General features: G+C 62.6%; 44 protein-coding genes (1 of these 44 running past the window's edge). 22 read left to right on the top strand and 22 right to left on the bottom strand.

Annotation, left to right across the window (positions count from 1 at the left end):
- The 4 genes from N5D53_RS20050 to rarD form a co-directional block, all read left to right on the top strand.
- Positions 1–715, top strand: partial view of a ComF family protein gene (locus tag N5D53_RS20050; protein WP_104960651.1) — the 3' portion only. Its footprint begins 17 nt before the window's first position; 715 of the gene's 732 nt are visible here — the last part of the coding sequence; its start codon lies off the left edge, out of view; its stop codon occupies positions 713–715.
- A gap of 49 nt (positions 716–764) precedes the next feature.
- Entirely contained in the window at positions 765–1,529 is a 765-nt protein-coding gene (locus tag N5D53_RS20045; protein WP_104960650.1) for a TOBE domain-containing protein, read from the top strand.
- A gap of 158 nt (positions 1,530–1,687) precedes the next feature.
- Positions 1,688–2,662, top strand: coding sequence for a serine/threonine protein kinase (locus tag N5D53_RS20040; RefSeq protein ID WP_004577117.1), 975 nt, complete (start codon positions 1,688–1,690; stop codon positions 2,660–2,662).
- A 64-nt stretch (positions 2,663–2,726) separates the two neighbouring features.
- Positions 2,727–3,614, top strand: a complete 888-nt coding sequence (gene rarD, locus N5D53_RS20035) for an EamA family transporter RarD (protein ID WP_010951710.1) — start codon at positions 2,727–2,729, stop codon at positions 3,612–3,614.
- 296 nt (positions 3,615–3,910) lie between these two features.
- Here rarD and N5D53_RS20030 read toward each other — a convergent pair whose 3' ends face one another.
- Positions 3,911–4,429, bottom strand: coding sequence for an ACT domain-containing protein (locus tag N5D53_RS20030; RefSeq protein WP_010951709.1), 519 nt, complete (start codon positions 4,427–4,429; stop codon positions 3,911–3,913).
- 449 nt (positions 4,430–4,878) lie between these two features.
- Between N5D53_RS20030 and N5D53_RS20025 the strand changes: the two genes are divergently transcribed.
- Positions 4,879–7,056 carry a malate synthase G gene (locus N5D53_RS20025; protein ID WP_190869759.1) on the top strand — a complete coding sequence of 726 codons (2,178 nt, stop codon included), beginning with the start codon at positions 4,879–4,881 and terminating at the stop codon, positions 7,054–7,056.
- A gap of 44 nt (positions 7,057–7,100) precedes the next feature.
- Here the strand turns inward: N5D53_RS20025 and N5D53_RS20020 are convergent, their stop codons facing one another.
- The gene (locus tag N5D53_RS20020; RefSeq protein WP_020192755.1) at positions 7,101–7,646 is read right to left on the bottom strand and encodes a response regulator; all 546 of its coding nucleotides are present in this window, start codon (positions 7,644–7,646) and stop codon (positions 7,101–7,103) included.
- Between the two features lie 116 nt (positions 7,647–7,762).
- Here N5D53_RS20020 and N5D53_RS20015 point away from each other — a divergent pair, with 116 nt between their 5' ends.
- The 8 genes from N5D53_RS20015 to N5D53_RS19980 all read left to right on the top strand — a co-directional run bounded on the left by N5D53_RS20015 (position 7,763) and on the right by N5D53_RS19980 (position 19,049).
- Positions 7,763–9,700: a putative nucleotidyltransferase substrate binding domain-containing protein gene (locus N5D53_RS20015; protein ID WP_190869760.1), complete on the top strand. Its 1,938-nt coding sequence runs from the start codon at positions 7,763–7,765 to the stop codon at positions 9,698–9,700.
- The gene (locus N5D53_RS20010; RefSeq protein ID WP_104960646.1) at positions 9,697–10,407 is read left to right on the top strand and encodes a 3'-5' exonuclease; all 711 of its coding nucleotides are present in this window, start codon (positions 9,697–9,699) and stop codon (positions 10,405–10,407) included. The genes N5D53_RS20015 and N5D53_RS20010 overlap by 4 nt, the downstream gene beginning before the upstream one ends.
- Before the next feature lie 147 nt (positions 10,408–10,554).
- Complete coding sequence (locus tag N5D53_RS20005; RefSeq protein ID WP_010951704.1) at positions 10,555–11,073, top strand: RNA polymerase sigma factor; 519 nt, start codon at positions 10,555–10,557, stop codon at positions 11,071–11,073.
- Positions 11,070–12,026 carry a FecR family protein gene (locus N5D53_RS20000; protein WP_104960645.1) on the top strand — a complete coding sequence of 319 codons (957 nt, stop codon included), beginning with the start codon at positions 11,070–11,072 and terminating at the stop codon, positions 12,024–12,026. Before N5D53_RS20005 ends, N5D53_RS20000 begins: the two co-directional genes overlap by 4 nt.
- Positions 12,027–12,411: 385 nt before the next feature.
- Entirely contained in the window at positions 12,412–14,844 is a 2,433-nt protein-coding gene (locus N5D53_RS19995; protein ID WP_266022143.1) for a TonB-dependent siderophore receptor, read from the top strand.
- 56 nt (positions 14,845–14,900) lie between these two features.
- The gene (locus N5D53_RS19990; RefSeq protein ID WP_104960643.1) at positions 14,901–16,013 is read left to right on the top strand and encodes a PepSY-associated TM helix domain-containing protein; all 1,113 of its coding nucleotides are present in this window, start codon (positions 14,901–14,903) and stop codon (positions 16,011–16,013) included.
- The gene (locus N5D53_RS19985) at positions 16,010–16,195 is read left to right on the top strand and encodes a hypothetical protein (protein WP_190869761.1); all 186 of its coding nucleotides are present in this window, start codon (positions 16,010–16,012) and stop codon (positions 16,193–16,195) included. The genes N5D53_RS19990 and N5D53_RS19985 overlap by 4 nt, the downstream gene beginning before the upstream one ends.
- A gap of 67 nt (positions 16,196–16,262) precedes the next feature.
- Complete coding sequence (locus tag N5D53_RS19980; RefSeq protein ID WP_104960641.1) at positions 16,263–19,049, top strand: DUF6543 domain-containing protein; 2,787 nt, start codon at positions 16,263–16,265, stop codon at positions 19,047–19,049.
- 18 nt (positions 19,050–19,067) lie between these two features.
- Here N5D53_RS19980 and N5D53_RS19975 read toward each other — a convergent pair whose 3' ends face one another.
- The 8 genes from N5D53_RS19975 to glnE form a co-directional block, all read right to left on the bottom strand.
- Positions 19,068–20,510 (bottom strand): lipopolysaccharide kinase InaA family protein, encoded by a 1,443-nt coding sequence (locus N5D53_RS19975; RefSeq protein WP_104960640.1) that lies wholly within the window; start codon positions 20,508–20,510, stop codon positions 19,068–19,070.
- Positions 20,510–21,262, bottom strand: coding sequence for a lipopolysaccharide kinase InaA family protein (locus tag N5D53_RS19970; protein ID WP_104960639.1), 753 nt, complete (start codon positions 21,260–21,262; stop codon positions 20,510–20,512). Before N5D53_RS19970 ends, N5D53_RS19975 begins: the two co-directional genes overlap by 1 nt.
- Positions 21,259–21,993: a lipopolysaccharide kinase InaA family protein gene (locus N5D53_RS19965; protein WP_014589406.1), complete on the bottom strand. Its 735-nt coding sequence runs from the start codon at positions 21,991–21,993 to the stop codon at positions 21,259–21,261. The genes N5D53_RS19970 and N5D53_RS19965 overlap by 4 nt, the downstream gene beginning before the upstream one ends.
- Positions 21,993–22,799, bottom strand: a complete 807-nt coding sequence (gene rfaP / locus N5D53_RS19960) for a lipopolysaccharide core heptose(I) kinase RfaP (RefSeq protein WP_010951697.1) — start codon at positions 22,797–22,799, stop codon at positions 21,993–21,995. Before rfaP ends, N5D53_RS19965 begins: the two co-directional genes overlap by 1 nt.
- Entirely contained in the window at positions 22,796–23,920 is a 1,125-nt protein-coding gene (locus tag N5D53_RS19955) for a glycosyltransferase family 4 protein (protein WP_003255647.1), read from the bottom strand. The genes rfaP and N5D53_RS19955 overlap by 4 nt, the downstream gene beginning before the upstream one ends.
- Positions 23,920–24,978, bottom strand: a complete 1,059-nt coding sequence (gene waaC, locus N5D53_RS19950; RefSeq protein ID WP_020193129.1) for a lipopolysaccharide heptosyltransferase I — start codon at positions 24,976–24,978, stop codon at positions 23,920–23,922. Before waaC ends, N5D53_RS19955 begins: the two co-directional genes overlap by 1 nt.
- Positions 24,979–26,028, bottom strand: coding sequence for a lipopolysaccharide heptosyltransferase II (gene waaF / locus N5D53_RS19945; RefSeq protein WP_104960638.1), 1,050 nt, complete (start codon positions 26,026–26,028; stop codon positions 24,979–24,981). It abuts the gene before it with no gap.
- Positions 26,029–26,230: 202 nt separating this feature from the next.
- Entirely contained in the window at positions 26,231–29,164 is a 2,934-nt protein-coding gene (glnE, locus tag N5D53_RS19940; protein WP_010951694.1) for a bifunctional [glutamate--ammonia ligase]-adenylyl-L-tyrosine phosphorylase/[glutamate--ammonia-ligase] adenylyltransferase, read from the bottom strand.
- A 383-nt stretch (positions 29,165–29,547) separates the two neighbouring features.
- Between glnE and aceE the strand changes: the two genes are divergently transcribed.
- The 5 genes from aceE (at position 29,548) to N5D53_RS19915 (ending at position 38,310) form a co-directional block, all read left to right on the top strand.
- On the top strand, positions 29,548–32,193 hold the full coding sequence (gene aceE / locus N5D53_RS19935; RefSeq protein ID WP_003255651.1) for a pyruvate dehydrogenase (acetyl-transferring), homodimeric type: 2,646 nt from the start codon (positions 29,548–29,550) through the stop codon (positions 32,191–32,193).
- Positions 32,194–32,206: 13 nt separating this feature from the next.
- Positions 32,207–33,850: a dihydrolipoyllysine-residue acetyltransferase gene (gene aceF / locus N5D53_RS19930; RefSeq protein ID WP_104886797.1), complete on the top strand. Its 1,644-nt coding sequence runs from the start codon at positions 32,207–32,209 to the stop codon at positions 33,848–33,850.
- A 306-nt stretch (positions 33,851–34,156) separates the two neighbouring features.
- Entirely contained in the window at positions 34,157–36,847 is a 2,691-nt protein-coding gene (locus N5D53_RS19925) for an EAL domain-containing protein (protein ID WP_104960636.1), read from the top strand.
- 167 nt (positions 36,848–37,014) lie between these two features.
- Positions 37,015–37,683 (top strand): peptide-methionine (S)-S-oxide reductase MsrA, encoded by a 669-nt coding sequence (gene msrA / locus N5D53_RS19920; protein WP_010951691.1) that lies wholly within the window; start codon positions 37,015–37,017, stop codon positions 37,681–37,683.
- Between the two features lie 3 nt (positions 37,684–37,686).
- Complete coding sequence (locus tag N5D53_RS19915; protein ID WP_104960635.1) at positions 37,687–38,310, top strand: glutathione S-transferase; 624 nt, start codon at positions 37,687–37,689, stop codon at positions 38,308–38,310.
- Positions 38,311–38,477: 167 nt separating this feature from the next.
- On the opposite strand, the gene creD is transcribed toward N5D53_RS19915, so the two are convergent.
- The 4 genes from creD to N5D53_RS19895 all read right to left on the bottom strand — a co-directional run bounded on the left by creD (position 38,478) and on the right by N5D53_RS19895 (position 42,662).
- Positions 38,478–39,806: a cell envelope integrity protein CreD gene (creD, locus tag N5D53_RS19910; RefSeq protein WP_190869762.1), complete on the bottom strand. Its 1,329-nt coding sequence runs from the start codon at positions 39,804–39,806 to the stop codon at positions 38,478–38,480.
- A gap of 106 nt (positions 39,807–39,912) precedes the next feature.
- Complete coding sequence (creC, locus tag N5D53_RS19905; RefSeq protein WP_020192503.1) at positions 39,913–41,349, bottom strand: two-component system sensor histidine kinase CreC; 1,437 nt, start codon at positions 41,347–41,349, stop codon at positions 39,913–39,915.
- Complete coding sequence (creB, locus tag N5D53_RS19900) at positions 41,349–42,029, bottom strand: two-component system response regulator CreB (protein ID WP_019437093.1); 681 nt, start codon at positions 42,027–42,029, stop codon at positions 41,349–41,351. The genes creC and creB overlap by 1 nt, the downstream gene beginning before the upstream one ends.
- 132 nt (positions 42,030–42,161) lie before the next feature.
- Entirely contained in the window at positions 42,162–42,662 is a 501-nt protein-coding gene (locus N5D53_RS19895) for an ATP-dependent zinc protease (RefSeq protein WP_104960632.1), read from the bottom strand.
- Between the two features lie 182 nt (positions 42,663–42,844).
- Between N5D53_RS19895 and N5D53_RS19890 the strand changes: the two genes are divergently transcribed.
- Entirely contained in the window at positions 42,845–43,732 is an 888-nt protein-coding gene (locus N5D53_RS19890; protein ID WP_014589394.1) for an acyltransferase, read from the top strand.
- Between the two features lie 240 nt (positions 43,733–43,972).
- On the top strand, positions 43,973–45,322 hold the full coding sequence (locus N5D53_RS19885; protein WP_104960631.1) for an APC family permease: 1,350 nt from the start codon (positions 43,973–43,975) through the stop codon (positions 45,320–45,322).
- Between the two features lie 96 nt (positions 45,323–45,418).
- Here the strand turns inward: N5D53_RS19885 and N5D53_RS19880 are convergent, their stop codons facing one another.
- Positions 45,419–45,994 carry a DUF2780 domain-containing protein gene (locus N5D53_RS19880; RefSeq protein WP_064490905.1) on the bottom strand — a complete coding sequence of 192 codons (576 nt, stop codon included), beginning with the start codon at positions 45,992–45,994 and terminating at the stop codon, positions 45,419–45,421.
- 175 nt (positions 45,995–46,169) lie between these two features.
- On the opposite strand from N5D53_RS19880, the gene N5D53_RS19875 reads away from it, so the two are divergent.
- Positions 46,170–47,129 carry an RHS repeat-associated core domain-containing protein gene (locus tag N5D53_RS19875; protein WP_223843568.1) on the top strand — a complete coding sequence of 320 codons (960 nt, stop codon included), beginning with the start codon at positions 46,170–46,172 and terminating at the stop codon, positions 47,127–47,129.
- 160 nt (positions 47,130–47,289) lie between these two features.
- On the opposite strand, the gene fdhA is transcribed toward N5D53_RS19875, so the two are convergent.
- The 7 genes from fdhA to N5D53_RS19840 all read right to left on the bottom strand — a co-directional run bounded on the left by fdhA (position 47,290) and on the right by N5D53_RS19840 (position 56,344).
- A complete protein-coding gene (gene fdhA / locus N5D53_RS19870; protein WP_011953256.1) occupies positions 47,290–48,489 on the bottom strand; it encodes a formaldehyde dehydrogenase, glutathione-independent in 1,200 nt (399 codons plus the stop codon).
- Positions 48,490–48,791: 302 nt separating this feature from the next.
- Positions 48,792–49,649: a formyltetrahydrofolate deformylase gene (gene purU / locus N5D53_RS19865; RefSeq protein WP_003255675.1), complete on the bottom strand. Its 858-nt coding sequence runs from the start codon at positions 49,647–49,649 to the stop codon at positions 48,792–48,794.
- 11 nt (positions 49,650–49,660) lie between these two features.
- A complete protein-coding gene (soxG, locus tag N5D53_RS19860) occupies positions 49,661–50,293 on the bottom strand; it encodes a sarcosine oxidase subunit gamma family protein (protein WP_014589391.1) in 633 nt (210 codons plus the stop codon).
- Positions 50,294–50,463: 170 nt separating this feature from the next.
- Positions 50,464–53,478, bottom strand: a complete 3,015-nt coding sequence (locus tag N5D53_RS19855; RefSeq protein WP_104960630.1) for a sarcosine oxidase subunit alpha — start codon at positions 53,476–53,478, stop codon at positions 50,464–50,466.
- Entirely contained in the window at positions 53,475–53,810 is a 336-nt protein-coding gene (locus N5D53_RS19850) for a sarcosine oxidase subunit delta (RefSeq protein WP_010951682.1), read from the bottom strand. The genes N5D53_RS19855 and N5D53_RS19850 overlap by 4 nt, the downstream gene beginning before the upstream one ends.
- Before the next feature lie 14 nt (positions 53,811–53,824).
- The gene (locus tag N5D53_RS19845; RefSeq protein WP_003255680.1) at positions 53,825–55,075 is read right to left on the bottom strand and encodes a sarcosine oxidase subunit beta family protein; all 1,251 of its coding nucleotides are present in this window, start codon (positions 55,073–55,075) and stop codon (positions 53,825–53,827) included.
- A gap of 15 nt (positions 55,076–55,090) precedes the next feature.
- Entirely contained in the window at positions 55,091–56,344 is a 1,254-nt protein-coding gene (locus N5D53_RS19840) for a serine hydroxymethyltransferase (RefSeq protein ID WP_003255681.1), read from the bottom strand.
- A gap of 324 nt (positions 56,345–56,668) precedes the next feature.
- Here N5D53_RS19840 and N5D53_RS19835 point away from each other — a divergent pair.
- Positions 56,669–57,671: low specificity L-threonine aldolase (locus tag N5D53_RS19835; RefSeq protein WP_279840630.1), on the top strand; the 1,003-nt coding region annotated here is incomplete at its 3' end.

Below are 57,671 nucleotides of genomic sequence, written 5' to 3'. Positions count from 1 at the left end.
GTGGAAGCGACTGGTTTACAAGTGCTCACTTATTAATCAGACGTGCTTGTTATGCGATGAGCCTGCCGAGCAGCATTACCCGCTGTGCATCACCTGCGAACAGGCGCTGCCCTGGCTGGGTGATCAGTGCCGGCATTGCGCCCTGCCCTTGCCCATGGCCGGCTTGACCTGCGCCCCGTGTGGCCGCTGCTTGCCGGCCTTCGACCAGGTCATTGCCCTGTGGCATTTCGGCTTTCCGGTGGACACGTTGATCAGCCGTTTCAAGCACAATCGCCAATGGCCTTTGGGGCGCCTGATGGCTGAGCTGCTGGGGCAGGGGCTGCAGTATCGCTATGCCGAAGGGCTGCCTCGCCCTGACCTGCTGTTGCCTGTGCCTTTGGCCAGGCGTCGACTGCGCGAGCGGGGGTTCAACCAGGCGGGGATGCTTGGGCGGTGGTTGTCGTCGCACGTCGGGGTAACCTGCAACGAGCGTTTGCTGGCCCGCACCCGCGAGACACCGGCACAGCAACATCTGGGCGCCAAGGCACGGCGGCGCAATTTGCGCCAGGCGTTCGCGGTACAGGGCGAACTGGAAGGCAAGCATGTCGCCATCGTCGATGATGTGTTGACCACCGGTGCCACTGCGCAGGCTATCGCCCAGGCACTGCGCAAGGCAGGTGCGCGGCGGGTGGATGTGTATTGCCTGGCACGTACGCCCAAACCGGGGTATGTATGACCAGGCGCGACCTGCCCATTTGTAAAGCACCCTTGTATACGGAATACCCATGTCCCTACCCCCCGTTCTCACCCAGCACATCGCCCGCCGCCCACAGCGCATCGCGCTGCTGCAGCACATTGCCGAACAAGGCTCGATCACCCGCGCCGCCAAGGCCGCGGGTATCAGCTACAAGGCGGCCTGGGATGCCATTGACGAGCTCAACAACCTGGCCAGCCAGCCCTTGGTCAAGCGCAGCACCGGTGGCCGCGGCGGTGGCGGTGCGCACTTGTCGGCGGAAGGCGAGCGGGTGTTGCGCCTGTACCAAAGGCTGCAGGCCCTGCAGGCACAAATCCTTGAAGCCGCCGAAGAATCCGGCGACCTCGACCTGCTCGGGCGCCTGATGCTGCGCACCAGTGCGCGCAACCAGTTGCAGGGCCAGGTCAGCGGCCTGCGCCCTGAAGGCCGGTATGACCGCGTCAGCCTGGCATTGGGTGGCGGGCTGGAGATCGATGCACTGATCACCCACGACAGCACGGCGCGCCTGGAGCTGACACCGGGAACGATGGTGGTGGCGCTGCTAAAGGCCGGGTGGGTGCGCTTGTTGGCGGAGGGGGAAGAGGCCGAAGCGGGGAGCAATTGCCTTTGCACGAAGGTGGAGGAAGTGCTGGCAGAGGTCGATGGGCCCAGTGAAGTCAGGCTGGCGTTAGGCAACGGGCAGACCCTGTGTGCAATGGCTGATGCGCACTGGTTGGCTGCCCAGCAGGTCGTGGATGGCAGTGTGGTGCGGGTGCAGTTTCACCCGTCTTATGTGTTGATCGGGGTTCCCGCATAGTCTGGCCGCGCGGTGCGCGGTTCGCGGGCTTGCCCGCTCCCACAGGGACCGCACCACCCGATGCATCTGGGCCGTAATGTGCGGGCACGCCCGCGAAGGGGCCGGCACCGGTATAAAGCGGTACCATGTCCCCACGCCGCTTACCCTCCGGAGCCACCATGTCCCACCCCTTCGACACCCTCACCCCCGACCTGGTCCTGGACGCAGTGGAAAGCCTGGGCTTTCTCAGCGACGCTCGGGTGCTGGCGCTGAACAGCTACGAGAACCGCGTGTACCAGGTGGGCATCGAAGACGCGCAGCCGCTGATTGCCAAGTTCTACCGCCCAGGCCGCTGGAGCGATGCAGCCATCCTTGAAGAACACGCCTTCACGGCCGAACTCGCCGACTGTGAAGTCCCGGTGGTTGCGCCCCTGCAGCACGATGACCGCACCTTGTTCGAACACAAGGGCTTCCGCTTCACGCTGTTCCCCCGTCGCGGCGGCCACGCCCCCGAGCCTGGCAACCTCGACCAGTTGTATCGCCTGGGCCAGTTACTTGGCCGCCTGCATGCCGTGGGCGCCAGCAAACCGTTCAAGCACCGCGAGGCACTGGCTGTGGACAACTTTGGCCACGCCTCGCTGAACACCTTGCTGGAGGGTAATTTTGTCCCACGTGAACTGCTGCCGGCGTTCGAGTCCGTGGCCCGCGATCTGCTCAAGCGGGTGGAGGACATCTACGCTCGCACACCACACCAGCTCATTCGCCTGCACGGCGACCTGCACCCCGGCAACCTGATGCACCGTGACGAGGTGTATCACGTGGTCGACCTCGACGATTGCCGCATGGGCCCAGCGGTGCAAGACCTGTGGATGATGCTGGCCGGCAACCGCGAGGAGCGCCTGGGGCAACTGGCCGAGCTGATCGACGGCTACAACGAGTTCCACGACTTCGACCCGCGCGAACTGGCCCTGATCGAGCCCCTGCGCGCCCTGCGCCAGCTGCACTATAGCGCCTGGCTGGCAAGGCGCTGGGACGACCCCGCGTTCCCGCCCAGCTTCCCTTGGTTTGGCCAGCCACGCTACTGGGGCGACCAGATTCTCGCCTTGCGCGAACAGATGGCTGCGCTGGATGAAGCACCGCTGAAATTGTTCTAGAAGCACGCCCGCCTCTGTCTACAATAGGCGTCGCTTTATTTAGCAACCTAAGCAAGGATTCTGCATGCACGCCGCAAACCCGCGTCGCGGGTACATACTGGGCTTGAGCGCCTACATCATCTGGGGCCTTTTCCCCCTCTACTTCAAGGCAATCCAGAGCGTCCCGGCGGTGGAGATCATTGTCCACCGGGTGCTCTGGTCAGCACTGTTCGGCTCGCTGCTGCTACTGGTGTGGAAACACCCCGGCTGGTGGCGTGAACTGCGCAACAACCCGCGCCGGCTGGGCATCCTGGCACTGAGCGGCGCACTGATCGCCGGTAACTGGCTGACCTACGTGTGGTCGGTGAACAACGGCCGTATGCTCGAGGCCAGCCTGGGCTATTACATCAACCCGCTGATCAACGTACTGCTGGGCATGCTGATTCTTGGCGAGCGCCTGCGCCGCCTGCAATGGCTGGCGGTGGGCATGGCTGCCGTGGGTGTGGCGCAGCAGGTGTGGCAAGTGGGCAGCCTGCCGTGGGTGTCACTGGTGCTGGCGTTGAGCTTCGGCTTCTATGGGCTGATCCGTAAGCAGGCACCGGTGGCTGCGCTGCCCGGCCTGGTGGTGGAAACCTGGATGCTGGTACCGCTGGCCCTTGGCTGGCTGCTACTGCACCCGACAGCGATGAGTGCCCAGGGCGCGTTCTATACCAGCAGCGAGGCGCTGTGGCTGATGGCGGCCGGGCCGGTGACGCTGGTGCCGCTGGTATGCTTCAACGCCGCCGCACGGCACCTGCCGTACACCACGCTGGGCTTCCTGCAGTACCTGGCACCGACCTTGGTGCTGTTGCAGGCCGTAGTGCTGTTCGACGAGCATTTGTCGTCGAGCACCCTGGCGGCCTTCATGTTCATCTGGGCAGGTTTGGCGATTTACAGCGTCGATGCATGGCTGAACTTGCGCAAACGTAGCTGATCAGAAAACGATCAAAACTCTGCAGGTCATGTAGCGCCTGGCCTGCAGAGACATCTCCATAGGTTATCCACACCCTCGTCCCCGCGCTTTGTGCACAAGCTGCTGATAATTGGGCATTTTTTGAGCAAAACAGTACAAGGCACGTGATACCTGGGCTGGAGAGGTACACCCCCAGGTTATCCACAGGGCCTTCCCCGTGATATCGGGATAACCGCAGGTGGCCGCTTCGCACCCCATCAAGACACAAGCGGCCGTGTGTCGCGATTGGGCCGCAAAGCGGCCCCGGCAATCTCTGATCAATCCTCTGCCCGCAGCTTCAACTCCACCATCAAGTCATCCGCCAGGCTCTCCAGCCGCTGCTGCAGTTCTTCCAGCGGCAAGGTCAACGGCAACGCCAGCAATGCGTCGGCGTGGAACAACGGCTCACTGCTCATCGGCGCCGGCCGCACTTCTGTGGAAAACCGCTCGACGTTTACCTGCAGCTCAGCCAGCAAGCGGGTAATGTCCCGCACGATCCCCGGCCGGTCGTTGCCCACCAGCTCCATGGCAATTGGCTTCCAGGTGCACGACGGCTCGATCCCGCTCTCGGCAATCAGCACGCGAATGTCGTACCTGGCCAGCCCCTGCAGCGAAGCCACAAGCTCGGCGTAATTCTCTGCCGGCACCGCCACCCGCAGAATGCCAGCAAACTGCCCGGCCATACGCGACATGCGGCTTTCCAGCCAGTTACCACTGTGGTCGGCGATGCACTGGGCAATACGTTCGACCTGGCCGGCCTTGTCAGGGGCAATTACAGTCAGTACAAGATGATCCACAAGCCCTTCCTCGTGTCGGACCGCGCCGGGCGGCAGAAAATCGGGGGATCGAGTCAGTATAGGCAAGGCGCGGCAACCTGCCGCAGGGCAATCTGCACAGCCAATCGTGTACTGTTTCAAGATTTATCTGGAACAATCCACCTGTTTTTTGCGAACATACCTACTCCCAGCGTGACCATACGCGACCAACGGGTCGCATAACGGCGCTTTTAGTCTGATTTTGCCCCGCCTACTGCTTCATGTAGTATCCCGTGGCGCGGACTACAAAACGTCGTTTGGATGTCTGCCAAGGCGCCTGTGAAAATACGCACACTGCCCGCCAGCCTGTCTGGCAGGCCGCACCCAGCCGCCCCCGAGCAAAACCGGGAGCATGCACTGGTGCCGTGTTTAGAGAAGCGCTACAGGCTTAATACAGAAGAGCGAAATAGCTGAGCAGAGTGAGGCAAGCAATGACTGGATACGTTCAAGTCGGTGGCCTTCAGGTCGCCAAGGTCCTGTACGACTTCGTGAACAACGAAGCCATCCCCGGGACCGGCATCGTCGCCGAGCAGTTCTGGGCGGGTGCAGAGAAGATCATCAATGACCTCGCTCCAAAGAACAAAGCCCTGCTCGCCAAGCGCGACGAGCTGCAAGCCAAGATCGACGCCTGGCACCAGGCACGCAAAGGCCAGGCCCACGACGCCGCAGCCTACAAAGCATTCCTCCAGGAAATCGGCTACCTGCTGCCACAAGCCGACGATTTCCAGGCCACCACCCAGAAAGTGGACGAAGAAATCGCCCACATGGCCGGCCCACAACTGGTCGTTCCGGTGATGAACGCCCGCTTCGCCCTGAACGCCGCCAACGCCCGCTGGGGTTCGCTGTACGACGCCCTTTACGGCACCGACGCCATCAGCGATGAAGGCGGCGCCGAAAAAGGCCAGGGTTACAACAAGGTACGCGGCGACAAGGTCATCGCCTTCGCCCGCGCCTTCCTCGACGAAGCCGCGCCACTGGCTGCCGGCTCGCACGTCGACTCCACGGGCTACCGCATCGAAGGCGGCAAGCTGGTTGTTGCCCTGAAAGGCGGCAGCAACAGCGGCCTGCGCGACGATGCGCAACTGATCGGCTTCCACGGCGACGCCGCCGCGCCGACTGCCGTGTTGCTCAAGCACAACGGCCTGCACTTCGAAATCCAGGTCGATGCCAGCACCCCCGTCGGCAGCACCGACGCCGCTGGCGTCAAAGACATCCTGATGGAGTCGGCACTGACCACCATCATGGACTGCGAAGACTCGGTTGCAGCCGTAGACGCTGACGACAAAGTCATCGTCTACCGCAACTGGCTGGGCTTGATGAAAGGCGACTTGGCCGAAAGCGTGAGCAAGGGTGGCAAAACCTTCACCCGCACCATGAACCCGGACCGCGAGTACGCTGCGCCTAACGGCGGCAGCGTGACCCTGCACGGTCGTTCGTTGCTGTTCGTGCGCAACGTTGGCCACCTGATGACCAACCCGGCGATCCTCGATGCCCAAGGCAACGAAATCCCCGAAGGTATCCAGGACGGGCTGTTCACCAACCTGATCGCCCTGCACAACCTCAACGGCAACACCAGCCGCAAGAATACCCGCAGCGGCAGCGTGTACATCGTCAAGCCGAAGATGCACGGCCCTGAGGAAGTGGCGTTCGCCGCCGAGATCTTCAGCCAGGTCGAAGACCTGCTGGGCATGCCGCGCAACACCGTCAAGGTCGGCATCATGGACGAGGAACGCCGTACCACGGTCAACCTCAAGTCCTGCATCAAGGCAGCCGCCGAGCGCGTGGTGTTCATCAACACCGGCTTCCTTGACCGCACTGGCGATGAAATCCACACCTCGATGGAAGCCGGCGCCGTGGTGCGCAAAGGTGCCATGAAGAACGAGAAGTGGATCGGCGCCTACGAAAACAACAACGTCGACGTTGGCCTGGCCACCGGCCTGCAAGGCCGTGCGCAGATCGGCAAAGGCATGTGGGCCATGCCTGACCTGATGGCCGCCATGCTCGAGCAGAAGATCGCCCACCCACTGGCCGGTGCCAACACCGCCTGGGTACCGTCGCCAACTGCCGCCACCCTGCACGCCCTGCACTACCACAAGGTGGACGTACAGGCGCGCCAGCGTGAACTGGCTTCACGTACCCCGGCGTCGGTGGACGACATTCTGGCCATTCCGCTGGCTGCCGACACCAACTGGTCGGCCGAAGAGATCCGCAACGAGCTGGACAACAACGCACAGGGCATTCTCGGCTATGTGGTGCGCTGGATCGACCAGGGCGTGGGTTGCTCGAAGGTGCCGGACATCAACAACGTCGGCCTGATGGAAGACCGTGCCACCCTGCGCATCTCTGCCCAGCTGCTGGCCAACTGGCTGCGCCACGGCGTGGTCAGCCAGGAACAGGTGCTGGAAAGCCTCAAGCGCATGGCCGTGGTGGTCGATCAGCAGAACGCTGGCGACCCCCTGTACCGCCCAATGGCGCCGAACTTCGACGACAACGTGGCGTTCCAGGCGGCTGTGGAACTGGTAGTGGAAGGTGGCAAGCAACCGAACGGTTATACCGAGCCGGTACTGCACCGCCGTCGCCGCGAGTTCAAGGCGCGTAACGGGTTGTAAGCAGCATCTGCGCCAGGGGGGCCGTTTCACGGCCCCCCTGCGCATCATCCAATTTTCAGTTCTTTGTTCACCAGCTCCAACAGCTTGCCCAGATCCACCGGCTTGAGCAGGAAGTCCACCACCCCCAGGTGCATCACATCCACTGCCTCTTCCACATCGGTGTCGCCCGACACCACAATGATCGACAACGCCGCCCGCTCCGACGCACGAATCGTCCTGATCAAGTCCAATCCACTTTCAGGCTGCATACGCAAATCGGTAATCATCAAGCCGATACGCTTCTGGTAGTGCAGGTACAACCTGGCTTCCTCGGCCCCATCCGCCCCCACCGCATCAATGCCCCGGCTTTTCAGGTACAGGATCAGCGCCTCCCGGTTAACCGCGTTGTCATCCACCACCAGCACCAACGGTCTGGCTGCCACAGGCGCACTTTGGTTTATCACGGCCAAGGCCTCGCGCTCGGCGTCGCTCAGGATGTCGGTGTGCTCAGGCATGCTCATCTCGTCAAAAAAATTCCGCTTCAGCATTAGGACCGCATTACTCGCGTAACCCGTTTCGCCTTTCGTCGGGTCTTTGACAAGGGCGCTCATAGACTTACGTCCAATGGGCACCACCCCGCCGCAAGCCGACCATGGAGGCAGAGAACAACATGGCCGGTACCTATATATAGATATATATAGTTCGGCATAGCGATACGGTCAGTTTCATGAGCAAAAAGGACGCCTACAGCCAGGCGGGCAGGACAGCGGTACTGCAAAACATCCAAGGCACATTGCAGTTCCTGCAGCGCTTTCCGCCGTTCAATCAGATGGAGCACAGCCACCTGGCCTTCTTGGTCGAGCAGTGCCAGCTGCGCTTCTACGCCTGCGGTGAAAGCATCGTCAAACCTGCCGACGGGCCGGTCGAGCACTTCTACATCGTCAAGCAGGGCCGCGTGGTTGGCGAGCGCCAGCACCTGGACAAACCAGGCGTCGAGACCACGTTCGAGATCACCAGCGGCGAGTGCTTCCCGCTGGCAGCCCTGCTGGGTGAGCGGGCAACCCGCACCGAGCACCTGGCCGGGGAAGACACCTTCTGCCTGCAACTGAACAAGGCCGCATTCATCCGCGTGTTCTCGATGTCTGATGTGTTTCGGGATTTTGCCCTGCGCGGTGTCAGCAGCCTGCTTGATCAGGTCAATCAGCAAGTACGCCAGCGCGCTGTGGAAACCCTCGGCACCCAGTACTCGCTGAACACCCCCCTGGGTGAACTGGCCATGCGTCACCCGGTGGTGTGCAGCGCCAATACCCCCCTGCGCGAAGCCGTGCGGCTGATGCACGAGCAACAGGTAGGCAGCATCGTGGTGGTCGACCCGCAGCGCTACCCCATCGGTATCTTCACCTTGCGCGACCTGCGCCAGGTGGTGGCGACAGTAGATGCCGACCTGGGCGCCGCCATCGACCGGCACATGACCGCCAAACCGTTCTACCTCCCACCCCAGGCCAGCGCCTTCGATGCCGCCATGGCCATGACCGAGCGGCATATTGCCCATGTCTGCCTGGTGGAAAACGGACGCCTGTGCGGCGTGGTTTCCGAGCGCGACCTGTTCTCCCTGCAACGGGTCGATCTGGTTCACCTGGCGCGCACCATACGCCATGCGCCACGCCTGGATACGTTGGTTTCACTGCGCGGCGAAATCAGCCAGCTTGTGGAACGCATGCTGGCCCATGGCGCATCGTCGACGCAGATCACCCAGATCATTACCTTGCTCAACGACCATACCGTGTGCCGGGTCATCGAACTGGCCCTGGCCGAACGTGGCGACCCGGGCGTGCCGTTCAGCTGGCTGTGCTTTGGCAGCGAAGGGCGACGCGAGCAGACCCTGCACACCGACCAGGACAACGGCATCCTCTTCGAAGCGGTCGACAGCGCCGAGGCCGACGCGATCCGCGCTCGCCTGCTGCCGCTGGCGCAATACATCAACCAGTGTCTGGCCCAGTGCGGTTTCACCCTGTGCATGGGTAACGTCATGGCCGGCAACCCCGAGCTGTGCCTGTCGCGCTGCGAGTGGGCGCGACGCTTTGCCGGGTTTGTTCGCGAAGCCAGCCCGGAGAACCTGCTGGGCTCGAGCATCTACTTCGACTTGCGGGTGGTGTGGGGCGACGAGCAAGGCTGCGAGCAGCTGCGCCAGGGCCTGCTGGCACAGGTAGCCGACAACCGCATCTTCCAGCGCATGATGGCTGACAACGCCCTGCGCCAACGCCCGCCGGTGGGCCGATTGCGCGAGTTCGTGCTGACACGCCAGGGCAACGACAAGGCGGCGACCCTCGACCTCAAGGTCCAGGGCCTGACGCCCTTCGTGGATGGTGCCCGTTTGCTGGCCCTGGCCAATGGCATAGCTGCCTGCAATACCCTGGAGCGCCTGCGCCAACTGGTAGCCAAGGGCGTGATCGAACCGTTGGACGGCGCCGCCTATGAAGAGGCCTACCACTTCATCCAGCAAACCCGCATGCAGCAGCACCAGCGCCAGATACGCGACAACCTGCCTTACTCCAACCGGCTCGACCCGGACAGCCTCAACCACCTGGACCGGCGCATCCTGCGCGAATCCCTGCGCCAGGCTCAGCGCCTGCAAAGCAGCCTGGCCTTGCGGTATCAGCTATGAGCCTGTTCGCCTGGCTGCGCCCAAGTGCGCCCGAGCTGGACCACGCCAAGCGCCAGCGCCTGGCCCGGTTGCCCAAGCCCGTGCCGTTGGGGGTATGTACCCTGCGCGAGCAGCGCTGGGTGGTGCTGGACCTGGAAACCAGCGGGCTCAACCCCAACCGTGATCAGGTACTGTCGATCGGGGCGGTGGCCATCGAAGACGGTGCCATCGACTTTGCCCAGCAGTTCGAACGCACATTGCACCGGCCTTTGCAGAAGACCAACGCCAGCGTACTGATCCACGGTTTGGGCCCCAGCGCCCTGGCTGCCGGTTGCGACCCGGCCGAGGCCCTGCTGGATTTGCTCGATTTCATTGGCAACAGCCCGGTGCTGGCGTTTCACGCGCCATTCGACCAGCGCATGCTGGCGCGTGCGCTGAAAGAGAGCCTGGGTTACCGCTTGCAGTCGCCATTCCTCGATATCGCCGAGCTGGCGCCGATGCTCAACCCCGACACCGTGCTGCGCGAGGCAGGGCTGGATGACTGGGTTGCACGGTTTGGCTTGCAGGTTGAAGAACGCCATCATGCCAGTGCCGATGCCCAGGTGACCGCAGAACTGGCGCTGATCCTGTTCAGCCAGGCCCGGCGCCAGCAGCTGGACAGCCCGCTGCAGCTGGAGCAACGGTTGCGCGGATGGCGACGGCGCAAGATGCAGAGTCATGGTTTGTAGGGATAGGCACTGAATATTCCAAGGCATACCCTTCAGCCTTTTCCATGATGGCGATCCGATAAGCGTCCATTGCACCCACCCCCTCCCCTCTGCAACAATCGCGAATAATTATCGTTAGTTAATGCATTCGTTCCGGGGGGACGCTGCTTGTCTTCTGCACAGAGCCCACACGCCGATCTGGTCGGTGCGCTGTACCGCGACCACCGCGGCTGGCTGCTCGCCTGGCTGCAACGCAGCATGGCCTGCCGCCAACGTGCTGAAGACCTGAGCCAGGACACCTTCGTGCGCCTGCTTGGTCGTGAGCAACTGGACACACCCCGCGAACCCCGCGCGTTTCTGGCCGCCGTGGCCAAGGGGCTGATGTTCGACCACTTCCGCCGCGCCGCGCTGGAACAGGCCTACCTGGCCGAGCTGGCACTGATCCCTGAAGCCGAACAGCCCTCGCCAGAAATGCAGCATCTGATCCTTGAAGACCTCAAAGCCATCGACCGCCTGCTCGGCAAGCTGTCGAGCAAGGCTCGCGCGGCGTTTCTGCACAGCCGCCTGGACGGCATGGGCCATGCCGAGATTGCCGAGCGCCTTGGCGTTTCGGTGTCGCGGGTGCGCCAGTACATCGCCCAAGGGATGCGCCAGTGCTATGTAGCCCTGTATGGGGAGCCGACGTGAGCAACGTCCCGGTTTCGTCCCGGGTCCTGGAAGCCGCGATTGCCTGGAAACTCAGCCTCGGCGACAGCAGCAGCACGCCTGATGAGCGCAATGAATTCATGCGCTGGCATGCCGCCAGCGAAGAGCACGCACGTGCCTGGCGCCAGCTCGGCGCCATGGACCAACGCGTTAGCGCGGCGGCTGGCCCGGCACGCCAGGCGCTGCTGCAATCGCGCGCCAGCCTGCGGCGACGCATTGGCAAGGTTGGCGGCGGGCTGGCCGGCACGTTTCTGCTCGGCGCGCTGCTGGCATGGGTCGGCGCCCCGTCGCTGGCACCCAGCTACTGGTTGGCCGACCAGCGCACCGCCACGGGTGAATTGCGCACCTTGCGCCTGGAAGACGGCACACTGCTGAGCCTGAACACCCACACCGCCGTGGACATCGACTACGCCGGCGCGCAACGGGTGATCGTGCTGCACCAGGGCGAAATCTCGGTCGAAACCGGCCACCAGGACCCGCGCCCGCTGCTGGTACGCACTGAAGACGGTCGCTTGCGGCCACTGGGCACGCGCTTCCTGGTGCGCCGCGAAGCCGGCGGTACGCGCCTGGAAGTGCTGCAAGCCTCGGTCGCCGCCATGCCGCATGACAGCGGCGACGAACAGGTGTTGCGCGAAGGCCAGCAGGTGTTGATGAACGCCAATGGCCTCGGCGAGGTTGGCACGGTGCCTGCCGGTGCCGATGCCTGGACCCGCGGCATGCTGGTGGTCGACAACGTACGCCTGGGCGACCTGCTCGCCACATTGGGCCAGTACCGCAGCGGCTACCTCGGGGTGGATGCCAAGGTCGCCGACCTGCGCGTAACCGGCAGCTTCCCGTTGACCAACACCGACCTGGCGCTGGCCTCGCTGGTGCCGGCGTTGCCGGTGAAGATCGAGCGGCATACGCAGTGGTGGGTGAACGTCACTTCCAAATAGGCCGGGCCTGCTGGCCAATCTCCGCTAGCCGTTCAGCGTTGCCGCCGCCACCGTATTCGCGGGTAAACCCGCTCCTACCACGGCGGTGGGCACACATCGCGGTCGTCGTAGGAGCGGGTTCACCCGCGAAGAGGCCGGGCCTGCTGGCCAATCTCCACCTGCCGTTCACCGTTGCCGCCGCCACCGTATTCGCGGGTAAACCCGCTCCTACCACGGTGGTGGACACACATCAGGGTCGTCGTAGGAGCGGGTTCACCCGCGAAGAGGCCGGTGCTGGCAAAATACCTTTTAAATAATTCTCAATATTTTTCAGATTCACCCTGTCACTTTTCAGATCTCGCTCGGCAAGGAAGCAGCAAGCACTTACCCGTCGAGGAACCGCCGCATGTCCCGTGCCGTTGATCATATCCTGCGCCCCAGCCTGATGGCCCTGGCCATCGGCCTGGCTGCCCCGCTGACCAGCCCTGTCTTGTTCGCCGCCGAGCAATCCACGTCGCGCGCCTACAACCTGCCCAGCGCGCCACTGGCCACCACCCTCAACCAGATCGCCAGCCAGGCCGGCATTGCCTTGGCCATCGACCCGGCACTGGTCAGCGGCCGCACCTCGGCCCCGGTCAGCGGCCAATACGACGGCCTGGGCGCCCTGCAAGCCGCCCTGAGCGGTACCGGCCTGCAGTTGCAGCAGAGCACTGCGGGCAGCTACAGCCTGGTGGCCGTGCCGGATGGCACCCTGGCCTTGCCGGAAACCACCGTGAATGCCCCCAGCGCCAGCGAAAGCGCCTGGGGCCCGGTTGAAGGCTACGTGGCCAAGCGCACCGCTGCTGGCACCAAGACTGACACGGCACTTGTGGAAGTCCCCCGCTCCATCTCTGTCGCCACCCGCGAGCAAATGAAAGACCGCGGTGTACACAGCCTGGATGATGCAGTGCGCTACATGCCAGGCATCGTCTCCGCCAGCTTCGGCAGCGACACCCGTTATGACTGGATGCGCGTGCGCGGCTTCGAGCCAACGCAGTTCCTCGATGGCCTGCCCCTGCCCCGCGGCGTGTACGCCAACCCGAAAGCCGAAACCTGGAACCTCGACCGCCTCGCCCTGCTGCGCGGCCCGGCCTCTTCGATCTACGGCCAGACCCCACCTGGCGGCCTGCTGGACATGGTCAGCCGCCGCCCGCAAGCGGAAAGCGCTCATGAAATCGAGCTTCAATACGGCAGCGACAACCATCGCCAGATCAACTTCGCCAGCACCGGCAAGATCGACGATGAAGGTCGCTTTCTCTATGGCGTCAGTGGCGTTATCCGTGACAGTGGCACGCAAATTGACCACATTGACAACAAGCGCTACAACATTGCCCCAAGCCTGACCTGGAACATCGACGAAGACACGACGCTGACCTTCCTCACCCAGTTCACCCGTGACGATACCGGTGCCACCAGCCAGTTCCGGCCCATCCAGGGCACCAAGATCGACATGCCGTTCGGCAAGATCTCGCACCACAAGAACCTGGGTGACCCGGATTACGAGTTCTACGACCGCACTTACTACGCGCTGGGTTACGCCTTCGAACACCGCATCAATGACGTCTGGCAATTCCGCCAGAACCTGCGCTACACCAAGTCGGACCTGTCGTTCCAGACCATCACCCCTGGCAGCTACAACAAGAGCTCGCCGCCGGTGCAGGACGATGGCACTGTCAGCCGCATGTCCACCAACACCGATGAAGACATCAGCCAGTTCGCGGTGGACAACAACTTCCAGGCGGACTTCGCTACCGGGGACATCGACCACACGCTGTTGATCGGCCTGGACCACCAGCGCATCAACACCAACTACCTGTCGATCTTCGACTTCAACGTGCCGGACAGCAACGTCAACAACCCGGTCTACGGGCTGCCGATCACTCGCCCGGATCGCTCGACCGCGTTTTACGACTACAACCAGAAAACCCGTCAGACCGGCCTGTATGTGCAGGACCAGATGGCGCTTGGTAACTGGCGCCTGACCCTGGGCGGTCGTGAAGACTGGGTGCACACCGGCACCAAGTTCTTCAACCAGGGCGATGCCACCAATACCCAGCGGGACAAGAAGTTCAGCGGCAACGCAGCCATCAGCTACGTGTTCGATTCGGGCTTCGTGCCGTACCTGTCCTATGCCGAGTCGTTCCAGCCGTCCAGCAATGCCAGTGTGTCGGCCTCGGAGTCGTTCAAGCCCACCGAAGGCAAGCAGTGGGAGCTGGGCGTGAAGTATCAGCCGCCGGGGTCCAATACCCTGTTGTCGGCAGCCGTGTACGACCTGACTCAGAAAAACGTCTCGGTCACCAACACGGTCGGTGGTGTGACCATCACCAGCCAGACCGGTGAAGTGAAAGTCCGCGGCCTTGAGCTGGAAGCGGTTTCCGATGTGACCGACAACCTGAAGGTCATTGCCGCCTACACCCTGGCCAAGTCCGAGGTGCAGGACGGCGATTTCAAAGGTAACCGCCTGCAACTGATGCCTAACCAGCAAGCGTCCATCTGGGGCGACTACACCTGGCACTCAGGCGTACTCGACGGCTTCGGCATCGGCCTGGGCGCGCGTTATACCGGCAATACCTACGGCGACCAAGGCAATACCTACCTGGGCAAGGCCAAGGCCTACACCGTCTTCGATGGGTCGGTGCATTACGACCTGGGTCGCCTGAACGGCAGCCTGAAGGGCGCGTCGGTCGCGGTCACCGCCACCAACCTGCTGAACAAGGATTACCTCTCTACTTGTGACGCGTACTACTGCTACTACGGCGATGAGCGCAGCGTCGTCGCCAGCGCCACTTACAAGTTCTGAGTGAGCTGGGGCCGCCTTGCGGCCCCGGGTTCCAACCGACAACAATCGGTACCGTGATGAAGAGCCCCACCATCCGCCGCTGGTCCTTGATCCACACCTGGAGCAGCCTGGTCTGTACCCTGTTCCTGCTGTTGCTGGCAGTCACCGGCCTGCCGCTGATCTTCCACCACGAACTCGAACACCTGCTAGGCGACGCCCCTGAACTGCGTGAAATGCCGGCAGGCACCCCGCACCTCGACCTGCAGCAACTGGTGCTCAAGGCCGAACAACATCGCCCCGGCGAGGTCATGCAGTACTTCGGCTACGATGAAGGCGAGCCCAACGGCGTGGTCGCCATTACCGCCGCCACCGCCGGCACCGACCCCAACCTGTCGCACACCTTCATGCTCGATGCACGCACCGGCGAGGCGGTGGCCATGCCGGCCGCCAATGGTGGATTCATGATGGTGATGCTGCGCCTGCATGTGGACATGTTCGCAGGCCTGCCGGGCAAGCTGCTGCTGGCCTTCATGGGCGTATTGTTCATTGTCGCGATTGTCTCCGGCACCGTGCTCTATGCGCCGTTCATGCGCCGCCTGGAATTCGGCACCGTACGCCACAAGAAGTCCCGCCGCCTGCGCTGGCTCGACCTGCACAACCTGATTGGCGTGGTCACCCTGGCCTGGGCATTGACGGTGAGCGTGACCGGGGTAATCAGTGCCCTGTCCGACCTGGTCATCGCGACCTGGCGCAACGACAGCCTGGCTGCGATGGTTGCCCCCTACCGCGACGCCCCGCCGCTCGTCGAGCGCGCCCCAGCCACTCGCCTGCTGGAAATTGCCGAGCAGGCCGCGCCCGGCATGCGCCCGGATTTCATCGCGTTTCCAGGCACGCGTTTCTCCAGCGAGCACCACTATGCGGTGTTCATGAACGGTGCCACCCACCTGAGTTCCCACCTGTTCACGCCGGTACTGATCGATGCTCGCACCCTTGCAGTGACTGCCGTCGGCAACCGTCCCTGGTACATGGATGCCATGGGCCTGTCGCAGCCACTGCATTTCGGCGATTACGGCGGGCGACCGATGCAGATCCTCTGGGCGTTACTGGACGTGCTGACAATCATCGTGCTCGGCAGCGGCCTCTACCTGTGGTGGGGCAAGCAGCGTAACCCCAGGGACGCACGCGCATGAGCCACAAGTCGCAACCCACGGCACGCCTCTTCGCCTGGCCAGCGTTGATTGCCCTGCTTGGCTTCCTGGGCCTGTTCGCCGCACTGCTCGGCGACGGTGGCTGGGACGTTCTGGCATGGGCTGGCCTGGGCCTGCCGGCCCTGCTGAGCCTGCGCGGGCTGTTCTGGCGTCGGGGGCGCTAGCCCGCTACCACCCCGCAACCGCAGGTATTGCCAAGCATGGGGTTTTCCTCAACCAAGGAACCGCCTCATGCGCCCCCTCGAACAACTGGAACAGATCGATCGACAGATCGGTGACCTGCTCGACGGCCTTCCGACCCTCGACCCTCAATACCCCATTAACCCCGACACACGCACCTGGCTGCACGGCGAACTGGCCAGCTTCTGGACCACGGCCGATGAGCATGGTGAAACCCCCAAACAAAAGCTGCTGGCACTGCGCAAAGCGCTGATGCTGGCCGAGGTTGAACTGCGCCTGGGCGACGAGACCTTGGGCTACCGCTCAGCCGATCAACTATGGGCCTGCCTGCAACAGCCACTACCCTCCCAGCGCAGGCATATGCCCCTGGCCAAAAGGCCACAGGTCTACCGCGTTCTGCTGGAAGGCCTACGGCCCAACTGGCGCAGCTACCTGCCAGGCACACTGATCATCGTTGCCGGTACCGCCGAAGGCCCTATGCTCACGCCTCAGGATGCCGCAGGCGCTGCCTTGCTGTGCAGCCTGTCACAAGGCATAGAGGCCTTCGACTCCCTTGCCGCACTGCATTTGGAGCTTTGCGAACGCCTGGAAGCCCCCCTCCAGAGCAGACCGCTGCTGCAGCTGTACTCTGACGCGCAGGCAGACCGCGCTCGCCGGTCACAGCGCCTGCGCTATGACTGGTACGCCGACAGCCTGCTGGAGGCCCAGATCGACAGTGCGATAGAAGCCCAACGCCAACGCTTGAGTGACACCGGCTTGTGGAGCAACGCCTCACCCGACCAGCACACCCGAATACATAAAGCCCTGGCGCTATGGCACGAAGTCGGCGCCAAGCCCATCCTGCAAACACGCTACTCCCAACTGCTTGAGAAGCACCTGCCCAACTGGCTGCGCAATACATCTGCGCAAGGCCTGAGCCATATGATGCAGGCCATGCAAACGCTGGTGGCAATCGCCGAGCAGGCTGCTGCCCCGGGAGTGCTGAGCCTTGACGACTTCAAGCAACGCAATAGCCTGCTGGCCTGGGCCAACGCACGCCTTCGCGAGCGCCTGAGCCATGACCTGGGGTACGACACAGATCCTCGCGAGATCAAGATCGTGGTCGTACGCGCCCGCCGCACGGGCGCCATCATGCATCCCTTCGCCCTCTCATCCTATGTCACCTATGCAGGCATGCGACGCGTGGGCCACGAGATGGTGGAGATGGTCGAGGAAATCAACACCCTCGAAGAGATCGCCCTCAAGAACTTGCCGTGGTTCGATACCGACTACTGGCTGACTGCCCGGGTGATCCATGCCCACGGCAAAGCCATGCCCGCCGGGCTCACGCCGCAGTATGTCAAGCACATGGTCCGGGAACTGAACGTGGGTGACAGCTACGCAAAGTACCTGCACACCCAACTGATCAGTTCCAGAGCAGGCAAATGGCGCCTGACTGCGCACAGCAAGGTCAACCATGCACGCATGCACGCTGAAGCCGTGAAGGCGCGCTACGCCGGACACTTTGGCGAAGACCCTTTCGAACATGGCTACAACTGGGTGCGCGCAGTGCTGGACCAACCACACAATGCCTTGCGTGCGCCAGTAGCAGGCTACCCGGTCACTGTTCGGCAGTTGAACATCATGGGCCACACCCTGCAGGGCGTGCTTCTGCTCAACAGCCTCCCCTACAAGTCTCCGGCATGCGTACTGTACACCCCGGATGCCCCGGACCGCAGGGCCTGGCGCCGTTTTCGCACGACCCGCGAACTGCTTCGCACATTGCGCCAACAGCCCACGTTGAGAGCATACGTAGCCCAGCGCCTGCCATTGCTGCCTGCCGCCACGGTGCAGCGGCTGCTGGAGAAGGGTCGCATGAGCACACATTTGACGACACCCGAGATCCAGAACGACCTGTTCTTCGTCTACTACATGGCCGAGGCCCGGGCACTGATTGCCCAGGCCGACGCCGACAGCATGACGACCAGGGAAGTGAATACGGAATCGGTCATGGCGTTGAGCTGGCGCTTGCTGGACTTCATCAGCCTGCTGCTGCCGAACCGGGCGCTGCTGGTGCTGTCGATCGGCCGCATGGCAATCGATATCTGGGACGGCGCCGAGGCCTTCAAGCAAGAGGATGTCGAGGGGGTGATGCGGCATGCCTATCAGGCGCTTAGCCACCTCAACGATGCGGGTACCAGTTTCATGGGTTCCAGAGTGCTACGCCGATCCCTGCGCGGGATCCCCAAACCACCGCCACTGCCGCTGCCCGCACGCCTCCAGGTACAACCGGGCAGCGGCAGCCTGCGCTATCGCATAGACGGTATCTACGGTGAAGGTGTCTACGAGCAAAGCTCGGCGTTTGGTGGGCAATCGCTGTACTTCGTCAAGGACAACGACAACCGCTATTACCGGGTCAGCTTCGACGGCTACCGCTGGCGAGCCATCGACCCTGACCAGCCAGATGCCTATCTGCAGCAACCGCTCAAGCGCAAAGCCGACGGGCAGTGGGTCATCGACTCACCGGTGCTCTGGTACGACGGGCTGCCCGACCTGAAGCAATTACTGCAGGACTGCTATCTACAAACGCCTGTGGCCGGCCTGCCGGTAAACATCGAACAAGGGCTTTTTCAGGCTGACGATCAGCTGTACCTGGCGCTCGAGGACGGGCAGTTGCCTGTGCGCCGCCACCTGCTACCGGATCATTACCACTTGCAGATTGCCGTTGCCAGCAACGCCGGGGTGGTGCCGTGGGCGGTGCTGCGCCACGAAAACGGCCAGTGGCTGATACGCGTTCGCCAGGCAGGGCGCAGCAGTGACTGGCTGACACTGCCAGATCAACCACCGCCGGCCCACTGACAGCCGGAACCGGCGGCCTCAGTCGACCAGTTTCGGCAACAGCCGGTCCAGTCGCTGATGCAAGGCACTGCCATTGGGCCAGTTGCGCAGCAGCCGTGCCCGGTCACGGGCATAGGCCGGGGCGAAGCTGAGCTGGGTGGCGTGCTGGCACATGGCATCGAGGTCGATCAGCGACCACTGGCCGTTGTGCCAGAACAGGTTATGGCCTTTGAAGTCGCCGTGGCTGATGCGCTCTCGAATCAGCTGCTGCATCACGTGCACCAAAGCATCCACCTGCTCCTCGGGCGCATCGCCGCTTTCGACGTAGGGCGCGAAGCATGCCGTCAGGTCCGGGCCGTCGACATACTCGGTGACCAGGTAAGCACGGCTGCGCAGGCCCAGCACCCGCTGTTCCAGCACCGCGAGGGGGCGTGGCGTGGCGATGTCGAGGAATTCAAGGCGGTTGCCTTCAATCCAGGAATGCCAGGCCCGGCTCGGGCGCCAGAAGCGCTTGAACCAATGTGCGGTGTTCTTGATGTTGTAGCGCTTGATCACCAACTGGCGACCATTGACCTCGATGCGCGCCACGCTGGCAGCGCCACCGGTCTTGTACAAATGGCCCTTGTCGATCAGCGCATCGGCCTGCTCCAGTACAGGCTGCATGGCCTCGACCTCACTGCGGCGGATCGCCTGCAAGCCCGAGAGGGTGCGCTGGACGCTGAACAGGCTGCACTCGCGGCCAGCCTTGTCCAGATAGTCCTTCTGGCGCCAGTTGCGCACCTTGTCCACCTGTTTCTGCAGCGCTTCCAGCGGCAAGGCATGCTCGGCATTGGCCAGCAGGTAATGCACCAGCAGCTCTTCGATGAACGGCTCCAGGCGCTTGGGCAACTGGGCGAAGAACACCCCGAGGTTTTCCAGCACGCGTGGACGCGACAACTGCTGACCGGGTGTTTCCGCCCTGATGCCCGCACCGTCGATCAGGTACAGCTTGTCGGCATGGCGCAGCAGGTTGTCCAGGTGCAGGTCTTCCTGCCAAAGGCCTCGGGCGTGCATGTGCGCCACAGCCGTGAGCGCTTCGCCCAGTACCAGGTGCTGCTCGTCCGCCAGCACTGGCAGGTTTTCCACTGCGGCCCAGGCATCGGCCAGGCTTTGGGCACCGTCAAGGAACTCGAACAGCAGCCAGCCGCCCTCGCCTTCCTTGAGGCCGTCGGCCAGTAGCGTCGGTGTGGTCAGGCCTTGTTCGGCCAGCAACTTCACACCCTGCAGTTCGCGCTGGAAATGCCGCGCGGCGTTACCCCCGACCAGCAACTTCGCCAGCACCGGTGTGCCACGCCAGACACCAGCGCCCACATAACGCTGGCCCGGCAGCACGCGCAGCAGGCTGAGCAATTGCAAGTCGGCGCTGCCGGCGGCATCAACCAACGTGATACTCAGGGGCAGCGCCGGGCTGCGCCCGGCATCCTTCAGTTCAGACAAACGCATCAGCGGGCCTCTTTTTCACGACGGCGTTGCGTCAGCCGTTGCAGCCAGGTGTCGACCAGCGCGCCGTCAGCCGGCTGCCCCAGGTAGGTAGCCAGCAAAGTACGTACATCCTGCACGCGCCAGGCCTGCGCGCGGCGCAGCAGCGGTTCCAGGTCCTTGAGGCGGTCACGCATGCCGAACAGCAGCGGCCGGGTCTTTTCCAGGTCGATCAATTGCGCGTCCCAACCCTCGCGGCGTTGACGCAGGAAAATGTGCTTGGGGTAGAAGCAGCCATGCACCTGGCCGGCGCTGTGCAGGGTACGCGCCAGCTGACCGCAGGCCTGCAGGATGCCAGTGCGCTCGGCTTCACCCAACCGCGGCCACTGCGCCAGCAGGCTGTCGAGGTCGGCCCACTCGTCCAGAGCGCGGGTCATCAGGATGGCCCGGTGCTTGCCGCCCTGCTTGCGCTCGCCGTAGAACACCGCCTGCAATGCCGGAATGCGCAGCTTCTGGTAGCGACTGATGTTACGGAATTCGCGGGCGAAGGTGGGCTCGCCGAACGGCCGGTGCAAGGTACGGGTCAGGTAGTCGCTCTGGCGCTTGAGGTAGTAGCCCTTGCCTTCGAGTTCCAGACGGAAGACGCTGCTCCAGCCACCACGGCCGGTGTTGGGTTCGTCCACAGCATCAAGTTGCAGCGCCCACAGCGCCTCGAAGTTGTCCAGGCCATGGCGCTTGAGCAGCGCGAGTTCCGCGCTGGCCAGGTAATCGGTCATTCCCTTCCCTCGAAAAAGCCCAGCACCCGATGAATGCGCTTCTTGTCACGCACATTCAGGCGGTCGCGGCCACGGTATTGCAGGTAGAAGCGCAGGCGCTGGGTAGCTGACAGGTGGTATTTGGCCACTTTGTCCAGGCATGCCAGGTCCTTGATCATCCGGTGGCGCCACATGAAACCACGCCAGAAGTCGCCGGTAGGGCAGTCGATGAAGAATAGCGTGCCTTGGTCATCGACCAGCAGGTTGCGCCACTTCAGGTCGTTATGGGCAAAGCGGTGTTCGTGCATGACCCGGGTATGGCGCGCCAGTTGACGGCTGACATGGTCGACCCAGGCGCGGTCGGCCAAGCGCGCATCGTTGTGTTCGGCCAGGGCCGACAGGTCTTCGGTGCGCGGCAGTTCACGGGTGATCATCGCGCCACGGCCAAAGGCCAGGCCGTTGCGCTCCAGGCCCCAGGCCACGACTTCGGCAGTGGGGATACCCCATTTGGCGAACTGCTTGAGGTTTTGCCATTCGGCCTTGATGCGTGGCCGCCCCAGGTACCGGCGCATGTGCTTGCCGGCCCCGGTGTAGCGCTTGACGTAGTAGTTGATCCCGTCACGCTCGATGCGTACCACTTCACTGAGCGGGTCGCGGGTCAGCCGTTCGCCCTGGAGGGCGAACACCGCGTCGAGGCTGCCGAAGTCCGCCGCCAGGTGTTCGTACCCCGGCGCCAGTGTCCAACTCGCCATCAGAGTGCATCCCCATAGCGTTGCTTGCGATCGTAGAGTTTCTGGGCCTTGCGCTCCAGCCAGGCGAGCAGCGCGGCTTCGTCCTTCAGCACCTGCCGCAGCGGACGCTGGAAGTAACCACGCAGGAAGCGCAGCTTGTCGCGTTGGGTCAGGCCGATGTCCAGGGCCGAAAAGTACAGCGCAGCCAGGTCTTTGTCGCGCCAGCGGCGGCTGATTCTGGCACGGGTTTGCGCACGGTGCAGGTCGATCACCGACAGCTTGAAGTCATCCGCCGTCACCGGTCGGTCGGTGTGCAACAGGAAATGGCAGATGTAGCAATCGCGGTGGTTGACCCCGGCGCGGTGCATGCCGCCGGTCATCTTCGCCACCTCGGCGATAAGTGCACGCTTCAGGCGCGGCTCGGGCGGCTGTTTGACCCAGTCGATGCTGAAGTCTTCCAGGCTGATGGTCGGCGCCAGCTCTTCGGTGATGATGAACGAGTGCTGCGCGGCCGGGTTGCTGCCACGCTCGCCGTAGGCGACTGCGGTCATGGTCGGCACGCCCACTTCATGCAGGCGTTGGATCGCCCGCCATTCCTGGCCGGCCCCGAGCACCGGCAACTTGGCGGTGAACAGGTTCTTGAAGATCTCGCCCCAGCCGATGCCACGGTGGATCTTGACGAAAAAGCCCTCGCCAGCCACTTCGGTGCGCAGCGTGCGGCGCCCTTCCAGCTCGCGATAGACCTCGCCTTGCAGCGCCTCCACGGCGTCGAAGGCATCACGCCCGGCCCACAGGCGTTTGAAGGGTTCGGCCAATATCAGCTTCATGCGGTCTTTTGCCCCAGGATCACGTCGGCAGCATGCTGCGGCATGCTGTACAGATCGGCGCTATCAGCAAATGCCAGGCCATTGCGCGACCAGCTGGCACGCGCCTGCGGGTCTTCGAGCATGCGCTGCAGATAGCCGTTGAGCTGATCTTGTTCGAACGGCTCGTCCAGCACCAGGCCGCTGTCGGCCTCGGCAATGTAGTGGGCATAACCGCACACCTTGGACACCAGCACCGGCAAGCCGGCGACCAACGCTTCGAGCAGCACCGTACCGGTATTCTCGTTGTACGCCGGGTGAATCAGCAGGTCGGCGCCCAGCAGGAAGCGCGGGATATCGCTGCGGCCCTTGAGGAACTGCACCTGGTCGCCCAGGCCCAGGGTAGCGCTTTGCAGCTGGAATACCTTGGGGTCGTCCTGGCCGATCACCATCAGCCTGGTGCGTTTGCGCAGGGCTGACGGCAGCGCGGCCAGTGCCTTGAGGCTGCGGTCCACACCTTTGGTCTTGAAGCCTGAGCCAATCTGCACCAGCAGCAGGTCGTCATCCCCCAGGTTGAATTCCTTGCGGAACTCGGCGCGGATCTCGGCGGCATTGGCCGGCGCACGGCGATCCTGGGAAATGCCTGGCGGCAGGAGGTGGAAACGTTCTACCGGGGTGCCGTAATGCTTGATGAACAGCGGCTGCTGCACTTCGGAAATCATCAGCACTTCGGTATGGGCGTCCTTGGCAAACACCGCACGCTCGTACTCGGCAAAGTGCCGGTAGCGGCCCCAGCGGCGGTACAGCCCACCGCGCAGGGTCTGCGCCTTGTCTTCGAAGCAGCCGTCGGCGGCGTAGTACACGTCCAGCCCTGGCATCTTGTTGAAGCCGATCAGGCGATCGACCGGGCGCTTGGCCAGGTCGGCGGCCATCCAGGCGCTGAGCTTCTCGTTGCGGCGGTGGTTGAAAATCGCCTTCACCGGCGCCACCAGCACTTCGAAGCCCGGCGGAATGTCACCCTCCCAGATCAGCGTATACACACGGATCTGGTGGCCCCGCTTCTGGCATTCCAGGGCAATGCGCATGAAATCGCGCTGCAGCCCGCCGAAGGGGAAATATTTGTAAAGCACGAAAGCCAGTTGCATCAACGGACATCCTCAGCCAGCAGCAACGCGCTCAAGCGGCTCGCCACATGCTCGGGATTCAGGCGAGTGAAGCACAGCGGCCACTCGCGTTTCAGATCGAACCGGCGCAGGTCGTCGGCGCTCGGTTTGTAGGTGCACTTCTTCTGCAGGCAGGGAGCGCAAGGCCAGTCACTGGCCTGGTGAATCTGGGTCCGTCCGTAGGCGCCAGTCAGGCCCGGATTGGTAGGGCCAAACAGCGAAAGGGTGGGCACATCGAGTGCCGCCGCCAGGTGGCCAAGGCCGGTATCGACCGCCACGCAGGCCTTTGCCGCCGCCAGAACACGAGCGACGCCGGCAAGGTTCAATTTGGGGAGCACCTGGCAGTTGTTCAAGCCTTGGGCAATTCGCTCGGCCCGCGCCTTCTCAGCCGGATTACCCCAGGGCAGGCGCACTTCCAGCTTGCGCCGGCCCATGCGCTCGGCCAGTTCGCGCCAGTAGGCTTCGGGCCAGTGCTTGGTCGCCCAGGTGGTGCCATGCAGGAACACCACATAGGGTGCAGCTGGCGGCAGTTGCAGGCGGTCGAGGTCCAGGCCGTAGTTGCCGATGCCTTCTGGCAGGTCATAAGCCAGGGCCATGGCAAACAGTTGGCGCACCCGCTCCACCGCGTGCTGGCCGGTAGCGACCGACAGAGGCCGGTCGTAGAAGCGGCTGGCCCAGCCTTCGCGCGCCGAGTAGCGGTCCAGGCCGGCTACGGGTGCCTTCACGTAACGGGTCAACCAGGCCGACTTGACCAGGCCCTGGGCGTCGATCACAAGGTCATACTTGCGCTCGCGCACGCGCTGCTTGAACGCCTTCCACTCGCCACTCTTGATGGTTTGCCAGAGGTTCTTGCGCCAGCGACGGATCGCCACCGGGATGACCTGGTCGACCGCAGGGTGCCAACCGGGGATTTCGGCGAAGCCTTCTTCCACCACCCAATCGAAACGGATGCCGGGAATGGCATGGGCGGCATCGGTAAGCGCCGGCAGGGTGTGGATTACGTCCCCCAGCGACGAGGTCTTGATGATCAGTACCCGCACTTAGTCGACCTCGGCCACGGTATCGATCAGGTCCGGTCCGCTGAGGCTGTGCAGGGCGGCGATCACTTTGCCCGGTTCCAGCAGACGCAGGCAATTGTAATGGCCGAAGCGACAGGTGCGGTCAAAGCACGGGCTGCACTCGATACCGGTGCGCACCACTTCCACCTGTTCGGCCAGGGGCGGGGTGAAGCCGGGTGAAGTCGAGCCGTACACCGCCACCAATGGACGGTTCAGCGCAGCGGCCACGTGCATCAGGCCGGAGTCGTTGGACACCACGGCATGGGCGCAAGACATCAGGTCGATGGCCTCGGCCAGCGAGGTCTCACCGGCCAGGTTGTACGACTCTTCACGGAGCCCCGGAATCAGCCGGTCGCGGATCTGCTCACCGACCGGGTGATCGTTCTTCGAGCCAAACAGCCACACTTGCCAGCCTTGGCGAATCATCGCATCGGCCACAGCGGCATAGTGCTCTGCCGGCCAGCGCTTGGCTTCGCCAAACTCGGCGCCAGGGCACAGCGCCAGTACCGGACGGTCCAGTTCCAGGCCGAACTTGGCCAGGGCGGCGTCACGGCTTTGCGCTTCGATCTGCAGGTTGGGGCGGGGGTATGGCTGCGGCAGCTCGGTGTCGGGCGCATAAGCCAGGGCCATGAAGCGCTCGATCATCAGCGGGTAGCGGGCCTTGTCCAGCTTGCGCACATCGTTCAGCAGGCCGAAGCGCATTTCACCACGCCAGCCGGTGCGTTTGGGAATGCCGGCAAAAAAGGGCACCAGCGCCGACTTGAGCGAATTGGGCAGCAGGATGGCCTGGTCGTACTGGCCGGCCAGGGACTTGCCGATGCGCCGCCGCGTGGCCAGTTCCAGCGCACCGTGGCCGAGCGGGAAGCTCAAGGCCTGGCGCACTTCAGGCATGCGCTCGAGGATCGGCCGGCTCCATTCAGGGGCCAGCACGTCGATCACGCAGTCGGGGTGCTGCTGTTTCAGGCACTGGAACAGGGTCTGCGCCATCACCATGTCGCCGACCCAGCTGGGGCCAATGATCAGTATTCTCATGCTTAGTCCAGAAACGCTCGGGGAGGCTACAGGCTGCGGTACAGCCTGGCCTCCCCTCTTTATATTCAGGCTATGTGGCGGACAGTGTACCACTCACATGGCCTATTCGCGGGCAAGCCCGCTCCCACAGGGATTGCACACTGCTCAGGGCCTGTGCAGTACATGTGGGAGCGGGCTTGCCCGCGAATAAGCCAACACGGTATCAGCTTAAACCCAACTCACCCCAGATCCGCCGCACTTCACGGCGTTCATCGGCAAACTGCGCCGCATCGATCACCCCGGCCTCCTTCTGCAGGGCCTGGCGGTGGGAGGCCGAGCGGAACGCCTTGTACACTTCACGCAACAGCACCGCGTCACTGGCCGGCATCAAGTTCGCCTGCTCCAGCTCTTCCAGAATGCGGATGTTATCGGTCCATCGAAGTATGGCCGGATGGTCATGGGACCAGGCCAAAGCGGCGTATTGCACCATAAATTCGATATCGACGATACCGCCGGCATCCTGCTTGATATCGAAGGGTACACCGGCGTCGAAGGCGTTCGCCGCAGTACCGGCAGCCGTAGCCTTGGTACCGAGGTTGTCACGCATCTTGGCGCGCATTTCACTCACCTCGCCGCGCAGTTTTTCCAGGTCGCGGGCCTGGCCCAGTACCTTGGCACGCACACCTTCGAATGCCGCCCCCACCTGCTTGCAACCCACCAGCACACGGGCCCGTACCAGCGCCTGGTGTTCCCAGGTCCAGGCTTCGTTCTGCTGGTAGCGCTCGAAGGCGCCCAGCGAGCTGACCAGCAGGCCCGAGGCGCCGGACGGGCGCAGGCGCATATCCACGTCGTACAGTTGGCCCGAGTTGGTCTGGGTGGTCAGCAGGTGGATGATGCGCTGCCCCAGACGCGTGAAGAACTGCGCGCTGTCGATAGGCTTCGCACCGTCGGTTTCCGCCTGCGGATCGCCGTCATGGATGAAGACCAGGTCCAGGTCCGAACCGTGGCCTAGCTCCAGGCCGCCCATCTTGCCGTAACCGATGATGATGAAACCCGGGTCGCACAGGCTGCCGTCGCTGCGCTTGGGTTGGCCGTGGCGGGCCACGGTCTGGCGCCAGGCCAGGGCCAGCACCTGGTCGAGGATGGCTTCAGCCAGCCAGGTCAGGTAGTCGCTGACTTTCATCAACGGCAGGTTGCCGCTGATTTCCGAGGCGGCCACGCGCAGGCTGTGGGCCAGCTTGAAATGGCGCAGCGCCTCCATCTGCTGCTCCAGGTCGTCCTCGGGGATGCGAGTCAGGCGCTCGCGCAGCTCGCTGGCCAGTTCTGGCGCCAAGGGCGGGCTGAACAAGCGGCCCTCATTGAGCAGTTCGTCGAGCAGCAGCGGGTAAAGGGCAATCTGCTCGGCAATCCACGGGCTGGCGGCGCACAGCGTCAGCAAACGGCGCAAGGCACCGGGGTTTTCGGTCAGCAGTACCAGGTAGGCCGAACGCCGTGCCACAGCCTCGACCAATGGCAACACCCGCTCAAGCACCAGGTCAGGGTTGTCATGCTCCACCGCCTGGGCCAACAGCCGTGGGATGAATGCGTCAAGTCGCTCACGGCCGATGCGCTGCATCGAGCGCAACTGCGGGCTGGAACGCAGCCCGGCCAGGCGCCGCAAGGCTTCGGCGGGTTGCTTGAAGCCAGCCTCTTGCAATTGCCGGCCAGCGGCTTCTTCATCCTGCGCCTGCTCCCACAACGGCGACCACTCGCCACCCACCACCAGTTCGCCTTCGCCGTCTTCATCATCCGGGTCGGCAATGACCTGGCGGAAATGCCAGTCGATACGGCCACGCCAGTACATCAACTGGTCGTGGAAGCTCTGCCAGTCGGCAAAACCGAGCACGTAGGCCACGCGTGCCTGATCGGTCTCACCTTCCGGCAACATTTGCGTCTGGCGGTCGGCAATGGCCTGGATGGCGTGCTCGGTATAGCGCAGGAACTCATAACCCTCGCGCAACTCGGCCACCACTGCTGGCGGCAGGTAGCCTTGGCCTTCCAGGGTGGCCAGCACCTTGAGCAACGGCCGCTGCTGCAGGCTGAGGTCACGCCCGCCGTGGATCAGCTGGAAGGCTTGGGCGATGAACTCTACTTCGCGAATACCACCGGCACCCAGCTTGATGTTCTCGGCCATGCCCTTGCGCCGCACTTCCTGCTGGATCAGCTGCTTCATGGTGCGCAGCGCTTCGATTGCGGAAAAGTCCAGGTAGCGGCGGTACACGAACGGGCGCAGCATCTCCTGCAACTGCGCGCCGGCCGCCTGGTCGCCGGCCACCACCCGCGCCTTGATCATCGCGTAACGTTCCCAGTCACGGCCCTGGTCCTGGTAGTACTGCTCCAGTGCATTGAAGCTGAGCACCAGGGCACCCGCCGAACCATAGGGACGCAGGCGCATGTCAACGCGGAACACAAAGCCGTCGACGGTAACCGGGTCCAGTGCCTTGATCAGCCTTTGGCCCAGGCGCGTGAAGAACTCCTGGTTGTCCAGCGAGCGCTTCACCCCTTCGGTTTCACCTCCCTCGGGGAAACCGAAGATCAGGTCGATGTCCGACGACAGGTTAAGCTCTACCGCTCCCAGCTTGCCCATGCCCAGCACCACCATGTGCTGCGGCTGGCCGCTGCGGTTGCCGATGGGCGTGCCGAATTGCTGGCAATGGCGCGGGTACAGCCATTGGTAGGCTTCGTCGATGGCCGCATCGGCAAGGTCCGACAGGTCACGGCAGGTTTCGCCAAGTTCCGCCTGACGGGTAATGTCGCGCCAGATAATGCGCAGCTGCTGGCGGTTGCGCGCGCGGCGCAGATTGCGCGCCAGCTCGTCCTCGCTCTGTGCCGCCTGGGCTGTTGCGGCGATTTGCCCGCGCAGCTCACCCGGGGCGTAACGCCGCTCCAGCTCGCCGCTGGCCAGCAGGGCGAACAGCATCGCGGGCTCGCGCTGGGCCAAACTGAGTACGAATTCACTGGCAGCAGCCACCTGATCGAACTGCTGCCGGTGCAGCGGGCTCCAGGCCTGCAGGTCGAGTTCGGGGTGGCCGGCCACGGCATCGCTGATGAACTGCTGGTTGCGAGTGACCAGCGGCTGCAAGGTGGCAGGCAGATCGGAGGGCAAAGGTAGGCGCATGGTCTATCCTTGATCGGCGTGAAATAGAGGGGAAAAAGCGGCCAAGGGGAAGCCGGACCACGGTTGGACTGTCGTACAAAAGTTGGAAATAGCTGAAAAAAACGAAAACTTGGCAACAAACATCAAGAACCACCCGTTCGCGACACAATGCCAACCAACATGAACGTTTTTCCTCACAAGCCAAGGTGCGACCAAACGTCGCACAAATGTAGTTTTACTACTACTCGTGTCGTGTAAAAGCATGAAATGCGAAAGCAAATGTAGTAAAACTACAACGCGCCGGAAGACACCCCGGTAATCCAAGAATTCACGACGTCTGCCCATAAGGCCAGTCGCAATCTCAGGCAATCGATTCTGGTTGCCTTTCCGCCCTGGAGCAAGCCATGCAAGACCTCGATCCAATCGAAACCCAGGAATGGCTGGATGCCCTGGAGTCGGTCCTCGACAAAGAAGGCGAAGACCGCGCTCATTACCTGATGACCCGTATGGGCGAGCTGGCCACCCGTAGTGGCTCCCAGCTGCCATATGCGATCACCACGCCATACCGCAACACCATCCCTGTCACCCACGAAGCACGCATGCCTGGCGACCTGTTCATGGAACGCCGCATTCGCTCGATGGTGCGTTGGAACGCGCTGGCCATGGTCATGCGTACCAACCTGAAAGACTCGGACCTGGGCGGACACATCTCTAGCTTCGCCTCCAGTGCCACCCTGTACGACATCGGCTTCAACTACTTCTTCCAGGCCCCTACCGAAGAACACGGCGGCGACCTGGTCTTCTTCCAGGGCCACGCATCGCCAGGCGTCTACGCCCGTGCCTTCATGGAAGGCCGCATCAGCGAAGACCAGATGAACAACTTCCGTCAGGAAGTGGACGGCAACGGTCTGTCTTCGTACCCACACCCATGGTTGATGCCTGACTTCTGGCAGTTCCCGACCGTTTCGATGGGTCTGGGCCCGATCCAGGCGATCTACCAGGCACGCTTCATGAAGTACCTGGAAGCTCGTGGCTTCATCCCGGCCGGCAAGCAGAAGGTCTGGTGCTTCATGGGCGACGGTGAGTGCGACGAGCCGGAATCCCTGGGTGCAATCGCCCTGGCCGGCCGCGAGAAGCTGGACAACCTGATCTTCGTCATCAACTGCAACCTGCAGCGCCTCGACGGCCCGGTTCGCGGCAACGGCAAGATCATCCAGGAACTCGAAGGCGTGTTCCGTGGCGGTGGCTGGAACGTCAACAAAGTCGTCTGGGGCCGTTTCTGGGACCCACTGCTGGCCAAGGACACCAACGGTGCCCTGCAGCGCCGCATGGACGAAGTCATCGACGGCGAATACCAGAACTACAAAGCCAAAGACGGCGCGTACGTTCGCGAGCACTTCTTCAACACCCCGGAACTCAAGGCCATGGTCGAAGACCTGTCCGACGAAGAGATCTGGAAGCTCAACCGTGGCGGTCACGACCCGTACAAGGTCTACGCGGCGTATCACCAGGCTGTTAACCACAAAGAGCAGCCGACCGTCATCCTGGCCAAGACCATCAAGGGTTACGGCACCGGTGCTGGCGAAGCCAAGAACACCGCGCACAACACCAAGAAGGTCGACGTCGACAGCCTGCGTCACTTCCGTGACCGCTTCGACATCCCGGTCAAGGATGCCGACCTGGAGAACCTGCCGTTCTTCAAGCCGGAAGAAGGTTCTGCCGAAGCCAAGTACCTGGCCGAGCGCCGTGCTGCCCTGGGCGGTTTCGTGCCACAGCGCCGTGCCAAGAGCTTCAGCGTGCCGACCCCGCCACTGGAAACGCTGAAAGCGATCCTGGACGGCTCGGGCGACCGCGAAATCTCCACCACCATGGCCTTCGTGCGTATTCTGGCGCAGCTGGTCAAGGACAAGGACATTGGCCAGCGCATCGTCCCGATCATCCCGGACGAAGCCCGTACCTTCGGTATGGAAGGCATGTTCCGCCAGTTGGGCATCTACTCGTCGGTCGGCCAGCTCTACGAGCCAGTCGATAAAGACCAGGTGATGTTCTACCGCGAAGACAAGAAGGGCCAGATCCTCGAGGAAGGCATCAACGAAGCCGGCGCCATGTCGTCGTTCATCGCTGCCGGTACCTCGTACAGCTGCCACAACCAGCCGATGCTGCCGTTCTACATCTTCTACTCGATGTTCGGTTTCCAGCGTATTGGCGACCTGGCCTGGGCCGCTGGCGACAGCCGCACCCGTGGCTTCCTGATCGGCGGTACCGCCGGCCGTACCACCCTCAACGGTGAAGGCCTGCAGCACGAAGACGGTCACAGCCACATGATGGCGGGCACCATCCCGAACTGCCGCACCTACGATCCGACCTACGGCTACGAGCTGGCGGTGATCATCCAGGACGGCATGAAGAAGATGACCGAAGAGCAACAGGACATCTTCTACTACATCACCGTGATGAACGAATCCTACCAGCAGCCAGCCATGCCGGCCGGTGTCGAGGAAGGCATCATCAAGGGCATGTACCTGCTGGAAGAGGACACCCGCGAAGCTGCACACCACGTACAGCTGATGGGCTCCGGCACCATCCTGCGCGAAGTCCGCGAAGCCGCGAAGATCCTGCGTGAAGAGTTCAACGTCGGTGCCGACGTGTGGAGCGTCACCAGCTTCAACGAACTGCGCCGCGACGGCCTGGCCGTGGAACGCGCCAACCGCCTGAAGCCTGGCCAGAAGCCACAGCAGACCTACGTCGAGCAGTGCCTGAACGGTCGCAAAGGCCCGGTCATCGCCTCTACCGACTACATGAAGCTGTTCGCCGAGCAGATTCGTCAGTGGGTACCGAGCAAAGAGTTCAAAGTCCTGGGTACCGACGGTTACGGTCGCAGCGACAGCCGCAAGAAGCTGCGTCACTTCTTCGAAGTCGACCGCCACTTCGTGGTGCTGGCTGCCCTGGAAGCCCTGGCTGACCGTGGCGAGATCGAACCCAAGGTTGTCGCAGACGCTATCGTCAAGTTCGGTATCGACCCGGACAAGCGCAACCCACTGGACTGCTGAGGAGTATTTTTAAGTGAGCGAACTCATTCGCGTACCTGACATCGGCAGCGGTGAAGGTGAAATCATCGAGCTGTTCGTCAAGGTCGGTGATCGTATCGAGGCTGACCAGAGCCTGCTGACCCTGGAGTCCGACAAGGCCTCCATGGAAATTCCGGCGCCCAAGGCTGGCGTGATCAAGGAACTGAAGGTCAAGCTGGGCGACCGCCTGAAAGAAGGCGACGAACTGCTGGTCCTGGAAGCCGAGGGCGCCGCTGCTGCGGCCCCTGAGGCACCGGCTGCTGCCGCTGCTCCAGCTCAGGCTGCTGCGCCGGCTCCGGCCGCCGAAGCTGCCCCTGCTCCGGCAGCAGCCCCGGCTGCCGCCAGCGTGCAGGACATCCACGTGCCGGACATCGGTTCGTCGGGCAAGGCCAAGATCATCGAAGTGCTGGTCAAAGTCGGCGACACCGTCGAAGCCGACCAGTCGCTGATTACCCTGGAGTCCGACAAGGCTTCCATGGAAATCCCGTCGCCGGCCGCCGGCGTGGTCGAAGAAGTGCTGTGCAAGCTGGAAGACGAAGTCGGCACTGGCGACCTGATCTTCAAGCTGAAAGTGGCGGGTGCCGCCCCGGCTGCCGCGCCGGCACCGGCTGCTGCTCCTGCACCAGCCAAGGCTGAGGCTGCTCCGGCTGCCGCACCTGCTGCTGCAGCCCCGGCTGCTGCCCCTGCACCGGCTGCTACCGCACCGGCCGCTGGCAGCAATGCCAAGGTTCACGCAGGCCCTGCTGTTCGTCAGCTGGCCCGTGAATTCGGTGTCGAGCTGGGTGCAGTTGCTGCCACCGGCCCGCACGGTCGCATCCTGAAAGAAGACGTGCAGGTCTACGTCAAGGCCATGATGCAGAAGGCCAAGGAAGCGCCGGCAGCCGCCGGTGCGACCGGTGGTGCTGGCATCCCGCCGATCCCTGCCGTGGACTTCAGCAAGTTCGGTGAAGTGGAAGAAGTGGCCCTGACCCGCCTGATGCAGGTCGGTGCTGCCAACCTGCACCGCAGCTGGCTCAACGTGCCGCACGTGACTCAGTTCGACTCTGCCGACATCACCGAGCTGGAAGCCTTCCGCGTTGCGCAGAAGGCCGTGGCCGAGAAGGCTGGGGTGAAGCTGACCGTGCTGCCACTGCTGCTCAAGGCCTGCGCCTTCCTGCTCAAGGAACTGCCGGACTTCAACAGCTCGCTGGCGCCAAGCGGCAAGGCCATCATCCGCAAGAAGTACGTGCACATCGGCTTCGCCGTGGACACCCCGGACGGCTTGCTGGTCCCTGTGATCAAGAACGTCGACCAGAAGAGCCTGCTGCAACTGGCTGCCGAAGCCGCTGCACTGGCCGAGAAGGCGCGCACCAAGAAGCTGTCGGCTGACGAGATGCAAGGCGCTTGCTTCACCATCTCCAGCCTCGGCCACATTGGCGGCACCGGCTTCACGCCGATCGTCAATGCGCCGGAAGTGGCTATCCTGGGCGTCTCCAAGGCGACCATGCAGCCAGTCTGGGATGGCAAGGCCTTCCAGCCAAAGCTGATGCTGCCGCTGTCGCTGTCCTACGATCACCGTGTGATCAACGGCGCTGCCGCCGCGCGCTTCACCAAGCGCCTGGGCGACGTGCTGGGCGATATCCGCACCATGCTGCTGTAAGCCAGCACACTGCCCCTCCTTGCGAGGGGCAGTACCCTTTTCGAGCTGCCACGCTCGTACCTCAACCCCGTCGATTGGCGGGGCTTTTTTTGCCTGGGAAAAGCTGGGAGGGCTTCGCCCTCCTTTCGCGACACAAGGCCGCAAAGCGGCCCCAAAATCTCCAGCCAAACTACAGAATCGGCCACGTCAGCCGATAACCTGTCCACAGCATCAAGCATGGCCGCTTGCCAGCCCTCGGGACATGATGCAACCTTGCCAAATCCGCCGCAGCCACAAGGCAGCGTTCCCTCTTCAAGCGAGTCTTCGATGAAAAGCCAACCCGATGCCGCCAGCCGTGTGGCGGCCGAGGTCGTGACACAGTTACCCGTGCCCTCGCGGCTCGGCATGCTGCGTTTCGAAAGGCTCAACGAAGCCACCTGGGCCATGCTCTACCTTGACCCAGCCTGTGAGCGCCAGTTCGGCCTGAAAACCGGCGAGCTGTGTGCCCTGATTGACGCGCCCTACGCCAGCCTGATGGAACCCGAAGCACGCTACCGGCTGCACGACGAGATCCAGTTGCAACTGGCACAGCGCGGCTACTACCGCGTGCGCTACACCCTGCACACACCGAGCACCTCGCTGCGCCTGCTGGAAGCGGGTGAAGCCTACAAGCAACACAACCGCCAGCTGTTGCGCGGCTACCTGAGCGTGCTCGACGACCAGCAGGAAGAGACCGGCGAAACCGGCGCCAGCGACCTGGAATCACGCAACAACCGCCTGCAGCTGGCCCTGCAGCTGAACCAGCGCACGCAGCAAGAACAGCTGGAGCACCTGGAGCGGGTGCGCGGCCAGCAGGACCTTATCCTGCGCCTCGCCCGCCATCGCTACAGCGCGGGTAACTCGCTGCTCGAAGCGGCCCAGCTGATCACCCAGAGCGCCTGCGAAATCTACAAGGTCGACTGCGCCAGCATCTGGCACCTGGAAGACCAACGCCTGGAACCGATCATCGCCTGGTACCGCGACGCACAGGAGCACCGCCAGCCCGAAGCCATCGATGCCAGCCGCTTCCCCGACTACCTGGATGCACTGCACGCAAGCCGCGCCATCGACGCTCACAACGCCGGCCACGACCCGCGCACCCGCGCCCTGGCGCAAAGCATGCGCCCGGAAAACAAGGCCATGCTCGACGCCAGCATCCGTGTCGATGGCCAGGTGATCGGCGTGTTGTGCCTGGAGCAAAGCGGCCAGCCAAGGGCCTGGCAGTCGGACGAGATTGCCTTTGCCGGTGAGCTGGCCGACCAGTTCGCCCAAGTGATCACAAACCACAAACGACGGGCCGCGGCCAGCGCCCTGCACCTGTTCCAGCGTGCGGTCGAGCAGAGCGCCAGTGCCTTCCTGCTGGTGAACCGCGACGGCCGGGTGGAGTACGTCAACCCCAGCTTCACCGCCATCACCCAGTACAGTACCGACGAAGTGCAGGGCCGCCAGCTGGGTGAGCTACCGGCACTGGAGAACCTCAGCGAACTGCTGTTCGACTCGCCGTCGAGCCTGGCCATGGGCAACAGTTGGCAGGGCGAGTTCAAGAGCCGGCGCAAAAACCTGGAGCCGTACTGGGGCCAGCTGTCGATTTCCAAGGTGTACGGTGACAACCGTGAGCTGACCCACTACATCGGCATCTACGAAGACGTCACCCAGACCAAGCTGGCCCAGCAACGCATCGAACGCCTGGCTTACACCGACAACCTCACCAACCTGGGCAACCGCCCGGCGTTCATCCGCAGCCTGGACGAGCGCTTCGCCCGCGATGGCGAAAGCTCGATGTGCCTGCTGCTGGTGGACATCGACAACTTCAAGCGCATCAACGACAGCCTTGGCCACCAGACCGGCGACAAGCTGCTGATCAGCCTGGCCAGGCGTCTGCGCAACAGCCTGCACAGCGGTGGCATCCTGGCGCGCTTTGCCAGTAACGAGTTCGCCGTGCTGCTCGACGACACCAGCCTTGAAGATGGCCAAGGCGTTGCCCAGCAGTTGCTGTGTACCCTCGACAAGCCGATGTTCGTCGACAACCAGCTGATCAACGTCACCGCATCGGTAGGCCTGGCCTGTGCACCGTTGCACGGCGTCGACCCGGCCAGCCTGATGAAGAATGCCGGCCTTGCATTGCACAAGGCCAAGGCCAACGGTAAACACCAGGTACAGGTGTTTACCGAAGTGCTCAACGCCGAAGCCAGCTACAAGCTGTTCGTCGAGAACAACCTGCGCCGTGCCCTGACCCAGAATGAGCTGGACGTGTTCTACCAGCCCAAGCTGTGCCTGCGCAGCGGTCGCCTGCTGGGCCTGGAAGCGCTGCTGCGCTGGAACCACCCCGAACGCGGCATGATCCGCCCGGACCAGTTCATCAGCGTGGCCGAGGAAACCGGCCTGATCATCCCTATCGGCAAATGGGTGGTGCGCCAGGCGTGCTGCATGAGCCAGCAACTGCGCAAGGCCGGCCTGGGCAACCTGCATGTAGCCATCAACCTGTCGCCCAAACAGTTCTCCGACCCGGACCTGGTGGCGTCGATCAGCACCATCCTCAAGGAAGAAGCCCTGCCCCCGCACCTGCTGGAGCTGGAGCTGACCGAAGGCCTGCTGCTGGAAGCCAGCGAAGACACCCACCGCCAGCTGGACGAACTGAAGGCCCTGGGCCTGACCTTGGCCATGGACGACTTCGGCACCGGTTATTCGTCGCTGAGCTACCTGAAGAAGTTTCCGATCGACATCCTCAAGATCGATCGCAGCTTCATCAACGAAATCCCCGACAACCAGGACGACATGGAAATCACCTCGGCGGTGGTGGCCATGGCCCACAACCTGAAGCTGAAGGTGGTGGCCGAAGGGATCGAGACGCCAGAGCAGCTGGCGTTCCTGCGCCGTCACCGCTGCGACGTGGGCCAGGGTTACCTGTTCGACCGGCCGATTCCCGGGCGCGAGCTGGCCGAACGGCTGAAGCGCTATCCGCGTGGCCCGGTGGCCTGACAGCTGCGTAATCCTCGGGCACTATAGAAGCCATTCGGGCCCTTTCGCGGGCACGTCCGCTCCCACAGGAAACCACAACCTTTGGAACCTGTGCTGTACCTGTGGCAGCGGGCCTGCCCGCGAAGGCCCAAACCCCTACCCCACTGAATAAACACAGAGGAACGGCCATGGTCCTGCGTTCGGAAATCCTGGTGAACAAAAACGTCATGCCCACTGCGGAACAGGCCCTGCCTGGCCGCGACACGCCAATGAGCCTGCCCGAGTTCCACTACGTCTTCAAAGACACCCCACTGCTCGGCCCGTTCTTCGAAGGCGCCATCGACTTCGCCATCTTCGGCCTGGGCTGCTTCTGGGGCGCGGAGCGCCGCTTCTGGCAGCGTGAAGGTGTGGTCAGCACCGTGGTCGGCTACGCCGGCGGCTTCACCCCGCACCCTACCTACGAAGAAGTCTGCTCGGGCCTGACCGGCCACACCGAAGTGGTGCTGGTGGTGTTCGACAAGGACAAGGTCAGCTACCGCGAACTGCTGGCAATGTTCTGGGAGCTGCACAACCCCACCCAAGGTATGCGCCAGGGCAACGACATCGGCACCCAGTACCGCTCGGCCATCTACTGCACCAGCCCGGAACAGCTGGAACAGGCCAAGGCCAGCCGCGACGCCTTCCAGGCCGAACTGAGCAAGGCCGGCTTCGGTGAGATCACCACCGAAATCGACCAGGCACCGACCGTCTATTTCGCCGAGGCCTACCACCAGCAGTATCTCGCCAAGAACCCGGACGGCTACTGCGGCATCGGCGGCACCGGCGTGTGCCTGCCACCCAGCCTGCAAGGTAACTGAAGCATGAGCACGATGACCCTGTTCCACTCGCCGTTGTCGCCTTTCGTGCGCAAGGTCATGGTGGTGTTGCACGAGACCGGCCAGCTTGAGCGTGTGCAGCTGCAGCCGGTGAACATCAGCCCGGTGAGCGGCGACCCGCAGCTTAACCTGGACAACCCGATCGGCAAGATCCCGGCCCTGCGCCTGGAAGACGGCACCGTGCTGCATGACAGCCGGGTGATTTGCGAGTACCTCGACATGCAGCACGTAGGCCTGCCGCTGCTGCCACGAGAAGGCTCGGCGCGCTGGCGGCGCATGACCTTGGTATCACAGGCCGATGCGATCATGGATGCGGCGGTGTCGAGCCGTTATGAGAGCTTCCTGCGGCCAGAGGACAAGCGCTGGGATGGCTGGCTGCAGGCGCAGGGTGACAAAATCCGCCGGAGCCTGGCCAACCTGGAGCAGGAGCACTTGCCTGAGCTGATGTCCGGCTTCGACCTGGCGGCGATTGGCGTGGCCTGTGCGCTGGGCTATCTGGATTTGCGTCAGCCCGGGTTTGGCTGGCGTGAACACCAGCCTGGGTTGGCGGCGTGGTATGCCGAGGTGGTCAAGCGGCCGTCGATGGTCGCTACAGCGCCAGTGGCCTGACAGGGCCCCTTCGCGGGTGAACCCGCTCCTACAAGGTTCTCCACAGTGTTCGCTATCTGTGGTGGGCTTGTGGGAGCGGGCGTGCCCGCGAAGGCCTCACCTCGGTATCACAGGAAACAACAGCCCGATCCTGAGGGCCAACCAGCGCCCGATCTCTTTGTCCTCCCTCATGTCGCCCTCCCCACCCGTGCCCAGTCCAGCCGTCGGGTCAGCACCATGAACACCCCAAGCAAACCGAAACACAGCAACGACCCCATCAGCAGCGCATAGTCTTCGGCACTCAGCAGCCCGTAGAGCAGCGCGTACAACGCCGCCAAACCCGCTGCAAAACCCACCCCTCGCCCCAGACTGCGCAATACATGGCTCAGGTAGAAACCGATCAGCAGCACACAGGCTGAAGCCGACAGCCCATACGCCAAACCAAAGCCAATGTGCTCGGACAACGACAGCAGCAACAGATAGAAGAACGCCAGCGCCACGCCCACCAGGCTGTACTGCACCGGGTGCACACTCAGGTTCTTCATTACCTCGAACAGGAAGAAGCCGGCAAAGGTCAGGGCAATGAACAACAACGCGTATTTGATCGCCCGCTCGCTTTTCAGGTATTGGTCCACCGGGTCTATAAAACTCACGCCAAAGCTGCGCTCACTGAAATCTGTACACTGCCCGGCGTTAGCGCACTGGCGTATGGCATCCTCAAGGTTGGTGGCAAAGAACGAGGTTTGCCAATGGGCACTGAAGCCTTGAGCATCGATTTCGCGGCGGTTGGGCAAGTAGTTGCCGACGAAGCTCGGGTGTGGCCAGTTGGCGCGCATGTCCACGCTGCTGGTACGGCCCACGGGTACCACGTGCAACTGGCCGGTACCTTGCAACGCCAGGTCAAAGCCATAGCTGAACGCTCGCGCCTGTAACCCGTCCAGCCCCGGCAGGCTGGCGTGCACGCCGCCGCGCATCCAGTCGAGCTGGGTGCCGGGCTCGAACGGCACTTTTTGCTCGTCCATACTCAGCTCCAGACCACTTTCGATACCGCGGATATCACTGATGCCCACCACCAGGAACGGCTTGTCGAAGCGGTAGTCGTCAAAGTCCTTGTCGATGCCCCAATGCGCCGGGAGCTTGAAGCGGCCGCTGATACGGCCTTTGGTGTGAAACAACCGGGCCTGGTAGATGCCGCGGGCGCGCAGTTCGGTGTCCACACCCAGGTCGGCTTCGAAGGTTTCCGGCAGGAAGTACAGGTGGCCGGCGATCGTGCTGGTTTCCTGGGTACGCTCACCGTCCTTTTCGATCCAGCGGCGCTGGTACTTGCGGTACGGCACCACCAGCAACGGGCCGGTGAGTTGCTGATCGAAGCTGGTGCTCTGGGCAATATCGCGCAGCACGCCGTCGCGCATGGTCTGGCGGTCGTCGATCAGGCCGTTGATCAGCAGTAGCGGGATGAGCAACAGCAACATCAGCATGGCGATCATGCCGAGTTTGAAACCGAGGGTCTTGTTCATGTGGCCTCCTGTGGCAGTGGGCGCAGTGTCTGCGCCTTGCGTGGAGGCTTTGTGGAGCACGTGTGTGATTTACGTGTAATTGAGACTGCTGAGCAGCCCGGCTATCTCAGCTAATGCGCCGCAGCGGCAGCCACAACCGCACCCGTACCCCGCCATCGACGTTGTCCACCGCCAAGGCCCCGCCGTGCAGCTGCATCACCTCGGCCACGAAGTTCAGCCCCAGCCCGGTGCTCTTGCGCCCGCTCCCGGGCCGCGGCAGCGAGTAGAACCGCTCGCTGACCCGCCCAATGGCATAGGCCGGTATCGCTTGCCCTTGGTTGAACAAACTCAACGCCACGCGTTCGCCAGCGCGCTCCAGGTCGAACAGCAGCGTGCCCCCTTCCGGGGTGAAGTCCAGTGCGTTGTCGAGCAGGTTGGCCAACGCCTGGCGCATCAGAAACGGATCGCAAAGCAAGCGCAAAGTGGCAGGCACCCGCTGACGTACCTGCAAACGGGCGCCTTCGATCCGCGCCGCATGGGCCAGCAGCAACTCATCGACCAACGCCGCCAGCGCCACCTGCTGCTCGTCCTCCAGCGCCTGCATCTGCTCGACCCTGGCCAGGTTGAGCAGCCGCTCGATCATCTGCTGCAAACGCTCGCTCTCGCGCTCGATATTGCCGGCAAAGCGCGCCCGCTGATCAGCGGGCATGTCCTCGCCCTGCAACAGCTCGGAAGCACCGCGGATGGCCGCCAGCGGGCTTTTCAGCTCGTGAGTCAGGGTGTGCACGTAGCGCTCGACATAGGCCTTGCCTTCCAGCTGGGTGCGCATGCGTTCCACTGCCTGTGCCAGGTTCGCCAGCTCGCCGCCCTTGTAATGCGGAAGCTCCGCACGCTCACCTTCGCTGACCGCCTGCGCATAACCTGCCAACTTGCGCAGCGAGCGCGCAAGCCACCACGACAGAGCCGCGCCGATCAGCAAGCCCAGGCCGATCAGCCCCAGCCCCAGGGTGAGCAGGCGTCGCTCGGAGCGGTCGATGTAGGGTTGCAATGAGCTATTGGGCTTGGCGACGGTGACGACGCCGATGATCTTGCCGTTGTCGATGATCGGCGCGCCAACGTGCATCACCGAGGTGCTTTCGTCGTTGGGGTCGCTGCGGGTGGAGCGGGCGCCATACTGGCCACGCAGGGTCAGCAGCACGTCATTCCACTGCGAGTAATCCTTGCCCAGGGCCTCGCCGCTGGAGTCCAGCAACACGATGCCCTTGGCGTCAGTGACGTAGATGCGGTGGCTGACCTGGTTCTTGGCCAGCCCCCAGATCTGTGCGCCCGGGCTGCGCGAGCCGTAGGCCTCGAGCACCTCGGGCAGGCGGCCCTGGTTCAGGGTGCCGGCCTTGACGTCATCCCGCAGGATTTCTGCCAGCAGGTTGGCAGTGTCTACCAATGTTTCTTCGGAGGATTGGCGCACTACCGGGCGAATCTGTTCGCGTACGGTATTGAGCAAGAAGTAACCGGCCAAACCGACGAACAGGAAGTACACCAGGAAGATGCGAATACCCAAGCGCATCAGGCGTGCTCCGGGCTATAGCTGTAACCGAGGCCGCGATGGGTCTGGATCGGCTCGGCATCACCCGCTACCTGGCGCAGTTTGGCGCGCAGGCTCTTGATATGGCTGTCGATGGTGCGCTCATAGCCCACGTCGGAGGCCACGCCCAAAGCGTCGAGCAGCTGTTCGCGGCTGAACACCCGCTGCGGTTGTTCGAGCAGGCATTGCAGCAGGCGGAACTCATGCCGGGTCAGCGTGAGCGGCTGGCTGCGGTAGGTGATCTGCATGCGCAGGGTGTCGAGCTGGAACAAGGTGGTTCCGCCGGCAGCCTCGGCCCTCGGGGCCATGCGTTTGAGGATCGCCCGAACGCGCGCTGCCACTTCACGAGGGCTGAAAGGTTTTACCACGTAGTCATCGGCGCCGATTTCCAGGCCTACTACGCGGTCGATTTCACCGTCCCGGGCGCTGAGAAACATCACTGGCACCTCGGTGAACCGGCGCAGCTGGCGACAGGTTTCGAAGCCGCTGATGTCGGGCAGGCCGATGTCGAGAATGACCAGGTCGGCCGGGCGCTGGCGCTGCTGGTCGAGGGCGGCACTGCCCAGGGTTACCCACTCGGTGCTGTGACCATCGGCCTGCAAGGCGTAGACCAGGGTGTCGGCGATGGCGGCTTCGTCTTCGACGATGAGGATATGGGGCATGGCGTCCGGCCTTGCGGTTTTGAAGGTTGGCACATCTCAGTGTAGGAGCGGGCTTGCCCGCGAACACCGGCGAAACCGGTGCCTGACACCACATCATGTGTGTTCGCTACATTGTATTGCGCCCGCTTCAAATCAACAGCCTGGCTTGCCAGCAGTGAACTTCTTCGCCGGGTTGACCGCCGCCTTGAACTCGCGCAGCGCCTTGGAACCCACCAGCAGCGGGTAGTTGAAGTTGCTGCGGTCCACCAGATTCACCTCGACGGTGCGCTTCACATCCCCCAGGCACAACTCCAGGTCGACCACCGGGCGCTTGGAGACCTCTGGCGCATCCCCTTCGTCCTCTTCATCGGCACGGCCCTTGATCTTGCTGATGCGCGAGACCTTGTGCTCGTACACCTTGCCGTCCGAGTCCTTGGTCGCCAGGCGGAAGCGCACCCACTCGTCGCCATCGCGGGTGAACCGCTCGATATCCTTGGCCGACAGCGACGCGGTGAAGGCGCCGGTGTCCATCTTGGCTTTCAGGGTTTCGCCCAGCTCGGGCAGGGCGATGTTCTCGTAACGGCCGTAGAGGGTGGGCTCGGCGGCCATTACCGGCAGCGCCAACAACGACAACAGGGCTAGCAGTGGTTTCACAGGCAGGCTTCCTTGAAAAGGGTCAGTGCTTAGACTGCACTGGCAAGATAGGTTCGCTTTCACAAGACTAAACAACATAACGTGAAACATTTGTTCCCGCCGCCGGGCATTGGACATTTGGCGTAGACGACCGCCCTGCTTATCATTGCCAACCGTTTATCTCCCACAACAAGAGTCTTTTTATGCGTCGCCTGCTGACCGGCATTCTCACTACCACCCTGCTGCTGCTCAATACTGTGGTATTGATCTGCCCGCTGCTGGTCTTCGCCCTGCTCAAGCTGGTGTTGCCGGGCCGTGGCCGTGACTACGCGTCCTGGGCGGTGATGTGGGTGGCCGAAACCTGGTCGGAAATCGACAAAGCCATCTTCGCCCTGTGCATCCCTACCCAGTGGGACATCCGCGGTGTGGAAAACCTGCGCAAGGACACCTCGTACCTGGCCGTGAGCAACCACCAGACCTGGGTCGACATCCCGGCGTTGATCGAAAGCCTCAACCGCCGTACACCGTTCTTCAAGTTCTTCCTGAAAAAGGAACTGATCTGGGTACCGTTGCTGGGCCTGGCCTGGTGGGGGCTGGATTACCCGTTCATGAAGCGCTACAGCAAGGCGTTTCTGGAAAAGCACCCGGAGCTCAAGGGCAAGGACCTGGAAATCACCAAGGCGGCCTGCGAGCTGTTCAAGCGCCAGCCGGTGACCGTGGTCAATTACCTGGAGGGCACCCGGTTTACCGAAGCCAAGCGCCAGGAGCAGCAGTCGCCGTATCGCTACCTGCTCAAGCCCAAGGCGGGTGGTGTAGCGTTTGTGCTCGCGGCATTGGGCGAACAGCTGGATGCCCTGCTGGATGTGACCATCGTGTACCCCGGTAATAAGGCGCCGGGGTTCTGGGACCTGCTCAATGGCAGCATTAGCCGGGTGATTATCGACATTCAGGTGCGGGAGCTGGACCCGGCGTTGTGGGCGGGGGATTACGAGAATGATCCTGAGTTCAGGCAGACGGTACAGGCCTGGGTGAACCAGTTGTGGGTGGCGAAGGACCAGCGGATCGAGCAGCTGCGGGCGGAGATGGGCTGAGACCTTCTGTCGCCTGAACTGGCCTCTTCGCGGGTGAACCCGCTCCTACAACCGCTACATTCAGGCATGCGCTGCCCCTTGTAGGAGCGGGTTCACCCGCGAAGAGGCCGGACCTGCCATAGCCAGAATCCGATCAAAACCCAGGCTAATAATCAGCATAAGGATTACTTTTTTGTCTTCCCCCACCTAAGTGGATAAAAATCGACCACAGCACAACTACAAAAATGCCTGGATCGATCAATGGCCAACCCACCCAGCTCTAACCCCGCCCAGCTTCGCCGTGTTCTCGGCCTCCCCGCCCTGGTGTTCTTCGGCCTGGTGTACATGGTCCCGCTGACCATTTTCACCACCTACGGCATCGTCACCGAACTTACCGGTGGCCGCACCGCCGGCGCCTACCTGGTCACCCTGGTGGCCATGCTGTTCACCGCCGCGTCCTACAGTTTCATGGTCAAGCGCTTCCCGGTCGCGGGCTCGGCCTATTCCTACACCAACATGGCCTTCGGCCCCAATGTCGGCTTCCTGGCCGGCTGGTCGCTGTTGCTGGATTACCTGTTCCTGCCGATGATCAACTACCTGCTGATCGGCCTGTTTCTCAACATTGCGTTCCCCGCAGTGCCTGCCTGGGCCTTCGTGCTCGCATGCATCGCTTTGGTGACAGTGCTGAACGTGGTCGGTATCAACTCGGTGGCCAAGACCAGCAACCTGATCGTCGGCGCGCAGATCGTGTTCATTGGCGTGTTTGTCGCGCTGTCCTGCCAGACATTGGCTGGCCAGCCGCTCGACCTGCTGTCGCCGCTAATCGGCGATGGCAGCAAACCTGGCTTTGGCCACCTGATGGCTGGTGCAGCGGTGTTGTGCTTGTCGTTCCTGGGCTTCGACGCCGTATCGACCCTGGCCGAAGAATGCCGCGACGCACGCCGCGACGTGCCACGGGCGATCATCCTCACCACCCTGTTCGCCGGGTTGCTGTTCACCGTGCTGGCTTACGTCAGCCAGTTGGTGCTGCCAGGCAGCAGCTTCGCCAATGCCGATGCAGCGGCCAACGAAGTGATGTTCAAGGCTGGCGGGCAGTTTCTCACCAACTTCTTCACCGCTGCTTATGTGGCGGGCAGCCTGGGTTCGGCGCTGGCCTCGCAGGCCGCGGTGTCGCGCATCCTGTTCACCATGGGGCGTGACAACGTGCTGCCACGGCGCAGCTTTGGTTACCTGTCGCCGCGCTTTGGTACGCCGGTGTTCGCCATTGCGCTGGTGTCGGCGTTCTCGCTGCTGGCGCTGGTGATCGACCTTTCTACCCTCGCCTCGCTGATCAGCTTTGGTGCGCTGGTGGCGTTTTCGGCGGTGAACCTGGCGGTGGTGAAAACGCACCTGATGGATGATGCCTCGCAGCGCAACTTCAAAGGCCTGCTGAGCTATGGTCTGGTGCCGCTGGTAGGGCTGGGGTTGACCTTGTGGCTGTGGACCAGCCTGTCGGCGCTGACGCTGGTGATTGGCCTGTGCTGGTTTGCCTTGGGCCTTGCGTACCTGGCAGTTCTGACAGCGGGCTTCCGCCGCCCCGTCCGCCTGGTGGATTTCTCCGAAGCTGTCTGACCTGATGCAATTTCGCTTTTGTGGGGGCAGCCCTTTCGCGACGCAAGCCGCCCCTACAGCACTCAGCCCATGGCTTGAGGGCTGTCGCTAGAATCCTCAGACCGAAGGCTGGGCCAATGGCGCTGGGGTAGTCCACAAACTCCCCAGATTCTGCAACAACGACCCGGCAATGCCCTGCTGCCCCAGATACTGCAGAATCAGTGGCGCAAACTGCCCGATCATCCCGGTATCCATCCCCAGCGCCTTGAACGCATTGTCCAGGTCGCTACGGTTTTCCACGTTGTTGCCCAGTGCGTTGCTCAGCGCTGACTGGCTCTCGCTGTTCTTGCCGAGCAAATCCCCCAAACCACTCAACCCGCCCAGCGCATTTGCACCGGCCAGCAGGTCCAGGCCCGGCACCGCCTTGGTCAGTTGCCCATAGTCATCGCTGCTAAGGTTGTTGCGCGCCAGCCCCAGCATGGCTCCTGCTCCGCCTACCGCCTGTTCGGGGGTGATGTTCAGCTGGCTGCCCAGGGTGTTGAGCAGATTGGCCTGCGCTTCGGGTGCCTGTACCTGGCCCTGCTGTTGCTGGTTCTGCATGGCGGACACGGCGTTGGCGGCGTCGCTGAGGTTGAAGGCGAACACCGGGCTTGCAGCCAGGGTCATCAGGGTTGCCAGGGTGATTGCTTTCATCGGAAGGGACCTCGTTGGCCGGGATGGCCAAGTAAACGATTGCTTTGACTGATTGTTACAGGGTTTGTTCCGAACTGCCTGTCACCTGACAAATTTGCCAGTTGTGACCCTATGCACATTAGCGCAGATTGAGAATCTCAAATCGTCTCAGAGGCATCAGAAAATGACGAGCAACGTGAGTAACGAGACAATAGCGCCGGCGGCGTCATGTACAAATGAGCAGCCAAGAATAACGGAGGACGGGATCACATTCTTTTATAAAAATCGTAACTTAGCAAGCTTCATATCTACAAATTACAGTGGTCGGATAGTAGCAGAACAAAACATAAAACTGGCGCAATTAGATCAAGCACAGACAGCCAAAATAATGTCGGTAGATCGAGCTAACTCCGTACTCGGCATAGGCCATGGCTCGATGAAATATTCACCCTATGGCTATATTGAAAGCGACAGCCTGTCAACATTACTCGCATTCAGCGGACAGCGCTTCGATAGGGTTCTCCAAGGATATGTATTGGGCAATGGCTATCGAACATACAACCCAAGACTACGGCGATTTACTAGCCCTGACACACTTAGCCCCTTTGAGGTCGGAGGATTGAATCCTTATGCATATTGTTTGAACGACCCTATCAACAATATCGATCCATCTGGGCACAAGGCATTCAATCTATCTAAGTCATTTAAAAATCTTTTTGGACGAAAAGCCAAAAAAATTGAACGTATCAATAATTACAATAAGTCTGCCACCGACTTCAACAACGAGCGCAAAGAGATGGGACTACTCGACCCATTTGACGAAGAAGGAAATCTTGATATTTATAGATTATATAGGAATAGAAATTTAATCAATAAAATGCCTTCAAAACCCAGCCAAACACTATCAGGAAAAGATAAGGCCTATGCCGCCAAGCATGAAAAAACCCTCGAAGATATCAGTAATGACCAAATCCCCTATTTGAAGCAATCGAAAGATCTAATAAAAGAGCATTCAATCGAATTAGATAAAATTGCAAAAGATGTAGAATACTGGAAGCCTTCGCAGGGTGCGCAACAAAATAGAAACATTCGAAGCACCGCATCCACGCCAAGCCACTTTTGGTTCAACAGCAAACGAACAGATAAGTACGACTAGCAAACTCATGTCAAACCATTATCAATGAGAGCGTGCAACACTTAAGGCAGCGGCCCTTTCGCAGCGCAAGGCTGCATCTACAGTGCGCCAGTGCGGACTTTGATCAGTTATATATAAAAAAGCCCCTCAAATTGAGGGGCTCTTGTCAGACAACTGCTTTTTACGCAGCACCCCACATCTTGTGCGGGTCGATCACAAACTTCTTAGGCACACCCGCATCAAACTCGCCATACCCTTCCGGCGCCTGATCCAGGTTGATCACCTGCACACCTACAACCTCAGCAATGTTGATGCGGTCCCACATGATCGCCTGCATCAACTGGCGGTTGTATTTCATGGTCGGGGTCTGGCCGGTGTGGAAGCTGTGCGACTTGGCCCAGCCCAGGCCAAAGCGGATGCTCAGCGCGCCGATCTTGGCTGCAGCATCCACCGCGCCTGGGTCTTCGGTCACGTACAGGCCCGGGATACCGATGTTGCCGGCCACGCGGGTCACTTGCATCAGCGAGTTCAGCACGGTGGCCGGGGCCTCGTGCTTGGCACCTTCGTGGCCATGGCCACGGGCCTCGAAGCCGACGGCGTCGACGGCGCAGTCCACTTCCGGCTCGCCGAGGATGTCGACGATCTGCTCGTGCAGCGGGGTGTCCTTGGACAGGTCGACCACTTCGAAGCCTTGCGACTTGGCGTGGGCCAGACGGGCCGGGTTGAGGTCACCGACGATCACGCAGGCGGCGCCCAGCAGGCGCGCCGAGGCCGCGGCGGCCAGGCCGACCGGGCCGGCACCAGCAACGTAGACAGTGCTGCCTGGGCCAACGCCAGCGGTTACGGCACCGTGGTAGCCGGTGGGCAGGATGTCGGACAGGCAGGTCAGGTCACGGATCTTTTCCATGGCCTTGTCGCGCTCAGGCAGCTTCAGCAGGTTGAAGTCGGCGTAGGGCACCAGCACGTATTCGGCCTGGCCGCCGGTCCAGTCGCCCATGTCGACGTAGCCGTAGGCACCGCCGGCACGGGCCGGGTTTACAGTGAGGCAGACACCGGTGTGCATCTCTTTGCAGGAGCGGCAGCGGCCGCAGGCGACGTTGAACGGGACTGATACCAGGTCGCCGATCTGCATGCGCTCGACGTCGCGGCCCTTCTCGACGATTTCACCGGTGATTTCGTGGCCCAGAACCAGGCCGACCTGGGCAGTGGTGCGGCCACGGACCATGTGCTGGTCAGAACCGCAGATGTTGGTGGAGACCACCTTCAGGATGACGCCGTGTTCGATTTTCTTGCCGCGCGGGTCCTGCATTTTCGGGTAGTCGATGTGTTGCACTTCGACCTTGCCGGCGCCGAGATATACCACTCCACGATTGCCAGACATTGCTTGTACCTCGCTTGATTATTATTTATGCAGCGTTGGTTGAAGCGCCGCCATCCGTGGGCGGCATGTACTACTGGAATGCAGGGAATTGTGGGCCGGATGGGGCCGAACGCACTGACTGGAAGCGACAGGGAGATGCCTTTTAGCGGCAGGGGTGTCGCTGGGGAGTATGGGCAAACAGAGAGGCGGCCTGTGCTGGCCTCTTCGCGGCTAAAGCCGCTCCTACGGGGGACCGCACCAACCCGAGGGCTGTGCTGTACCTGTAGGAGCGGCTTTAGCCGCGAAGAGGCCGGTACTGGTTATTACAGAACGACAGTCCGGTTGGCGTTCAGGAATACCCGCCGCTCGATGTGATAACCCACCGCGCGCGCCAATGTCAGGCATTCGATATCCCGCCCTTTGGCAATCAGGTCTTCGGGATAGTGGCTGTGATCCACCACCTCGACACCCTGGGCAATGATCGGCCCTTCATCCAGGTCGTTGTTGATGTAGTGCGCCGTGGCACCGACCATTTTCACGCCCTTGTTGTACGCCTGGTGATAAGGCTTGGCGCCCTTGAAACCCGGCAACAGCGAGTGGTGAATATTGATCGCCCAACCATCCAGACGGCGGCAAAGTTCGGGCGACAGTACCTGCATATAGCGGGCAAGAATGACCAGCTCAGCACCAGTCTCCTCGATCACCTGCAGCACCTTGCGCTCTTGCCCAGGCTTGTCCTTGGGGTCGAGGGCGAAGTGGTAATAAGGAATCTTGTGCCAATGCGCCAAGGGTTCGAGGTCCGGGTGGTTCGACACCACGGCCACCACATCCATACCCAGTTGGCCAATACGCTGGCGATACAGCAGGTCATTCAGGCAATGGTCGGCCTTGGACACCATGATCACCACCTTGGGGCGGTGGTTGGGTGCGGTCAGCTCGAAAGCCATGCCGAACGCTTCGCTGCGCTCTGCGAGGCCGGCCCGGAAGCCCGCCTCGTCAAAATCGTCCGGCTGACGGAACTCGACGCGAATGAAGAAGCGTCCCGACTGCCGGTCATCGAAGGAGTGGTGCTCCGTCACGTAGCAGCGCTGCTCGAAGAGGTAACGCGTCACCACGTCGACGGTGCCGAGCATGCTCGGGCAGTCGGCGGTGAGAATCCAGGTATCCGGTGCCCGACTCATGTTCTTGCTCCTTAGGCTTCGATGCTCAGGCCGTATTCGGCAGAAGCGTCCTGCAGCCACAGCCACCAGTAATCGGCGAAGCTGCGGCGAATCACCAGCTCCCAGGTGTCTTCTGCAGTGCGGCGGATCACCAGTTGCGACTTGGCGAACACGGTGCCCACGGCCTTGCCCACCGGGAAGTTGTTCGGGTGAACATCATAGCTGGTGGATTTCATCAGCACGTCGCGCACGTTCGGGCCACGCAGTTCCAGCAGGCTTTGCCCGCCACTGACATTGACGACCTGAATATGCTGGCCTTCAAGGGCCGCGCGCAGCTTTTGCTCGACTGCCAGCTCCTGACCGCCGGGCACGATCAGCAGCCACTCATCTGGGCCGACCCATTGCAGCGACATGTCCTTGTTGGCGACCACGGTCAGCGCCACGGGCAGCTCCAGGCCAAGGGCCTTGTGCACGCCGGCGGCGAATTCCGGGTTGTGGCCATCACCGCGCAGGGTGAGGTGGCCGAGGAACTTGCGTTCACGCAGGGTCACGCCTGCGTTCTTGCGGCCTTTGCCTACCAGGCTGGCCAGGTCGGCATGGTGCAGTGGCGACTGGGCTTTGGCCTCGGCGCCGGGGTTTTGCTGGAAGACGTTGATAGCGCTCATTTCTTACCTGCCTTGAATTCTGGATTCGACCACGATGCCTGCGGGAGACGGCCATCCTGTGGGAGCGGGCATGCCCGCGAATGCGATGTTGAATTCACCGCCCTCTTCGCGGGCACGCCCGCTCCCACAGAGACCTCATTCCACGCCTGGCACCGGTTGGACCGGGGGCCTTAGACGTTCTGCCGCTCACCCTTCGGATCGAAGAACACCGAAGACACGATTTCCGCCTCGATCACGCTGCCATCCGCCTGCGGCGAGTAGACACGCTCGCCCATGCGCTTGAGGCCGCCTTTGACCACACCCATGGCGAACGAGTAGCCCAGGGAGTTGGACGCGTAGCTGGAGGTGACGTGGCCGACCATGTCCATCGGGATCGGCTGTTTCGGGTCGAACACCAGCTGGGCGCCTTCCGGCAGCCACTTGGTCGGGTCGACCGGCTTCAGGCCCACCAGCTGCTTGCGGTTCTCACGTACGCAGTCTTCGCGGTTCATGCCACGCAGGCCGATCCACGAGAACGGCTTGTTGCGGCCAACGCACCAGCTCATGTTCAGGTCGTCCGGGTTCATCGAACCATCGGTGTCCTGGCCAACGATGATGAAGCCCTTCTCTGCACGCAGTACGTGCATGGTCTCGGTGCCGTACGGGGTCAGGTTGTACTTCTTGCCGGCCTCGATGATCTGTTCCAGCACGCCCATCGCGTAGTTGGCCTGCACGTTCACTTCGTACGACAGCTCGCCGGTGAACGAGATACGGAACACGCGGGCCGGCACGCCACCGACGTTGCCTTCCTTCCAGGTCATGAACGGGAAGGCTTCCTTGTCCATGTCGATGTCGGTCAGCTCGCTCAGCAGCTTGCGGCTGTTAGGGCCGGACAGGGTCATGGTGGCCCAGTGGTCGGTGACCGAAGTGAAGTACACCTTCAGCTCTGGCCATTCGGTCTGGTGATACAGCTCCATCCACTGCAGCACGCGAGCAGCGCCGCCGGTGGTGGTGGTCATGATGAAGTGGTTGTCGCCGACGCAGGCGGTTACGCCGTCGTCGAAGACCATGCCGTCTTCCTTGCACATCAGGCCGTAGCGGGCCTTGCCCACGTCGAGCTTGGTCCAGGCGTTGGTGTAGATGCGGTTGAGGAATTCGCGCGCGTCCGGGCCCTGGATATCGATCTTGCCCAGGGTCGAGGCGTCCAGCAGGCCCACGCTGTCGCGCACGGCCTTGCATTCACGCGTGACGGCAGCATGGATGTCTTCGCCGGCTTTCGGGAAGTACCACGGGCGCTTCCACTGGCCGACGTCTTCGAACTCGGCGCCGTTCTTCACGTGCCAGGCATGCAGGGCAGTGAAGCGCACAGGCTCGAACAGGTGACCACAGTGACGGCCCGCTACCGCGCCGAACGTCACCGGCGTGTAGTTGGGGCGGAACATGGTGGTACCCATTTCCGGGATGGTGATGCCGATCGAACGGGCGGCGATGGCCAGGCCGTTGATGTTGCCCAGTTTGCCCTGGTCGGTACCGAAGCCCAGCGCGGTGTAGCGCTTCACGTGCTCGACCGACTCGAAGCCTTCACGGGTGGCCAGCTCGATACCGGCTGCGGTCACGTCGTTCTGCTGGTCGACGAACTGCTTCGGCCCCTTGGTGCCTTTGTCGTGCGGTACCAGGAACAGTGCCACGGTGGCCTCTTCCTTGCGCGCCACGGTTTTTGGCAGGGTGCCGACAGTGGCCTTGAAACCGGCCTCGGTGGCTGCGCGGACGCCGCCTTCGAAGCCATCGGCAATCACATCGCCCAAGGCATACACGCCGTTGATACCACCGACGCACTCACGCTTCTGCGGCGCATCGCCCGGCACGAAGCCAAGGATATCGTCACGCCATACCGGGCGACCGCCCAAGTGCGAAGCCAGGTGCACGATCGGGCTGTAACCGCCCGAGGACGCGATCAGGTCGCACTCGAGGACTTCGCCTGGGCTGGTGACTTTGTGCGCCTGCACATCGATCGCCGCCACACGGGCGCCGGTGACGTGCTTGCTGCCTTTGGCCTCGACCACGGCGCTGGAGGTGAGGATGCGAATGCCTTTGGCACGCGCTTCTTCAACCAGCGAGCCACGTGGGTTGTGGCGGGCGTCGGCGATGGCGACCACTTGCAGGCCTGCGTCGTGCCAGTCCAGCGCGGCGCGATAGGCGTGGTCGTTGTTGGTCGACAGTACCAGCTTGCGGCCCGGCGCCACGCCATAGCGGCGAACATAGGTGGAAACAGCACCGGCCAGCATGTTGCCCGGCACGTCGTTGTTGCCGTACACCAGCGGGCGCTCGTGGGCGCCGGCAGCCAGTACCACGCGCTTGGCGCGAACGCGGTGCACGCGGTGGCGAACCTGGCCAATCGGGGCGCGGTCGCCGAGGTGGTCGGTGAGGCGCTCGTGAATGGTCAGGAAGTTATGGTCGTGGTAGCCGTTGACCGTGGCACGTGGCAGCAGGGTCACTTCCGGCAGGCCTTCCAGCTCTTTGACCACGGCGTTGACCCAGTCGGCAGCAGGCTTGCCGTCGAGGGTTTCGCGGGTGTCGAGCAGGCTGCCGCCGAACTCTTCCTGCTCGTCAGCCAGGATCACGCGGGCACCGCTACGCGCAGCGGCCAGTGCGGCAGCCAGGCCAGCAGGGCCGGCGCCGACGATCAGCACGTCGCAGTGCCGGTTCATGTAGTCGTAGCTGTCAGGATCGTTCTGCAGCGGCGCACGGCCCAGGCCGGCGGCTTTACGGATGTACTTCTCGTAAGTCATCCAGAACGATTTGGGGTACATGAAGGTTTTGTAGTAGAAGCCCGGCGGCATCATGCTGCCGCCAACCTTGCCGAGGATGCCCATGACGTCGTTGTTGACGTTCGGCCAGCCGTTGGTGCTGGTGGCGACAAGGCCCGCGTACAGTGCCTGTTGGGTGGCGCGCACGTTGGGGATCTGGGTAGCTTCGCTGGAGCCGATCTGCAGGATGGCGTTCGGCTCTTCGGTACCGGCGGCGATGATGCCGCGTGGGCGCGAATACTTGAAGCTACGGCCGACAATGTCGACGCCGTTGGCCAGCAACGCGGCGGCCAGGCTGTCACCGGCATAACCCTGGTAGGTCTTGCCGTTGAAGGTGAAGTTCAGGACCTTGCTGCGGTCGATACGGCCGCCGCTGGCGAGGCGATAGGTCTGGCTCATACTTTTTCCCCTTGGCCTTTGACGGTCGACGCGGCGCTGGTGGCTTTGCCGCTGGCGGTCACTTGCGGCTTCTCGCCAATCTTGTAGGTTTCCAGAATTTCGTAGGTCACGGTGTCACGGGTGACGTTGAAGTACTGGCGGCAGCCGGCAACGTGGTCCCACAGTTCATGGTGAATACCGCGCGGGTTGTCACGGTAGAACATGTAGGTACCCCACTCCTCGTCGGAGCAGGCGTTAGGGTCCAGCGGGCGGGCGATGTGCGCCTGGCCAGAGGCGTGGAACTCTTCTTCGGAGCGCAGCTCGCCGCAGTGGGGACAGAAAATATGCAACATGACGGTGTCTCCGGTTAGTGGGCGACGGCGGCGGCGCCGTGTTCGTCGATCAGTGCGCCGTTGTAGAAACGGTCCATGGAGAACGGCGCGGCCAGTGGGTGCATTTCGCCCTTGGCCAGGCTCGCGGCGAAGACGTTGCCCGAACCCGGGGTCGCCTTGAAGCCGCCAGTACCCCAACCGCAGTTGAAGAACATGTTCTTGACCGGGGTTTTGGTGATGATCGGGCAAGCGTCCGGCGAAGTGTCTACGATGCCGCCCCACTGGCGGTTCATGCGAACACGCGACAGGTTGGGGAACATCTCGACGATGGCCTGCAGGGTGTGCTCGATCACCGGGTACGAACCGCGCTGGCCGTAGCCGACCCAGCCGTCGATACCGGCACCGATCACCAGGTCGCCTTTGTCGGACTGGCTGATGTAGCCGTGTACGGCGTTGGACATGATCACGCTGTCGATGATCGGCTTGATCGGCTCGGATACCAGCGCTTGCAGCGGGTGCGATTCCAGCGGCAGGCGGAAGCCGGCCAGCTTGGCCATGTGCCCGGAGTTACCGGCGGTGACCACGCCGACGCGCTTGGCGCCGATGAAGCCTTTGTTGGTTTCCACACCGATGACCGCGCCGTTTTCCTTGCGGAAGCCGATCACTTCGGTTTGCTGGATCAGGTCGACGCCCAGGGCGTCGGCAGCGCGGGCGAAGCCCCAGGCCACGGCATCGTGACGGGCAACGCCGCCACGGCGCTGTACGGTGGCGCCGAGGATCGGGTAGCGGGTGTTCTTCGAGCAGTCCAGGTACGGGATTTCGGCCGCAACCTGGGCAGTGTTCAGCAGCTCGCCATCCACGCCGTTGAGGCGGTTGGCGCTGACCCGACGCTCGGAGTCACGCATGTCCTGCAGGGTGTGGCACAGGTTGTAAACGCCGCGCTGGGAGAACATCACGTTGTAGTTGAGGTCCTGGGACAGGCCCTCCCACAGCTTCATGGCGTGCTCGTACAGGTGCGCCGACTCGTCCCACAGGTAGTTGGAACGCACGATGGTGGTGTTACGGGCGGTGTTGCCGCCGCCCAGGTAGCCCTTCTCGATCACGGCGACGTTGGTGATGCCGTGCTCTTTGGCCAGGTAGTAGGCCGTGGCCAGGCCATGGCCGCCACCACCGACAATGACCACGTCGTAAACCTTTTTAGGGGTTGGCGTGCGCCACATGCGCTGCCAGTTTTCGTGGTGGCTGAGGGAGTGCTTGAAAAGGCCGAAGCCCGAGTAACGTTGCATGGTGTGTGACTCCACTCAGCGGTAGACAGGGAAATCTGCGCACAGGGCCGCGACGTTCTTCGCCACATCGGCTTCGACGTCTGCGTCACCGAGGTTGTCGAGGATGTCGCAAATCCAGCCAGCCAATGCCACACACTGGGCGACCTTGAAGCCGCGGGTGGTGACGGCCGGGGTGCCGATACGCAGGCCCGAAGTGACGAACGGCGACTGCGGGTCGTTCGGCACGGCGTTCTTGTTGACGGTGATATGCGCACGACCCAGGGCGGCGTCGGCGTCTTTGCCAGTCAGGCCCTGACGGATCAGGCTGACCAGGAACAGGTGGTTGTCGGTGCCACCGGAAACCACATCGTAGCCACGGTCGATGAACACCTGGGCCATGGCCTGGGCGTTTTCGATCACTTGCTGCTGGTAGGCCTTGAATCCAGGCTCCAGCGCTTCCTTGAAGCACACCGCCTTGGCAGCGATCACGTGCATCAGCGGGCCACCCTGGGCACCCGGGAATACAGCGGCGTTCAGCTTTTTCTCGATCTCTTCGTTCGACTTGGCCAGGATCAGGCCGCCACGCGGACCGCGCAGGGTCTTGTGGGTAGTGGTGGTGACCACGTCGGCGAACGGGATCGGGTTCGGGTACAGGCCAGCGGCAACCAGGCCGGCAACGTGGGCCATGTCGACGAACAGCAGTGCGCCCACCTTGTCGGCGATGGCGCGGAAGCGTGGGAAGTCGAGGGTCTTGGAGTAGGCCGAGAAACCGGCAACGATCATTTTCGGTTTGTGCTCGACCGCCAGGCGCTCGACTTCGTCGTAGTCGATCAGGCCGGTGTTGGTGTCGATGCCGTACTGGACTGCGTTGTACAGCTTGCCCGAGGACGACACCTTGGCGCCGTGGGTCAGGTGACCGCCGTGGGCCAGGCTCATGCCCAGGATGGTGTCACCGGCTTGCAGCAGGGCCAGGTAGACCGCGCCGTTGGCCGACGAGCCGGAGTGCGGCTGGACGTTTGCGTAGTCGGCACCGAACAGCTGCTTGGCGCGCTCGATGGCCAGGGCTTCTACCTTGTCTACGTGCTCGCAGCCACCGTAGTAACGCTTGCCAGGGTAGCCTTCGGCGTACTTGTTGGTCAGGCCGCTGCCTTGGGCCTGCATGACGCGCTTGCTGGTGTAGTTCTCCGAGGCGATCAGCTCGATGTGATCTTCCTGGCGCTGTTCTTCGGCATTCATCGCCGCCAGCAGTGCATCGTCGTAACCCTGGATCTGGTCTTGCTTGCTGAACATTGTGTATCTCCCGGCAGCGATCGTTTTTTGTCGTGGGGCACTGTGGCCCTTTGTGGCGATGTTATGACTGGTGGGGTCGGGTCAGATGCCTGCGCACGCCTTGCAATGGCGCGTTTACGACATTCTCTTTGTGCCGCCCATGCGGGCCCCTTCGCGGGCGCGCCCGCTCCCACAGTGATTGGCGTTTGCAGGACCATTGTGGGAGCGGGCGCGCCCGCGAAGAGGCCGGCACAGTAATGAACAGAAATCGCTGCGCGGGTTGTATAGGCAAGTGCTGAATCGATGGTTTAGAGTGCTGATCTGCGTCGTTCACAGGACCGTGCCATGACAGACAAGAGCCAACAATTCGCCAGCGACAACTATTCCGGTATCTGCCCCGAAGCCTGGGCGGCGATGGAGAAAGCCAACCGCGGCCACGACCGCGCCTACGGCGACGACCAGTGGACCGAGCGTGCATCGGAGTACTTCCGCAATCTGTTCGAAACCGACTGCGAGGTGTTCTTTGCCTTCAACGGCACCGCGGCCAACTCCCTGGCCCTGGCATCGCTGTGCCAGAGCTATCACAGCGTGATCTGCTCCGAGACCGCCCACGTCGAAACCGACGAATGCGGTGCACCGGAGTTTTTCTCCAACGGCTCCAAGCTGCTGACAGCGGCCAGCGTCAACGGCAAGCTGACGCCACAGTCTATTCGTGAAGTGGCGCTCAAACGCCAGGATATCCACTACCCCAAGCCGCGCGTGGTGACCATTACCCAGGCCACCGAAGTCGGCACGGTGTACCGCCCCGACGAGCTGAAGGCGATCAGCGCCACCTGCAAGGAGCTGGGCCTGAACCTGCACATGGACGGCGCACGCTTTACCAACGCCTGTGCTTTCCTGGGCTGCAGCCCGGCCGAACTGACCTGGAAGGCCGGTGTGGATGTGCTGTGCTTTGGCGGCACCAAGAACGGCATGGCGGTAGGCGAGGCAATTCTGTTCTTCAACCGCCAACTGGCCGAAGACTTCGATTATCGCTGCAAGCAGGCAGGGCAACTGGCGTCGAAAATGCGCTTCTTGTCGGCGCCCTGGGTCGGGCTGCTGGAAGATGGCGCCTGGTTACGCCATGGCAACCACGCCAATCATTGCGCGCAGCTGCTGGCATCGCTGGTCAGTGACCTGCCGGGAGTGGAGCTGATGTTCCCGGTGGAGGCCAACGGGGTGTTCCTGCAAATGCCAGAGCACGCCATCGAGGCGCTGCGAGGCAAGGGCTGGCGCTTCTATACCTTTATCGGCAGCGGTGGCGCGCGCTTCATGTGCTCGTGGGATACCGAAGAAGCGCGGGTGCGAG

The organism is Pseudomonas sp. GD03862 (assembly GCF_029840855.1).
Classification (GTDB): Bacteria; Pseudomonadota; Gammaproteobacteria; order Pseudomonadales; family Pseudomonadaceae; genus Aquipseudomonas; species Aquipseudomonas alloputida.
The sequence above is the reverse complement of the archived record's forward strand: the minus strand, read 5'-3'. Positions and strand labels throughout refer to the sequence as shown.

Coding starts and splice junctions, on each gene's coding strand:
- N5D53_RS20045 (WP_104960650.1), top strand. CDS start 765: ATGTCCCTACCCCCCGTTCTCACCCAGCACATCGCCCGCCGCCCACAG.
- N5D53_RS20040 (WP_004577117.1), top strand. CDS start 1,688: ATGTCCCACCCCTTCGACACCCTCACCCCCGACCTGGTCCTGGACGCA.
- rarD (WP_010951710.1), top strand. CDS start 2,727: ATGCACGCCGCAAACCCGCGTCGCGGGTACATACTGGGCTTGAGCGCC.
- N5D53_RS20025 (WP_190869759.1), top strand. CDS start 4,879: ATGACTGGATACGTTCAAGTCGGTGGCCTTCAGGTCGCCAAGGTCCTG.
- N5D53_RS20020 (WP_020192755.1), bottom strand. CDS start 7,646: ATGAGCGCCCTTGTCAAAGACCCGACGAAAGGCGAAACGGGTTACGCG.
- N5D53_RS20015 (WP_190869760.1), top strand. CDS start 7,763: ATGAGCAAAAAGGACGCCTACAGCCAGGCGGGCAGGACAGCGGTACTG.
- N5D53_RS20010 (WP_104960646.1), top strand. CDS start 9,697: ATGAGCCTGTTCGCCTGGCTGCGCCCAAGTGCGCCCGAGCTGGACCAC.
- N5D53_RS19995 (WP_266022143.1), top strand. CDS start 12,412: ATGTCCCGTGCCGTTGATCATATCCTGCGCCCCAGCCTGATGGCCCTG.
- N5D53_RS19990 (WP_104960643.1), top strand. CDS start 14,901: ATGAAGAGCCCCACCATCCGCCGCTGGTCCTTGATCCACACCTGGAGC.
- N5D53_RS19985 (WP_190869761.1), top strand. CDS start 16,010: ATGAGCCACAAGTCGCAACCCACGGCACGCCTCTTCGCCTGGCCAGCG.
- N5D53_RS19980 (WP_104960641.1), top strand. CDS start 16,263: ATGCGCCCCCTCGAACAACTGGAACAGATCGATCGACAGATCGGTGAC.
- N5D53_RS19975 (WP_104960640.1), bottom strand. CDS start 20,510: ATGCGTTTGTCTGAACTGAAGGATGCCGGGCGCAGCCCGGCGCTGCCC.
- N5D53_RS19970 (WP_104960639.1), bottom strand. CDS start 21,262: ATGACCGATTACCTGGCCAGCGCGGAACTCGCGCTGCTCAAGCGCCAT.
- N5D53_RS19965 (WP_014589406.1), bottom strand. CDS start 21,993: ATGGCGAGTTGGACACTGGCGCCGGGGTACGAACACCTGGCGGCGGAC.
- rfaP (WP_010951697.1), bottom strand. CDS start 22,799: ATGAAGCTGATATTGGCCGAACCCTTCAAACGCCTGTGGGCCGGGCGT.
- N5D53_RS19955 (WP_003255647.1), bottom strand. CDS start 23,920: ATGCAACTGGCTTTCGTGCTTTACAAATATTTCCCCTTCGGCGGGCTG.
- waaF (WP_104960638.1), bottom strand. CDS start 26,028: ATGAGAATACTGATCATTGGCCCCAGCTGGGTCGGCGACATGGTGATG.
- glnE (WP_010951694.1), bottom strand. CDS start 29,164: ATGCGCCTACCTTTGCCCTCCGATCTGCCTGCCACCTTGCAGCCGCTG.
- aceE (WP_003255651.1), top strand. CDS start 29,548: ATGCAAGACCTCGATCCAATCGAAACCCAGGAATGGCTGGATGCCCTG.
- N5D53_RS19925 (WP_104960636.1), top strand. CDS start 34,157: ATGAAAAGCCAACCCGATGCCGCCAGCCGTGTGGCGGCCGAGGTCGTG.
- msrA (WP_010951691.1), top strand. CDS start 37,015: ATGGTCCTGCGTTCGGAAATCCTGGTGAACAAAAACGTCATGCCCACT.
- N5D53_RS19915 (WP_104960635.1), top strand. CDS start 37,687: ATGAGCACGATGACCCTGTTCCACTCGCCGTTGTCGCCTTTCGTGCGC.
- creD (WP_190869762.1), bottom strand. CDS start 39,806: ATGAACAAGACCCTCGGTTTCAAACTCGGCATGATCGCCATGCTGATG.
- creC (WP_020192503.1), bottom strand. CDS start 41,349: ATGCGCTTGGGTATTCGCATCTTCCTGGTGTACTTCCTGTTCGTCGGT.
- creB (WP_019437093.1), bottom strand. CDS start 42,029: ATGCCCCATATCCTCATCGTCGAAGACGAAGCCGCCATCGCCGACACC.
- N5D53_RS19890 (WP_014589394.1), top strand. CDS start 42,845: ATGCGTCGCCTGCTGACCGGCATTCTCACTACCACCCTGCTGCTGCTC.
- N5D53_RS19885 (WP_104960631.1), top strand. CDS start 43,973: ATGGCCAACCCACCCAGCTCTAACCCCGCCCAGCTTCGCCGTGTTCTC.
- N5D53_RS19880 (WP_064490905.1), bottom strand. CDS start 45,994: ATGAAAGCAATCACCCTGGCAACCCTGATGACCCTGGCTGCAAGCCCG.
- fdhA (WP_011953256.1), bottom strand. CDS start 48,489: ATGTCTGGCAATCGTGGAGTGGTATATCTCGGCGCCGGCAAGGTCGAA.
- purU (WP_003255675.1), bottom strand. CDS start 49,649: ATGAGTCGGGCACCGGATACCTGGATTCTCACCGCCGACTGCCCGAGC.
- soxG (WP_014589391.1), bottom strand. CDS start 50,293: ATGAGCGCTATCAACGTCTTCCAGCAAAACCCCGGCGCCGAGGCCAAA.
- N5D53_RS19855 (WP_104960630.1), bottom strand. CDS start 53,478: ATGAGCCAGACCTATCGCCTCGCCAGCGGCGGCCGTATCGACCGCAGC.
- N5D53_RS19850 (WP_010951682.1), bottom strand. CDS start 53,810: ATGTTGCATATTTTCTGTCCCCACTGCGGCGAGCTGCGCTCCGAAGAA.
- N5D53_RS19845 (WP_003255680.1), bottom strand. CDS start 55,075: ATGCAACGTTACTCGGGCTTCGGCCTTTTCAAGCACTCCCTCAGCCAC.
- N5D53_RS19840 (WP_003255681.1), bottom strand. CDS start 56,344: ATGTTCAGCAAGCAAGACCAGATCCAGGGTTACGACGATGCACTGCTG.